General features: G+C 44.9%; 42 protein-coding genes, 1 tRNA gene and 1 pseudogene (2 of these 44 cut by a window edge). 25 read left to right on the top strand and 19 right to left on the bottom strand.

Annotated elements, in window-relative coordinates:
* A protein-coding gene (locus RT269_RS03700) for an N-acetylmuramoyl-L-alanine amidase family protein (protein ID WP_313180637.1) crosses the window boundary here: on the bottom strand, nt 1-914 show its 5' portion. Its footprint begins 40 nt before the window's first position; 914 of the gene's 954 nt are visible here — the first part of the coding sequence; it begins with the start codon at nt 912-914; its stop codon lies off the left edge, out of view.
* Nucleotides 915-1,387: 473 nt separating this feature from the next.
* Here RT269_RS03700 and RT269_RS03695 point away from each other — a divergent pair, with 473 nt between their 5' ends.
* The 4 genes from RT269_RS03695 to RT269_RS03680 all read left to right on the top strand — a co-directional run bounded on the left by RT269_RS03695 (nt 1,388) and on the right by RT269_RS03680 (nt 6,574).
* On the top strand, nt 1,388-2,251 hold the full coding sequence (locus RT269_RS03695) for a carbohydrate ABC transporter permease (RefSeq protein ID WP_313180636.1): 864 nt from the start codon (nt 1,388-1,390) through the stop codon (nt 2,249-2,251).
* Entirely contained in the window at nt 2,251-3,066 is an 816-nt protein-coding gene (locus tag RT269_RS03690; protein WP_100306645.1) for a carbohydrate ABC transporter permease, read from the top strand. Before RT269_RS03695 ends, RT269_RS03690 begins: the two co-directional genes overlap by 1 nt.
* A gap of 66 nt (nt 3,067-3,132) precedes the next feature.
* Nucleotides 3,133-4,536, top strand: coding sequence for an ABC transporter substrate-binding protein (locus RT269_RS03685; RefSeq protein WP_313180635.1), 1,404 nt, complete (start codon nt 3,133-3,135; stop codon nt 4,534-4,536).
* 223 nt (nt 4,537-4,759) lie between these two features.
* Nucleotides 4,760-6,574 (top strand): methyl-accepting chemotaxis protein, encoded by a 1,815-nt coding sequence (locus tag RT269_RS03680; RefSeq protein ID WP_313180634.1) that lies wholly within the window; start codon nt 4,760-4,762, stop codon nt 6,572-6,574.
* Between the two features lie 101 nt (nt 6,575-6,675).
* Here the strand turns inward: RT269_RS03680 and RT269_RS03675 are convergent, their stop codons facing one another.
* The 4 genes from RT269_RS03675 to RT269_RS03660 form a co-directional block, all read right to left on the bottom strand.
* Nucleotides 6,676-7,494 (bottom strand): alpha/beta fold hydrolase, encoded by an 819-nt coding sequence (locus RT269_RS03675; RefSeq protein WP_313180633.1) that lies wholly within the window; start codon nt 7,492-7,494, stop codon nt 6,676-6,678.
* 94 nt (nt 7,495-7,588) lie between these two features.
* Entirely contained in the window at nt 7,589-8,278 is a 690-nt protein-coding gene (locus RT269_RS03670; RefSeq protein ID WP_313180632.1) for a hypothetical protein, read from the bottom strand.
* Nucleotides 8,262-9,671 (bottom strand): AAA family ATPase, encoded by a 1,410-nt coding sequence (locus tag RT269_RS03665; RefSeq protein ID WP_313180631.1) that lies wholly within the window; start codon nt 9,669-9,671, stop codon nt 8,262-8,264. Before RT269_RS03665 ends, RT269_RS03670 begins: the two co-directional genes overlap by 17 nt.
* Nucleotides 9,672-9,798: 127 nt before the next feature.
* Nucleotides 9,799-10,164, bottom strand: a complete 366-nt coding sequence (locus tag RT269_RS03660; RefSeq protein ID WP_313180630.1) for a NusG domain II-containing protein — start codon at nt 10,162-10,164, stop codon at nt 9,799-9,801.
* Between the two features lie 317 nt (nt 10,165-10,481).
* On the opposite strand from RT269_RS03660, the gene RT269_RS03655 reads away from it, so the two are divergent.
* From RT269_RS03655 to RT269_RS03610, 10 genes are read left to right on the top strand one after another with little or no spacing between them, the layout of a single operon-like run.
* Nucleotides 10,482-12,509 (top strand): NAD(P)/FAD-dependent oxidoreductase, encoded by a 2,028-nt coding sequence (locus tag RT269_RS03655; protein WP_313180629.1) that lies wholly within the window; start codon nt 10,482-10,484, stop codon nt 12,507-12,509.
* Complete coding sequence (locus RT269_RS03650; protein ID WP_313180628.1) at nt 12,502-13,488, top strand: polyprenyl synthetase family protein; 987 nt, start codon at nt 12,502-12,504, stop codon at nt 13,486-13,488. Before RT269_RS03655 ends, RT269_RS03650 begins: the two co-directional genes overlap by 8 nt.
* Before the next feature lie 33 nt (nt 13,489-13,521).
* On the top strand, nt 13,522-14,637 hold the full coding sequence (locus RT269_RS03645) for a hypothetical protein (RefSeq protein ID WP_313180627.1): 1,116 nt from the start codon (nt 13,522-13,524) through the stop codon (nt 14,635-14,637).
* Nucleotides 14,627-15,700, top strand: coding sequence for an FAD:protein FMN transferase (locus tag RT269_RS03640; RefSeq protein WP_313180626.1), 1,074 nt, complete (start codon nt 14,627-14,629; stop codon nt 15,698-15,700). The genes RT269_RS03645 and RT269_RS03640 overlap by 11 nt, the downstream gene beginning before the upstream one ends.
* Nucleotides 15,701-15,708: 8 nt before the next feature.
* Nucleotides 15,709-17,439, top strand: coding sequence for a menaquinone biosynthesis decarboxylase (locus tag RT269_RS03635; RefSeq protein WP_313180625.1), 1,731 nt, complete (start codon nt 15,709-15,711; stop codon nt 17,437-17,439).
* Nucleotides 17,408-18,286, top strand: a complete 879-nt coding sequence (locus RT269_RS03630) for a UbiA-like polyprenyltransferase (RefSeq protein ID WP_313180624.1) — start codon at nt 17,408-17,410, stop codon at nt 18,284-18,286. Before RT269_RS03635 ends, RT269_RS03630 begins: the two co-directional genes overlap by 32 nt.
* Nucleotides 18,286-18,897 (top strand): UbiX family flavin prenyltransferase, encoded by a 612-nt coding sequence (locus RT269_RS03625; protein WP_313180623.1) that lies wholly within the window; start codon nt 18,286-18,288, stop codon nt 18,895-18,897. The genes RT269_RS03630 and RT269_RS03625 overlap by 1 nt, the downstream gene beginning before the upstream one ends.
* Before the next feature lie 35 nt (nt 18,898-18,932).
* The gene (locus RT269_RS03620; RefSeq protein ID WP_313180622.1) at nt 18,933-19,907 is read left to right on the top strand and encodes an ABC transporter substrate-binding protein; all 975 of its coding nucleotides are present in this window, start codon (nt 18,933-18,935) and stop codon (nt 19,905-19,907) included.
* Nucleotides 19,908-19,934: 27 nt separating this feature from the next.
* On the top strand, nt 19,935-20,672 hold the full coding sequence (locus RT269_RS03615; protein ID WP_313180621.1) for an ABC transporter ATP-binding protein: 738 nt from the start codon (nt 19,935-19,937) through the stop codon (nt 20,670-20,672).
* Entirely contained in the window at nt 20,669-21,406 is a 738-nt protein-coding gene (locus tag RT269_RS03610; protein ID WP_313180620.1) for an ABC transporter permease, read from the top strand. The genes RT269_RS03615 and RT269_RS03610 overlap by 4 nt, the downstream gene beginning before the upstream one ends.
* Nucleotides 21,407-21,432: 26 nt before the next feature.
* On the opposite strand, the gene RT269_RS03605 is transcribed toward RT269_RS03610, so the two are convergent.
* From RT269_RS03605 to RT269_RS30325, 3 genes and pseudogenes are all read right to left on the bottom strand, one after another.
* The gene (locus RT269_RS03605; protein WP_313180619.1) at nt 21,433-21,909 is read right to left on the bottom strand and encodes an SAM-dependent methyltransferase; all 477 of its coding nucleotides are present in this window, start codon (nt 21,907-21,909) and stop codon (nt 21,433-21,435) included.
* 117 nt (nt 21,910-22,026) lie between these two features.
* Nucleotides 22,027-22,842: a MerR family transcriptional regulator gene (locus RT269_RS03600; RefSeq protein ID WP_313180618.1), complete on the bottom strand. Its 816-nt coding sequence runs from the start codon at nt 22,840-22,842 to the stop codon at nt 22,027-22,029.
* A gap of 10 nt (nt 22,843-22,852) precedes the next feature.
* Nucleotides 22,853-23,092 (bottom strand): annotated as a pseudogene (locus tag RT269_RS30325) (hypothetical protein); the annotation flags it as partial.
* A gap of 164 nt (nt 23,093-23,256) precedes the next feature.
* Between RT269_RS30325 and RT269_RS03595 the strand changes: the two are divergent.
* From RT269_RS03595 to RT269_RS03575, 5 genes are all read left to right on the top strand, one after another.
* On the top strand, nt 23,257-24,345 hold the full coding sequence (locus tag RT269_RS03595) for an extracellular solute-binding protein (protein WP_313180617.1): 1,089 nt from the start codon (nt 23,257-23,259) through the stop codon (nt 24,343-24,345).
* A 96-nt stretch (nt 24,346-24,441) separates the two neighbouring features.
* A complete protein-coding gene (locus tag RT269_RS03590) occupies nt 24,442-25,542 on the top strand; it encodes an ABC transporter ATP-binding protein (protein WP_313180616.1) in 1,101 nt (366 codons plus the stop codon).
* Entirely contained in the window at nt 25,539-27,203 is a 1,665-nt protein-coding gene (locus RT269_RS03585; protein ID WP_313180615.1) for an ABC transporter permease, read from the top strand. Before RT269_RS03590 ends, RT269_RS03585 begins: the two co-directional genes overlap by 4 nt.
* Before the next feature lie 215 nt (nt 27,204-27,418).
* A complete protein-coding gene (locus RT269_RS03580) occupies nt 27,419-29,143 on the top strand; it encodes a sensor histidine kinase (RefSeq protein ID WP_313180614.1) in 1,725 nt (574 codons plus the stop codon).
* Nucleotides 29,136-29,927, top strand: a complete 792-nt coding sequence (locus RT269_RS03575) for a response regulator transcription factor (RefSeq protein ID WP_313180613.1) — start codon at nt 29,136-29,138, stop codon at nt 29,925-29,927. The genes RT269_RS03580 and RT269_RS03575 overlap by 8 nt, the downstream gene beginning before the upstream one ends.
* An 82-nt stretch (nt 29,928-30,009) precedes the next feature.
* Here RT269_RS03575 and RT269_RS03570 read toward each other — a convergent pair whose 3' ends face one another.
* Genes RT269_RS03570 through RT269_RS03545 form a run of 6 tightly spaced genes read right to left on the bottom strand, consistent with a single transcriptional unit; the run spans nt 30,010 to nt 36,471 of the window.
* Nucleotides 30,010-31,734 carry an ABC transporter ATP-binding protein gene (locus RT269_RS03570; RefSeq protein WP_313180612.1) on the bottom strand — a complete coding sequence of 575 codons (1,725 nt, stop codon included), beginning with the start codon at nt 31,732-31,734 and terminating at the stop codon, nt 30,010-30,012.
* Nucleotides 31,731-32,552: an ABC transporter ATP-binding protein gene (locus RT269_RS03565; protein ID WP_313180611.1), complete on the bottom strand. Its 822-nt coding sequence runs from the start codon at nt 32,550-32,552 to the stop codon at nt 31,731-31,733. The genes RT269_RS03570 and RT269_RS03565 overlap by 4 nt, the downstream gene beginning before the upstream one ends.
* Before the next feature lie 10 nt (nt 32,553-32,562).
* Entirely contained in the window at nt 32,563-33,552 is a 990-nt protein-coding gene (locus RT269_RS03560) for a FecCD family ABC transporter permease (RefSeq protein WP_313180610.1), read from the bottom strand.
* A complete protein-coding gene (locus RT269_RS03555; protein WP_313180609.1) occupies nt 33,549-34,577 on the bottom strand; it encodes a FecCD family ABC transporter permease in 1,029 nt (342 codons plus the stop codon). The genes RT269_RS03560 and RT269_RS03555 overlap by 4 nt, the downstream gene beginning before the upstream one ends.
* 33 nt (nt 34,578-34,610) lie before the next feature.
* Nucleotides 34,611-35,513 carry an ABC transporter substrate-binding protein gene (locus RT269_RS03550; protein ID WP_313180608.1) on the bottom strand — a complete coding sequence of 301 codons (903 nt, stop codon included), beginning with the start codon at nt 35,511-35,513 and terminating at the stop codon, nt 34,611-34,613.
* 25 nt (nt 35,514-35,538) lie between these two features.
* Nucleotides 35,539-36,471, bottom strand: a complete 933-nt coding sequence (locus RT269_RS03545) for an ABC transporter substrate-binding protein (RefSeq protein ID WP_313180607.1) — start codon at nt 36,469-36,471, stop codon at nt 35,539-35,541.
* 327 nt (nt 36,472-36,798) lie between these two features.
* Between RT269_RS03545 and RT269_RS03540 the strand changes: the two genes are divergently transcribed.
* Entirely contained in the window at nt 36,799-37,767 is a 969-nt protein-coding gene (locus RT269_RS03540; RefSeq protein WP_313180606.1) for a helix-turn-helix transcriptional regulator, read from the top strand.
* Between the two features lie 119 nt (nt 37,768-37,886).
* Here RT269_RS03540 and RT269_RS03535 read toward each other — a convergent pair whose 3' ends face one another.
* Nucleotides 37,887-47,684 carry a doubled motif LPXTG anchor domain-containing protein gene (locus tag RT269_RS03535; RefSeq protein ID WP_313180605.1) on the bottom strand — a complete coding sequence of 3,266 codons (9,798 nt, stop codon included), beginning with the start codon at nt 47,682-47,684 and terminating at the stop codon, nt 37,887-37,889.
* Nucleotides 47,685-48,175: 491 nt separating this feature from the next.
* On the opposite strand from RT269_RS03535, the gene RT269_RS03530 reads away from it, so the two are divergent.
* From RT269_RS03530 to RT269_RS03510, 5 genes are read left to right on the top strand one after another with little or no spacing between them, the layout of a single operon-like run.
* Nucleotides 48,176-49,159, top strand: a complete 984-nt coding sequence (locus tag RT269_RS03530; protein ID WP_313180604.1) for a methyltransferase — start codon at nt 48,176-48,178, stop codon at nt 49,157-49,159.
* Between the two features lie 2 nt (nt 49,160-49,161).
* A complete protein-coding gene (locus tag RT269_RS03525; RefSeq protein WP_313180603.1) occupies nt 49,162-49,614 on the top strand; it encodes a MarR family winged helix-turn-helix transcriptional regulator in 453 nt (150 codons plus the stop codon).
* Nucleotides 49,615-49,629: 15 nt separating this feature from the next.
* Nucleotides 49,630-50,775 (top strand): ABC transporter substrate-binding protein, encoded by a 1,146-nt coding sequence (locus RT269_RS03520; protein ID WP_313180602.1) that lies wholly within the window; start codon nt 49,630-49,632, stop codon nt 50,773-50,775.
* A gap of 2 nt (nt 50,776-50,777) precedes the next feature.
* The gene (locus RT269_RS03515; protein ID WP_313180601.1) at nt 50,778-51,800 is read left to right on the top strand and encodes a FecCD family ABC transporter permease; all 1,023 of its coding nucleotides are present in this window, start codon (nt 50,778-50,780) and stop codon (nt 51,798-51,800) included.
* Nucleotides 51,800-52,576 carry an ABC transporter ATP-binding protein gene (locus RT269_RS03510; protein WP_313180600.1) on the top strand — a complete coding sequence of 259 codons (777 nt, stop codon included), beginning with the start codon at nt 51,800-51,802 and terminating at the stop codon, nt 52,574-52,576. The genes RT269_RS03515 and RT269_RS03510 overlap by 1 nt, the downstream gene beginning before the upstream one ends.
* A gap of 80 nt (nt 52,577-52,656) precedes the next feature.
* On the opposite strand, the gene RT269_RS03505 is transcribed toward RT269_RS03510, so the two are convergent.
* The 4 genes from RT269_RS03505 to RT269_RS03490 all read right to left on the bottom strand — a co-directional run.
* Nucleotides 52,657-52,733 (bottom strand) — tRNA-Arg (locus RT269_RS03505).
* 140 nt (nt 52,734-52,873) lie between these two features.
* Nucleotides 52,874-53,761 carry a DUF3881 family protein gene (locus RT269_RS03500; RefSeq protein WP_313180599.1) on the bottom strand — a complete coding sequence of 296 codons (888 nt, stop codon included), beginning with the start codon at nt 53,759-53,761 and terminating at the stop codon, nt 52,874-52,876.
* Between the two features lie 257 nt (nt 53,762-54,018).
* The gene (gene gdhA / locus RT269_RS03495; protein WP_313180598.1) at nt 54,019-55,353 is read right to left on the bottom strand and encodes an NADP-specific glutamate dehydrogenase; all 1,335 of its coding nucleotides are present in this window, start codon (nt 55,351-55,353) and stop codon (nt 54,019-54,021) included.
* Nucleotides 55,354-55,526: 173 nt separating this feature from the next.
* Nucleotides 55,527-57,671: the 3' portion of a doubled motif LPXTG anchor domain-containing protein gene (locus tag RT269_RS03490; protein WP_313180597.1), read on the bottom strand. Its footprint extends 13,185 nt past the window's final position; only the last 2,145 of its 15,330 coding nucleotides appear in the window; its start codon lies beyond the right edge, outside the window; its stop codon occupies nt 55,527-55,529.

Below are 57,671 nucleotides of genomic sequence, written 5' to 3'. Positions count from 1 at the left end.
TCAGGCGTTATGGTGTTTGCCAGCATCTGCCCTCCTGTGGGATCGCAGTAATACTGTTTCCCGCTCCATGCAACCCAGCCTGTAGCCATATAGCCATTCTCATTGAAGAAATACCACTGTCCATCGATGTTCTGCCAGGTGCCGGCCGGATAGCTTCCGTCGGGATTCGCATACCACCAGCCGGTTCCGTCCTGTTTCCAGCCGCCGCTGCTTTGGGAAGTTGTACGGTTTTGCTCCGCCGCCGCCCCGTCAACATAATTGACAGGAGACTCCACCCAGTCACCTTTATTTTCGGAATTCTGCTTGTTGACAGGACGCACCTTAAACGTGTAGCTTCCGGTCTTTCCCATTAACAGTCCAAGATCCAGACTCGTCCCCACGGTGGTCTTTACCCCTCCCGTGTTCTTTCCATCACGAAACACTTTTACTTCATAACTTCCTGCCCCGGCGGCAGGACTCCACACAGCCATAGTTTTAGAACTCCATGCTGCGCTTTCTATGGGCTGGGTAAACTCTCCGACCTTGGGAAGATCTATGGTCACCGTCAGCGTCTGGCTGAAATCTTCCCTTGCCTGCTTTACGTAGGTTCCTCCATCAATTGTGAAGCCGGATTCTGCTATGGAAAAATAATATCCTTCCTGCGCATACAGCTTCACTTCCAGCCTTGGTATATCCTGCTCATACCATTGAAATCCGCTGTTAGTAAATTCGCATTCTCCCACATCGATCTTGCTGTTTTTTGTCGTTATCTCAGCCTGCTGTCCAAAAACAGAACCGCCCGGCACAATATCCGCTGTCACGGTTAAGTTTACTGTTGTGATTTTCTTTCTGGTTGCTGCCATGGAAGTCATGCAGCTAAGCCCTGTTGCCATTGACACAGCAAGCACCAGAGACAAAATTTTCTTACCATTCATAAACAATCCCCATCTTTCTATATCATTTCTGATTGCGGTGCAATAGGCTTATTATACCCTATTCCCTGGCATTTGTGAATAGCCATTCGGGTTTCGTAAGGTTTTGCGGCTATTCCTGACGGCAGAAGACCGGATCAGTATCTGGATAATCCAGCCATTTTTTAAAAAACAAGCCAGCCAGGAATCTCCATTGTGTACTAAGTATATTTTTATGCCTAAATTCCTCAATATTTTTATTAAAATTAATTCATATTTTTATATGTTCGTTAATATTATATCAAAATATCACTAATTTTATAGTTAATTAACGCAAATATATGTTGCATTATAACAATTAATATGATAAACTAACGTCAATGAAACATTTGCTAGAGAGCAAGAGAAATCAGACGTTACATTTCCGCCATTATCTCTAAGGCGAAATGTAATGCTGATTCTTTTTTTCTTTTTAGGAAAAGGAGGATAATTTTTTCATGAAAAAGAAGCAGTTTTTCCGGGCAATCGAGCCTTATCTGTATTTGCTGCCCGCCATGTTTTTCTTCTCGGCCTTCCTGTTCTGGCCATTCCTCAAAACCATATGGCTCAGTTTTGCCATGACGACTCCCCTTGGGGCAGTCTCCTCCTTTGTCGGCCTTGGGAATTATCTTACGATCTTCACCTCCCAGGCCTTTCAAAACAGCCTTTTGGTATCCTTTCAATATGCAGTGATGACTGTGGCCTGCTCCATTGTGATCGGATTTGTCCTGGCCATCATCAGCAATGAGGATATTAAGGGAAAAAACCTGTTCCGGACAGTTTATGCCCTTCCCATGGCCATTTCCGCAGCAGCGGCTTCCGTTGTTTTCATGTTCATCTTTCACAGCAGCCTTGGTATCATCAACAAGGTCCTGGGAACCCACATCGGCTGGCTGACAGATCCCAAATACGCCTTAAGTGCGGTAACTCTTGTAACCGTCTGGATGAACATCGGATTAAATTTTATATTCCTGACGGCCGCCTTACAAAGTGTCCCTGTGGATCTGTATGAGTGCGCGGCCATTGAAGGAGCCGGATTTTTTGCCAAGCACAGGCATATTACCATCCCATGCATATCCCCTACCCTGTTTTTCCTTTTGATCATAAACGTCATCAACGCCCTTCAGGCTTATGCTCAGGTCAAGCTGATGACTCAGGGAGGTCCTTCCGGAAGCACCAATGTCATTGTGTACCAGATTTATCAGGAGGCATTTATGAACAGCCGGTTCGGCATGGCCTGTGCGGAATCCATCGTCCTGTTTATAATCCTGATGGTCTTGACATTGATTCAATTTAGACTGGAAAAGAAGGTGACCTACTGATGAAAAACAAACTGGTTAAATATTTACTTTATGCCTTAAATATCCTTTTTGCAGTCATCATTATCTCACCGGTGGTTTACTGTTTTAACGTCAGCATGATGACCATGAAGGAAGTGTTTTCCGGGGGCTTTTGGCCAAAACAGCTGATCCCGGACAATTACATAAAAGCCCTGCAGCTGGCCCCGTTTTTTACCTTCATAAAGAATTCCCTGATCGTATCCTGTACTGTTACCTTTGGACAGATCGTTACCGGGGCTTTGGCGGCCTATGCATTTTCCATGATGAAATTCCGGGGTAGGAATGCCCTGTTTTTATTGATGCTGGCTACCATGATGATCCCAAGCCAGGCCATCATCATTGCAAACTATTTAATCATCTGCGATTTAGGGCTTAAGAACAGCTATACGGCCCTGATCCTTCCAAACGTGGCATCTGCATTTGCAGTATTTAACATGAGGCAGGCATTCCTGCAGCTTCCAATGGAGATAAAGGAGGCAGCGGATATTGACGGATGCGGTAACTTCCGCTTCTTCTGTTTCATTGCCCTTCCCCTTGTAAAGCCTTCCATGGGCGCTCTGGGGATCTACACATTCCTTCAAAGCTGGAACCACTATTTATGGCCGCTTCTTGTTACAGATTCGGTGAACATGCGAACCGTCCAGATCGGTCTTGGAATGCTTCAGGGCGCGGAATCCACAGACTTCCGTCCGGTCATGGCCGGTTCCATGATCATCCTCGTCCCTTCGATCCTGGCATTTATACTGGGACAGAAGCAGTTGATTTCCGGCCTCACCTCAGGTTCCGTAAAAGGGTAAATATTTCATACATGCCCAAAGGGCAGTGTATAGAGATAAAACTATATAATTTAAAGGAGGATATCTATGAAAAGAAGAAAAAGGTGGCTTGCGGCGATTATGGCTGCTGTCATGTCCATGACTCTTGCTGCATGCGGTGGAAGCGCTACTTCCGGGGGAACCACAGCGGCAGGTTCCACAGAAGCCGCAGCCACAAAAGCGGCTGCTGACGCAAACGCTCCAACTGAGGGGGGCAAAACAGTCATCACCCTCTGGCATGCAATGGGAGGTGTCAACGGAGAGGCAACAGAAGCTCTTGTTAAAGCCTTTAATGAGTCACAGAATGAAGTTGAGGTAAAAAGTGAATATCAGGGTAACTATGATGACCTGATCACCAAGCTGAAAGCAGCCATGCAGAGCGGCAGCATGCCGGACGTATGCCAGATGTATGACATCGGCACAAAGTTTATGACCGACAGCGGCCATGCCATTCCGGTACAGGATATGTTTGCCTCTACAAACTTTGATCCTTCTACGGTTATGAATATCATCACCAGCTACTATACGGTAAACGGAAAGCAGATGTCCATGCCTTTTAATGTCTCCACTCCAATGTTGTATTACAACAAGGACGTTTTTAAGGCAGCCGGTCTGGACCCCAACACCCCGCCCAAAACATTTGACGAGGTTTTGGAATTCTCTAAAAAAATCGTGGAAAGCAAAGCAGCTCCTGTGGGCTATGCCCAGGCCATCTACGGCTGGTTCTTTGAACAGCAGATCGCCGGCCAGGGAAAATTTTATGCAAACAATGAAAACGGGCGGAAAGCACCAGCTACTGAAGTGGATTTCTTAAACAACGGAGCAGGGCTTAAGATCTTTGAAACCTGGAAAAAGCTTATGGATTCCGGTTATGTGGCTAACTACGGCAGCACCACCGCTGATACCCAGACCGCATTCTTCTCAGGTCAGACTGCCATGATCATTGAATCCACAGCAATTCTTAAAAATGCTACGGCAAGCAGCGACTTTGAGATCGGTACCGGATATCTTCCAAAGATCGATGCATCTGCTGCCGATGGCGGTGTCATCATTGGAGGCGCATCCCTGTGGATGATGGACAATAAGGATGAGGCGAAAAAGAACGCTGCCTGGAAGTTCATCGAATTTACCACCACACCGGATTCACAGGCCACCTGGAGTATGTCCACCGGATACTTCGCAGTTAACCCGGACGCTTATGAAACTCCTGCCATGAAGGATTTCATAGCTCAGAACCCCAACTTTACCACAGCCATCAACCAGTTAAAGGCTACCCCTGTCAACGGATACACCTCAGGTGTATTATCCGGAGTAGCAACCGAGTCCAGAACAATTTTTAACGAATCAATGGAGAAGACCTATGACGGCACCTACACTCCGGAGCAGGCGGTAAGTTTCCTGGCTGAAAAAGTAAATGCAGCCATTGCAAACTATAATTCATCTACAAAATAATGTTCAAAAAGCCTTCGGCACAAAAGCCGGAGGCTTTTTTCTTCTATTCCTTTCCTTTAGGGATCCGCATTCTTTAACAGATCATGAAAGCAGCCTGTACCGTTAAAAAAATAATAAGTGGATTCTTATGATTAGCCTTATCGTTCCGATATATAATATGACGCAAAACGCACTTTCCAAACTATATACATTCCGGTTAAAAAACCGGGAAAGGAACGATAAGATGAAAAAACAGAATACGAATGCCGATGATTCCGGCAAAGAAGCAGGCTCTCTGATTAAAAACTTATCTGTCGGCAAAAAACTGATTCTAGGTTTTGGCATAATACTGCTGATCATTATAGCATCTACTTCAATATCCGCATGGAACACGAAAAATCTTGGATTCCAGGTGGAACGCTATTACCGCTATACCGTACCAAACTCCAACAGCACATGGACCATGAGATCCGGGCTGGCCTCGGCACAAAAATATCTTCTTCAGGCAATTCTTGACGATGATAATCAGGCCGTACAGGATAGTCTAGCCAAGGCCCAGGAACAGGAAGAAAGCGTTTCCGGCGCATTGGAGGCCTTTGCAGGCAACCAGACTTCCAGCGCAAGAGATAACGATATCGCACAGTTAAGAGATTTGTTATCAAAGACCAAGTCCGCCAGAGAAGAGATTTCAGGGCTGCTAAAAGCTTCCTCCAAAGGAAACAGCAGCAAGGCCTATGAGTCTTATAAAAACAATTATTCACCTGCCATTGATCAGGCCGAAGAAATCTTATCAGGTTTTTCAACGATCCAGCTGCAGTTTGCCGTTTCCCAAAAGCAGGAAGCGCAGAACTTCATGAAATCAGCCTGGTTCTCCTTCTCCTTGTCTCTGTTGATTTCCCTGTTGTTTACCCTTTTCATTACCATGATCATCAGAAAATCGATTTTGGATCCTGTGAAAGAAATCGAACTGGTTTACAAGGAGATATCAAAGGGAAATTTACAGGCTCAGATTACATATGTAAGCAAGGATGAGCTGGGAAGCATGGCTGAAAACATCAGAAATACAAATGCTGCCATAACCTCCTATATCCGTGACATTACGGAAAAGCTGAACCTTCTGTCACAGGGAGATATGCGTTTCTCCATGAATTTAGACTATGTGGGGGACTTTGCAGCTATTAAAAAGGCAATTATAAAAACCGTTTCCTCTTTAAATCATACCCTCATTATGATCGATGTTGCCGCACAACAGGTAAATACAGGAACAGAACAGGTATCGGCAGGAGCACAGCAGCTTGCAGCCGGTTCCACAGAACAGGCCGCATCCGTAGAGGAACTGTCCGCCTCCATTGCAAGCATCACGGAACAGGCTGCAGAAAATTCAAAAAATGTTATTAAAGCAACCGAGTATGTCGTTCAAACCAGCCATAACGTTAAAAACGGCGGTACTCATATGAAGCAGCTTACAAAAGCAATGGACAATATCTCTATCTTTTCCGATCAGATAACCAATATAACAAAGGTTATTGAGGACATTGCGTTCCAAACTAATATCCTCTCCCTCAATGCAGCCATTGAAGCCGCCCGGGCAGGAACCGCAGGAAAGGGCTTCTCCGTAGTCGCTGACGAAGTCCGTAACCTTGCCGCCAAATCCGCGGAGGCCGCAAAGCAGACAGCAGAGCTGATACAAAATTCCGTAAACGCGGTACAGGAAGGCACTGAAATCACTGAGAAAACCGCCCAGATTCTGAATGATATCGATAAAACCACCGGCTTTATCAATGATATCGTCAATAAGATCAACCAATCGGCTTCTGAGCAGGCCTCTTCCATTGATGAGATCCGCATAGGACTGGAACAGGTATCGGCCGTTATACAGGCAAATGCAGCAACAGCTGAGGAAAATTCGGCCTCCAGTGAGGAAATGAGCGCCCAGGCCAATACACTGCGGGAAGAAGTAGAAAAATTCCAATTGGATACAGAACAAAAGCCAGAGATAAAAAGCACAAAAGAGTACGAATATGAAGCCAGAACAGAATCGTCCTTTGAAAAGTATTAAGTAAAACAGAACTCCAAAATGCCATATGAAAGGGCGTTGATCTATTAAAAATCAACGCCCTTTTTTTATGTTCTTAACAAATGGTACCGTTTACCCTCTTTCTAACAATCCCCGCTGGCGAATTCGGCCAGAACCTTATTGAATTCGTCCTTTTGGTCATAAAAGGCCCCATGACCGCTGAATTCAAAGGATTCCAGCCTGGAGTTTTTAATGCATTGATGCTGGATCTCACCCAGAGCATAAGGGACAATCTGGTCATGGATCCCATGAATGATCAGAGTTGGAACATCAATTTCCTCCAGATCCGAAAATAATACCTCTTCCAGCCAGGTATTTGCAATGGCTGCCGTCGCCCAGCCGGCTGCCTGCAGACCAAGCTGGAAAAACCATTGAGAGAACGGATAAGTAATATGCTGGAAGAAAAATATATCTCCAAAATTAGTTAACATGTTGGGGCGGTCGGCGTAAGTTCCGTTAATGATTTGAGTAACTACGTCTTTATCAACTCCATAAGGAAAGTTCGGTCGTTTAATAAGGCTTGGCGCCGCGGCAGCGAATAAAGCAAGTCTTGCTACCCCAAAGCCCCTGTGCCTTGCCATGTACCTTATGGCAATCGCCCCTCCGGTGGAATGCCCTGCCAGGGTAATATTCCTAAGTTTCAGTACATCAATGACCACTCTGACATCATCGGCCAGCCGGTCATAATCATACCCACAAAACGGCTTGTCGGAATCCCCGAATCCTCTTGTATCAATGCCGATACAGCGGAACCCCATGGCGGGAAGCACATCAAACTGGTATTCAAAAAGCTTATGGCTTCCCGGCCATCCATGAAGAAATAAAATGGTATTTTCGCAATCCGGATTAAGATCCTCTACGTAAATGTTTACATTCTTTTCAACGGTTATATAGTATCCCATGATTTCGCTCTGCACAATATGTTTATTCTATGTTATTCCCTCTCCTGAACCATCATTCCGGTTTTTTCAAATAAATACCACTTTCTCCTTCCTGTTAACCTTCTTTAAGAAGCAGATGGAGATTACAGTGCCGGTGTAATGAATTGAGGCCCTGCATAATAAAGTTCCATGTCTCACGAAAATCCCCCGGCACTGCAAAATCATCCGATGCAATAAAAGCCTGAAAGCTTTTCTGATCGGAACCATACTTATCTGCAAAAGCATCTGCATAATTTATCTTTTCATCGTCAGTCAGATTCCCATTATTGTTATGAAGCACATGTTCAAGATTCCGGGAAAAATAAAAAACAGAATACGGAATTTTACCGACTGCGTCAGCCGTACTAAGCCGGTACAGCACCTGGGACTTTCTCGAATTCCGGTCAATGACCCCCTCAGGATCTGCCGATTCGATCCGGTCATCAAAATATCGGATTGTCCCCGTTGCACTTTTAATGACCTTGTCCGCCGGAATAAACGCCCCGTCAATGTCAACAAGATGAATCACCTTAAGAATGTCTTTTTTATCAAAGCCATACCGCTTTCTTTCCACCTCTATATGCTCATAAACCGTTTTAACGGCATTGTTGCCTGATACCGACCAGTTGCTTGTCATATCGCCGTGAACCACATGGAAACGGACATCTTCTCTCTGAAATGCTTTTTTAAGAACCGGACTTAATGTCTCCTCGTCAGTGGGTCCTTCTACGATAAACAGGATTACTTTTTTAGTCTTGGCCGCCATCCCTTACCGCCTTTCCGGCACGCCTGAATGCACGGCCAATTTCCACACTGTCTGTCTCTTCATAAATAGCTTCTTTTTGACCGCCCAATATGATGCTCCGCAAATACATATCCCGCAAATTATGATTGCTCTTTATGTTCTGCAGACGAATATACCGGTTGGAAGGATTTGTGGTGGAAAAAACAATGCTGCTTTTATTTATCATTTCCAATGCCCGCAAATTATGGGATGTGAAGATCAGCTGCCCCCTTGCACCCTTTTCAAAGACAGAAAGCAGTTCCCCTAAAAGATATTCATATACCCCTGCATCCAGTTCATCAATGATCAAGCACATGGAAGCGTTGTTATAAACGCACATGAGGGCATTTAGAACAGAAATGATCTTAATGATCCCTTCCGACTCATATTTCAGGGGAATCGTAATTTCTCCGCGTTTTGAAATTAATTCGACCCTGTGTCCTGTTTCTCCCCGCTCAAGAAGCTGCTCTCCAAAATCATAAATCCCAATGGAAAGGCCGGGGATCATGGCGTCAAGAACCACATTCATCTCATGAAGGATCTTCCTGGCCATTCCAAAATGTTCTTTACTGATCACCGAGGGTTCATCAAGCCTTATAAGCAAATCACCCTTTGCGATCCTCTCACCGAGATCAAGCCGGAACGCAAACGGGATCATGAAATCCATACTGATCGCTCCTGCACGGGCATTGGAAATTACGAACAGGTTCATGCCTGCATGTTGATAAAGTGATTGGATGATATAAGCGTAATCCTCAGATGCACCTTCAGAAGCGGATAAAAATACCCCCCTGCCTTCCGGGCCGAAGATAAAAGAAACCAGATCCTTCCGTGCAATTTTTTTTGCAACGCTTAAATTTACTTTGTTTTCATCATTCTCCCGTATTAAATCTTCCAGCCGGTATTTCGGTGTAAATACCGGCCCTTCTGAATGCAGTCCGTAATCGATCAAGGTTTTTTTGCTTTCAAACTTTTCTCCAGTCCAGGCAGCGGAACAGAGGGCTTCGTGTACTATCTCAAACTCGCTTTTGGAAATCCTTTTTAACTGGACAGAATATTCAGCCATGGTTTTTTTACTGTCTGTCTGGATTATAAACTTAACGGTAATTGTACAGGTTTCCATGTCTTTGGAAATATAATGAACCACTTCCCTGGACAGGGGCCGGCCCGTTAGCAAAGTCTGAACGAACTCCATCGCTTCAATAACCGCTGTTTTCCCCGAACCATTCTGACCATAAATGCCGAGAATGTCCGCTGTTTTTGAGAAATAATCCTTATTCCCTGCAGACGGCATTATAATTCTGCCGTACTGGGTATTCTTAAATCCTTTTAATTCAATCTCACTTATGCGAACCGTCGTCTGAACCACGCCCATATCAGCTCCTTCCCTGATCCCCAGGATCAATTAGCCCCAAAACCCGTAAATATTTTTACATAACGGTACATTTTATTCCGATATTGGATATGATTCTCCAGAAACAGGAGATATATTCGGCAATTCCTTAATCTTCCCCTTCGATTGTGACAACCACCCGATTAGGCAGGCAGACAATCAGTTCCCCGCTTCTGTGGATCTTCCCTGTGCGGACACATACCTTATCAGGGCAGGAAGCTTCCGTAATGCTGGCATAACCGTCTTTAATGATCAGATGATCCGTACCGCCATACCCATCAATAACCATGTCAGCATCTTTATGAAGATCCAGGGTCACCACGGTCTTGCCGTCTACAGTGACCACCACCTGTTCCGCCGGCTTTCTGTTTTTGGCATAAAATATCCCGGAGAGCAGTCCTGATATCACCAGAATGGCGGCAACCAGGATCAGCTCTCTTTTTTGTATTACTGTTAATTTTTTTACAAATTTCATCTGTTACCTCTTATTTCTTTTAAATGTATATATCCCGAGATTTTATTATAACATAACTGCCTTGTTTATAAAATAAAAATTAGTCCAAAATCATTATAGAACACCTTGCATAGCCGGCCCGATTCTTTTCGCTCATGGAGATCTGGAATCGAATGATCGGCTTCTTTGGGAAGACGATCCTCTATCTATGTAATAAGTTACAAAAAGTGGAAAAAGTGATTGATTTACGATAAAATTATGGTAAAAATCATTCCCATATGTTATAATAATATCAAAGTGGCATTTTGCGAGCCGCTATCATACAAGGAGGGGAAGACTTGAAAAGAATAGTAGTGTTAGGTGCCGGTTATGCCGGTATTTTAACTGCCAAAAAATTAGAAAAAAAATTCCGCAAGATGAAGATGGAGGACGAGGTAAGTATCTCCATTATAGACAGGCATCCGTTCCATACCATGCTCACAGAACTTCATGAAGTGGCCGCTGGAAGGGTAGAGGAAGACAGTATCCGTATCAGCCTGAAAAAAGTATTTGCCGGAAGGAATGTGGAAATCATTACTGACACCATCAGCCAGATTTCCATTGAAGAGAAGAAGCTGACAGGAAACCAGGGGGAATACGATTATGATTACCTGATCCTGGCCGCTGGCTCTAAGCCTACCTATTTCGGTGTGGAAGGCGCAGAGAAGAATTCTTATAAACTTTGGTCTTATGAAGATGCTGTATTATTAAAAGAACGGATTCACCATGTATTCCGCAAAGCTGCCTGTGAACCGGACGAGGCGGAAAGACGCCGCCTTTTAACGTTCTACGTCGTAGGAGCAGGTTTTACCGGTGTGGAAATGGCTGGAGAACTGGCAGAATATGTGCCCTTCCTATGTGATGAGTATGAAATAGAACCGTCACTCGTCTCCATGTATAACGTAGATGTTCTAAAGCGGGCAGTGCCCATTCTTCCGGAGAAGCTGTCCGGCAAGGTAGAAAAGCGCCTGACAAAGATGGGCGTAAAAGTAATGATGGAAACCGGCGTGACCGCCATTGGCGAGGATTTCATCGAACTGAATCAGGATGGCAGGAAAAACCGTTATCCATCCGGTACAACGATCTGGACCGCCGGTATTGAAAGCGCAGATATTACAGGAGAAGCGGCCAAGACGCTTGAATCCGTAGGGCGCGGAAGAATCCAGGTAGATTCTTTCTTAAGAGCCAAAGACCACGAAGAAGTTTACGTAGTCGGTGACAATATGATGTATGTACCTCAGGGAGAAGATGCACCTGTTCCCCAGATGGTAGAAAACTGCGAGCAGAGCGCTCATACAGCCGCCCATAATCTGGTATGTGCCATTGCCGGTACAGGAGCGATGGAGGAGTATAAACCTTCCTTCCATGGCGTTATGGTATCTGTAGGCGGCCGCTACGGAGTGGCACGGGTAGGACTTCCCAATCTTATGTTTAACCTGTGTTCCTTCTTTGCCATGCTTTCCAAGCATTTTATCAATGTTATATATTTTATTCAGGTATTGGGTTGGAATAAGGTCTGGAGCTATGTGTGCCACGAATTCTTTACCGTGCGCAACCGCAGAAGCTTCCTGGGAGGCCATTTTTCCAACAGGACCCCAAGCTTCCTGCTGATGCCTCTGCGCGTTTGGCTGGGTGCTGTATGGGTATTTGAAGGCATTATGAAGATTGTTGAAGGCTGGATGGATCAGCCCATGCTGAGCGGATTTTTTGGAGGAGCCAATCAATTCTTCAATAACATTCTGGCTCCCTACGGGATCAGTGGAATCGGAGGAGCTGCTCCTTCAGCGGATGCTGTCTCCAGTGCTACTTCGGCTGCTGCAGATGCGGTAGCAAGTGCCACTGGTGCTGCTGCTGGTGCTGCAGATGCAGTTTCCAGCGGTGTTGCGGTTTTCTCCTATCATATTTTAGGATTGATCGACGCTACCCTCGTCAGTTCCAAAGGCATATCCCATTCGACACTGTCAGATTATGCCTTTAAACTGGATTTTGCTCCTATGAACTGGTTTGTAAACACTGTGATCCTGCCTAACGGCGGACTTCAGCTGTTCATGCAGCGCGGTATCGTGATTGCAGAGATCCTGATCGGTCTTGCCTTAATGGCGGGATTATTCAACTTCCTTTCCTCAGCAGCCTCCCTGGTGCTTCAGTTCATGTTCGTGTGTACGACTGGTCTTTACTTAAGCACGTTCTGGATGATTTTCGCCGGTATCGCAGTATTAGTCGGCGGCGGCAAAACCCTTGGCCTTGATTATTATTTCATGCCCTGGCTTAAGAAAAAATGGAGAAAACTTCCTTTTATAAGGAAGTGGTATTTATACAATGACTAATAGAGAAATGTTGGAGGATGCGGACAGCCTGCGGTATGGTTTTGAAGAGGCTTTCCAATTAATGGCATCAGCTGTGGAAAAGCATTTATCTTCAGCGCCTCCTGTCATCAGGACTTATACAGCCCATCTGGCAAAATCCACAGGTAAGTTCATCCGTGCTTATGGGCTGATGGCCTGTTCCATGGATGAAGAGGATAAAGTTCCTGCAGAAGCCATTACCCTGGCTTCTGCAGTAGAACTGCTGCATTTGGCCACCCTGGTCCATGATGATGTGATCGATGACGCTGATACAAGGCGGGGAATCGACACGCTTCAAAAGAGATTTGGCAAAAAGGCGGCGGTCATTTGCGGAGATTACCTCTTATCCCTGGCACTTAAACTTGCGGTTTCCATTCCTAAAAGAGACGAATACGAAGCCCTGGATATGTCCAATTATCTATGCAGGATCTGCTTGGGAGAATTACGCCAGGAAATCAACAATGGGAACCTGGATCTATCCGTTTACCGCTATCTAAGCATCATCAAAGGAAAAACGGCGGCGCTTTTTGAAGCATCCTTTCACGGCGGCGCCATGCTGTCCACAAAGGATGAGAGAAAGCTCCGCATGTACCGGAAGGTCGGCAACGATGTAGGCATGATTTTTCAGCTTATGGATGACTGCATTGATTATGAGATGGACGAAAGTGATGCTAAGAAAAACGTCCGGTCCGATTATGAAGAAGGAGTTGTCACCCTGCCTCTCATCCATGCCATGAAACAGGATGAGAACTTTTTAAAACAAGTTAAAAACGGCCTGGTTTCCGCAAAGGAACTCTATGACAGAGTTTTGGAAGCCGGCGGAACTGCTTATACAAAAGCAATGGCTGGCAGATACTATACAAAAGCAGTAAGCACCATCGGAACTCTTAATTTATCTGAGGCCAAAATGGCCAGGATCATGACCGTGGTGGATAAATCTTATTATGGTATTAAAAAATAATAATATAAAGCAACATAAGGAGGAGTTTTATCTATGAAAAAACGTGTATTAGCTTTAGGCTGCGGTCTTATGGCGGCAGCAACAATCCTGGCAGGGTGTTCATCCAATTTAAAACAGGCACCAACTACTGCAGCACCGACAGAGGCAGCAACAACGGAAGCACCTACCACACAGGCTGAGGCCACCACAGAAGCTGCAAAGACTGAAGCAGCAGGCGGCGCTCTCTCTACCGGTTATGCAGCAATTTCTTCCATCGGCAAATCCACAGAGGCAGGCGAAAAAGATGGTCTTGCAGAAGTAGATACCATGTTCGCAGCCGTATTAGTAGATGAAAGCGGTAAGATTGTAGACTGTAAAATTGATTCCGTTCAGACCAAAGTGAATTTTTCCAAAGAAGGAAAACTTCTTACAGATCTTGGTACCGTTGTGGAATCCAAGAATGAGCTGGGAGAAAAATATGGCATGAAAAAAGCTTCCGGTATCAGCAAAGAGTGGAACGAGCAGGCTGATGGCTTTGCTAAGTATGTAATCGGAAAAACTGCCGATGAAGTAAAAGGCATTGCCGTTTCTGCAGATGGTGTTGCAGACGATGCAGACTTAAAGGCTACCATCACTGTTCATATCGGAGACTTTATCGAAGTTGTTGAGCAGGCTGTTGCAAATGCTAAGAGCACAGGCGCTTTAGCTGGCGACAAGCTGGGCTATGGTATCGTTACAGGCATCAGCAAATCCAAAGATGCAGCCGCAGATGCTGATGGTGTAGCACAGGCTTATTCAACCTACACCATTGCCAGCTTTGGCGCAGATGGTAAGATTACAAGCTGTGTTCTTGACGCTTCTCAGGTCAATGTAAACTTCGACGCTGCCGGTAAGATCACCAGCGATTTAAAAGCTGCTGATTTCAAGACCAAGAATCAGTTAGGTGAAGCCTATGGCATGAAAAAAGCTTCCGCAATCGGAAAAGAGTGGAATGAGCAGGCTGCTAGTTTCGCAGCTTATGCAGTTGGCAAGACAGCCAGTGAAATCACCGGTCTTGCAATTGATGAAAAAGAAGGTGCACCTACTGATGCCGACTTAAAAGCCAGCGTAACCGTTGGTATTGGTGACTTCCAGGAAGGAATCTCCAAGGCAGAAGCAAATGCAAAATAAAAAAGTAATAACATTTATAATAATTGCCGGAACTCTGGCAGCGCTTACTATGGCGGCGGTTAATACCGCCGCCATAGGAGCTAAAAAGGATCAAAGATTTCATGCCGAGTTCTTAAAACTCTTCGATACCGTCACCCAGATCGTCGGATATGCAAAGAATAAAGAGGAATTTACCCAGATTGCAACGGACGTTCATGATGAGCTGGAGACGTACCATGAGCTATATGATATTTACAATGATTATGACGGTATAAACAATATTAAGACCATCAATGATAATGCCGGGATAAGTCCCGTAAAAGTCGACCAGAAGATCATCGATATGTTAAAGGTGGCGGAAGAAGCCTATGAAAAAACAGACGGCAAAGTAAATGTAGCCATGGGAAGTGTTCTGTCCATCTGGCACGACTATCGCACAAAGGGCATCGATAACCCGGAAACCGCCCAGGTTCCCCCTATGGATAAACTGAAAGAGGCAGCCCTACATACGGATTTCTCAAAGGTCATTATCGATGAAGATGCCTCCACCGTATACCTGGAGGATCCTGATATGAGCCTGGATGTGGGAGCCATTGCAAAAGGCTACGCCACGGAACTGGCAGCAAGATCTCTGGAAGCCAAGGGGATTGACCATGTTCTTCTCAGTGTAGGAGGCAATATCCGTGCCATCGGTATCCGGGGAGACGGAAAGTCCTGGAAGCTGGATATCCAAAATCCGGATCTTGACAGTGATAAAAAGGCCATTGATACTTTGGATTTAGACGGCTTTTCTCTCGTCAGCAGCGGTGATTATGAAAGGTATTACATTGTGGATGGGGTGAAATATCACCATATTATCGATCCTGAGACACTGATGCCTGCAGCATACTTCCGGGCAGTTTCCGTTGTTTGCAGGGATTCTGGCTGGGCAGATGCGCTGTCTACCGCCATATTTAATGTGCCCTATGAGAAGGGACTGGCTATGATTGAAGATATGGAGGGCGTAGAAGCGATGTGGGTTCTGCCGGATAGTACCATCAAAACCAGCAGCGGCTACGAAGCGTACCGCAGCCATGACCGTTAGGAGGCCATATGTCATACCGAGGACTACAGGGTTTTATTCATAAATTGGAAGAGAGAGGGGAACTGATCCGGGTGACGGAGAAAGTATCCCCTCTCCTGGAAATAACAGAGATCACAGACAGGGTCTGCAAGTCAGAAGGTAATAGTGGCAAAGCGCTTTTGTTTGAACATGTGGAGGGCTCTCCTTATCCGGTGCTGATGAACGCCTTTGGCACCGATAAGCGAATGGCCCTTTCTCTTGGAGCGGATAACTTAGACGATATCGCAGCGGAAATAGGTGCCTATCTGGATTTTGGGAATTATACATCGTTTTTAAAGCTGATCTCTTTTTCGCCAAAGCTCCTGCGCCTGTTATGCTGCTTTCCTCTCAGGAGCCGGTTTCATGTCAAAAGACCCAGCTGCCAGGAGGTTATAGAGAGAGAACCAGACTTAGAACAGCTGCCGGTTCTGCATTGCTGGCCTCTTGACGGAGGACGTTTCTTTACACTTCCACTTGTCTTTACTAAATATCCTGATACAAAGCTTCAAAACATAGGCATGTACCGGATGCAGGTGCTGGATTCCAAGACAACGGCCATGCACTGGCAGAAACACAAGGATGGGGCCGGTATTTACGAAGCATACCGGAAAAAAGGCTGTCCCATGCCCGTATCCGTTGCACTTGGATGCGACCCGGCTGTGACTTATGCTTCCACAGCTCCTCTTCCGCCGAAACTGGATGAGATGATGCTGGCCGGATTCTTAAGAAAAAGGCCGGTAAAAATGGTGAAATGCATCACCAACGATCTCTACGTGCCGGAGGATGCGGAATTTGTACTGGAAGGCTATGTAGATCCTCAGGAAGAACTGGTCTGGGAAGGACCTTTCGGAGATCATACCGGATATTATTCCCTGGCAGACTGGTATCCCAAATTTCATGTCACAACGATTACCCGTAAAAAACACCCTGTCTATCCTGCCACAGTAGTGGGCAAACCTCCTATGGAAGACTGCTATATGGCTAAGGCTACGGAACGCATCTTCCTTCCCGTATTAAAAACAGCGATTCCCGAGCTGCAGGATATCCATTTGCCATTTGAAGGAGTCTTTCATAACTGCGCAGTGATAGCGGTAAAGCCGTCCTATCCGGGAGCTGCCAGAACTGTCATGAACGCCATATGGGGCATGGGGCAGATGAGAACGGCAAAGATGATCGTGGCGGTCGATGAAACCATAGATCCAAGTGATGCGAAAGCTGTCTGGCAGGAGGTCCTGCGCTTCGCCCATCCGGAAGAAGATTTTGTTGTCAGCAAAGGGCCGCTAGATGCTCTGGACCACTCTTCCGATTATCCTTTGTATGGCGGACGGCTTGGCATAGATGCCACCAGCAGAGGCAAAGAAGCATATACCAAAGGAGCACTTGAAATCGTTTCTATCCGCAAGGAACAGCCCTGGGGCGGAAGGCAAAAAGCCCTTGCCATGCTGGAAGAAAAAAAGGCTTCCCTCATTTTAGTTGTGGACGAGGATATAGACCCGTCGGATCATTCCACAGTCATGTGGCGGGTATTCAATAATATTGACGTCACCAGAGATATGTTTACGGATGGCAGGCGGGCGGCTTTCGATGCTACAAGAAAGCGTCTGGAGGAGGGACTTTCCCGTCCCTGGCCGGAAGATATCGTGATGACGGACGAAATCAAAAAAAAGGTGTCAGCGAAATGGAGTGCTTATGGGATCGATCATAGGAAAAATAGTAAATAAATTGAATGAATACGGGAAGCTGGTCATGTTCAGCCATACCATCTTTTCCCTGGCCTTTGCCGCAGTAGCCCTGCTTGCTGTTTCAGGCGGACGGCCGGATCCAAAAGTCGTATTCTGGGCTGCCCTTGCCTTTTTAAGCGCCAGAACAGGTGCCAATGCCTTAAACCGGGTGGTGGATGCCAGGATCGACGCAAAAAACCCCAGAACAGCAAGCCGCCAGATACCCAAAGGACAGATCGGAAAAAGGGAAACCCTGGTCCTGGTGGCAGCCTGCTTTCTGGTCATGGTGTTCAGCGCCTCCCGTTTAAACCTGCTATGTCTCTTCCTTTCCCCTCTGGCTTTGTTCCTGATGACAATCTACTCCTACACGAAACGATTCACCTGGACATGCCATCTGGTTCTGGGTATCACATGCGCCTGCGCTCCCGTAGGGGCCTGGCTGGCGGTAACGGGGAAGTTTTCTCTGATACCGCTTTTCTTTGGGGCTGCCAACTGTCTCTGGACTGCGGGATTCGATATTATCTATGGTTCTCAGGATTATGAATTTGATAGGGCAAACGGACTCCACTCTATTCCGGTGCAGTTTGGCGTGAGAGGCGGATTATGGATCAGTACCCTGTTCCATGTGACTGCACTGCTTTGCCTGTGTATTGCCGGAGTACTGCTCTATCCCCAGTTTGGTGTGCTCTATGGAACCGGCCTGGGGATTATCGCGGTCCTTATGGTGATTCAGCACCGGCTGGTATCACCGGATCATCTGGAAAATGTCAATATCGCGTCCTACAGCATCAGCCAGATCACCAGTATCGTGCTTCTGGTCTTCGGAGCTTTGGATGTGTACTTATAATGAATGGAAAGGGAAAAAAGCAGACGATGAAACAATATGTAGTTGGAATTACAGGCGCCAGCGGCAGCATTTACGGCCTTCGGACAGTAGAAGCCCTGCTGGAAAGCGGAGCCAGAGTACGGCTCATCCTAACGGGAACAGGGGAAGAGGTCGTGGCCTATGAAACCGGACGAGAAGCTGGAGATTGGATCGATGATTTTAAGAAACGATTTAGAAGTCAGCTAATCCTGGAAGATAACAACGATCTGTTTTCCACGGCTGCCAGCGGCTCCCATCTGACGGATGGAATGATTATCGCACCATGCTCCATGTCAAAGCTGGCCCACATTGCGGCAGGAATTACACCGGATTTAATGACCCGGGCTGCCGATGTGGCATTAAAGCAGCGGCGTCCTCTGGTGTTGATGCCCAGGGAAACGCCCCTGTCCCAGATTCATTTGAAAAATATGCTGACTCTGGCAGAGTGCGGAGCATTTATCGTTCCCGCTATGCCGGCCTTTTACCAGAAGCCAGAATGCCTTGACGACATGGCGGATTTTATGGCCGGCCGGGTACTTGATTGCCTGGGGGTGGAAAATCGCCGGTACCCCAGATGGAAAGAAGAAGAATAAGAAATAAAGGGAACGAATAAGCAAAAGGAGAATCTATGAAAAAATCAGGAAAAAGTTCTAAGAAACATTATATATTAGGCCGAACAGGAATTCTTACGGCATTGCTTGGCTGTACAGCGGCGGTTATCCTGGGCGGATGCGCCGGCAAGGCAAAGACACCCGTCGATACCACGGTTCATCTGGGAGTCATGTATTCTTCCGATATTGTCCCCCTTACCATCATCACGGAACAGGGGCTTGACAAAAAGTACGGAGTCCAGTTGGATATGCAGGTATTCTCTTCTGCAAAGGACCGGGATGCAGCTCTTCAGGCAGGAGAATTAGACGGGGTCTTTACGGACTTCATCGGCCTGTGCATGTATCAGAATGCAGGACTGGACGTAAAGGCAACCGGATGCACTGACGGGGACTATGTACTGCTGGCTGGTAAGGATACCGGAATCACTTCCCTGGAGAACGCCGCGGGAAAAAGCATTGCAATCTCGGAAAACACGCTGATCGAGTACTCCCTGGATTATATCTTAACGAATGCCGGGTTAGATGATACCTATTTGGACAAGCAGGTGGTACCGCGGATCCCGGACAGGCTTGAAATGCTGCGAAACGGCAAGATCGATCTGGTTCTTCTGCCGGAACCATTTTCCACCCTGGCGATCAAGGATGGCGCAGTAGTTCTTGGAAGCGCCAATACCGACGGTCTGTATCCGGCCGTATCTGCATTTACAAAGAAAGCCATTGATGAAAAATCCGATACCATAAAAAAGATGTATGAGGCATACGATGAGGCGGTTAATTATCTGAATACCACGCCGTTAAAAGAGTATGAAGCCACGATCATCAAGGCGGCAGGCTATCCGGAAGAACTCACCGGAACGATTAAGCTGCCGGACTACCGGAAAAATGAACTGCCAAAGGCGGCGGACTTACAGGCAGCTGTGGAATGGGCGGCTAAGAAGGAATTATGCAACCCGGATTTAAAGCCTGACCAACTGATCGGAGAATTGAAATAGAAACCAAAGAAGAACGGGGGGAGCCAGATGCTGAAAGTAAAAGATATCTCTGTCACATATGGGAAAGGCGGGACGCATAAGGTCATTGACCAGGTATCCTGGCAGCTGGAGACCGGAACGGTCCTGGCTGTTGCTGGTCCCTCCGGCTGCGGAAAATCCACCATGGTTCACGCCCTGGCAGGTATACTGCCCTTTACGGGCTCCATCACCCTGGACGGTAACGGGCTTGACCCCAAAACGTGTTCTATCGGACTGATCCCTCAAAACTACGGGCTGCTGCCCTGGAAGACAGTAAAGGAAAACTGCCTGTTTACGGCCAAAATCCGCGGAAATACCCATAACCTGGAAATGCAGCTTTTCGGCCTGTGCAAAGAGCTGGGGATTGACGGATTATTAGAACGTTATCCAGGTACATTAAGCGGCGGACAGGCGCAGCGTGTTGCTCTTGCAAGAGCCTTTCTTATGAATCCGGAACTTCTCCTGATGGACGAGCCTTTCGCTGCTCTGGATATTGCGGCGGCTCTGGCGGCAAGGGAACTGTTTCTGCGGGTCTGGAAGGAAAAAAGGCCCACTGCCGTCATAGTTACTCATCGGGTGGAAGACGCCCTTTACCTTGCCCATAACATCGCGGTTATGAAACGGGGCGGCGGCTTCAATCTTTTCAGTAAAAATCCATGGCAGGGTGTAAAACGTCCCTCAGAAGCAGCCTATGCGGAACTTGAACAGCAGATCACGGAGAAAATCATAAAGGCGGATGAGATATGAGAAAAAAAATGTGGGTCTTTTTCAAAGGGTTTTTACTCGTAAATCTGCTCTGGTTCCTTCTCGCCGCCTTTCTGTCCACCTCTGTGCTTCCTGGCCCACTAACGGTCTATGGCAAGTTCAGCCAGGTGGTAAACGGTGGGCTTTGGCTTCATATAGGAGCCAGCTTAGGCCGTGTGGCGGCAGGCCTTTCCCTTGCCCTCCTCATCGGCGTACCTGTTGGGATTTTCATGGCCTCCTCTGCCATTGCCAACCGCCTCCTACACCCTCTGGTGTACTTTTCCTACCCGGTTCCCAAAACTGCGCTGCTTCCGGTCTGTATGCTGCTTTTAGGGCTTGGCAATGGCTCCAAAATTCTCATCATCGTCTTAACCACGGTATTCCAGATCATTGTGGCGGTCCGGGATGCGGCGGAGCATATTGATCAGGGAATTTATTATGTGGCAAAAAGCGCAGGCGCCCGCAAAGGAAGTATCTTAAAGGATATCACCCTGCCTGCGGTACTGCCGGAGCTGTTCACCAGCATCCGGATTGGAACTGGAACCTCCTTAGCCATCCTTTTAATTGTAGAAGCTTATGGAACCCGCTGGGGGATGGGCTACTACATTTTGGACGCATGGTCCAGGATTAACTACATTCAGATGTACGGCGGCATTGTCATCATGTCAGTGGTAGGAGCCGCATTATTCTGGATTTTGGATGGGATCCAGTGGGCATTGTGCAAGGGAACGAAATAACGCTTAAACCGACTATCCTCGGTAAGTTAAAAATTAAATTCCTCTTCCCAATGAAAGGTTCCTGATTTCTCCAGACTCATGGGCCAGTGGCTGCACCATTCCGGCACACGGGGAGTTTCCACTCTATCCAGGCTGGGCGTATATGGCTTTATATCAAGTACAGGTGTGCCGTCATTCCCGTCAATATACGCGATTTGAATGATGCCCTTTTCATAGTCTATATGAATCACTTGTGCTGTTGACAGTGCAATCGGATTAGGGCGGACTGGCGATCTAGTAGCGAATATGCCCATTACTGCAGGTGATCTTTTATAAGGCTGCTGGGTTTCAATGGTATTCCTCATTTGCTCGTTATCAAAGTCGCTGAACCACCAAATAACACTAAGATGGCTAAACCCATCTAACGCCTGCAAGGCAGGAATATATTTCTGTTCAAGCTCAATGAACATTCCATCTTCGTTGACGTTGATTTTACCAATAGGGTTTACATGAAATTTTTGCATTGTACGTTCCTCCACGTTATTTTTATTTTATCTGTAAATCCAATGTAAACCCTCACATCATGTGAGAGTCAATATGAAAAAAAGCGTCCTGCAAATATTTTTGCAAGACGCTTTTTGTTATATTCTTTCCAGCGGGATCTGTATTTCAGTCAAGTATGCATCGGGGCATTCCTCATTCCACGGCCCGCGGTGAACAATTTGCCTGCTTAGCCCGATCATTTTATACTGGTTATGTTCCTGCAGCCAGCTTGCAAAAGCAAGAAATGCTCCCGCAATATTTTCAAAAGGCCCATATACCATCGTACAAGCCATATTGGGAACAGGTTCCGTATTACGAAACACAAAACCGTTTTTATTTTCCCCCATCCGAGCCACAGGCGCACATATTTCCATATCTACATCTTTTTCTCTGTAATCCATATCATGATATATGGTAAAAGTATCACTCGAAACAAGAATATTATTTTTATCTGCAAAGGCCGACATTTCTTTCCACAGCTGCCCCTCTGCATAATAATCGGGAACAATGCGTCTTAAAGAAAATACCTGATAACTGGGAATGGATTTAATCGAGACATTGTAGTTTATTTCCATCTTTTCTCTTTGAATATCATTCTTTGCCAGCTCAATTTTTGATAGTTTCTCCTGTTCTGCTTTAATTACATTCTCAATTTCCAGGCGCTTATTCTCAAGCTGCTTTGCAATAAATTCATCATCCCAATGATTAAGGGCAATCGCAATTTCGGAAACATTAAAACCTAAATCGCGCAAGAAAATTATTTTATTCAAAGTGAAAATCTGCTCCGCAGCATATAACCTGTAATTGGTGAACCTGTCGGTTGCCGCAGGCATTAGCAGACCTGTTTCATCGTAATACCTTAACATACGGATTGATACTTGCGTTAATTTAGAAAACTCGCCTATTTTGAACATTGGACCACCTCTATATTGAAATTATATCCTGTATATCCTTAAACTGCAAATAAAATGCATGACCGAAGTAAACCCAATAAAAAACGGCGTTCTGCCGGTTGATCAGCAGGACACCATTTTTTATAATTATCAACCACATTCTCTTTAAAGTAAACTGATTTGCCAGACCGTTAAGTACCTTTGCCTGGGCAGACAGCTCTTCGCCTGCAGGGGCGCTTTCCTGAGCGGTTGCTGAATTGGATTGAACCACTACATCAGGCCAGTGCTTAATATGCTTAGAACAGCGGGACAGGGCATTATGTTGTGTATTTTACACCTTTGTGTGAAATTGTCGGATTTACATTTCTGACCCCCACAGCTAAAATGTAATTATCAGATAAACCAGTGAAACACCAACAGGGAGGAGAGAATCACATGAAGAAAACAGTAAAAGTTTCAGCAGTCTTATTAGCCATGGCACTGGCAGCCACCGGCTGCAGCTCCGGGAAACCGGCAGATAATAGCACGGCGGCAGATGCCGGAAAAACCGAAGCCGCCGCTCAGCCAAAAGGGGAGGAAGATCCTGTTCTGGTCGTTTATACCGCCCGGGGCGAATCCTTAAACAATGCCGTGATTCCTGAATTTGAAAAAGACACCGGCATTAAAGTCGAGGTGGTCGTCGCCGGAACCGGAGAGCTGTTAAAGAGAGCTCAGTCAGAAAAAGCCAATCCTCTTGGCGATATCTTCTGGGTCGCTGACCAGACCATGCTATCCGCATCCAAAGACCTGTTCATGGAATATGTATCTTCCGAAGACGGCAGCATGATCGATGCTTTCAAAAATACCACCGGTTACTTTACCCCTGCATTTGCAGATCCTACTGTAATGATCGTAAACAAGGACTTAAAAGGGGATATGAAGATCGATGGATTCGAGGATTTATTAAATCCTGAATTAAAAGGAAAAATCGCATTTGGCGATCCTGTAAACTCCAGTTCCGCATTCCAGTCATTACTGGCTATGCTTTACGGTATGGGCAAAGACGGCGATCCCCTTTCAGACGAAGCGTGGGCCTATGTAGACAAGTTTATCGCCAACTTAGACGGCAAGATGTGCAACAGCTCCAGCCAGGTATATAAAGGCGTGGCTGAAGGGGAATATGTGGTTGGCTTAACCTGGGAAGATCCTGCTGCCAACTATGTTAAGGAAGGTGCCGCAGTAGAAGTTGTATTCCCGGTAGAAGGAGCCATCTTCCCCGGTGAATCCGTACAGATTCTAAAAGACTGCAAACATCCGGAAAATGCTAAGAAATTTGTAGATTACATGCTGTCTGAAAAGATTCAGAATGCAGTCGGTTCCACACTGACCGTAAGGCCGCTGAGAAAAGACGCCACTCTGGCTGATTATATGAAACCTCAAAGCGAAATTAAATTATTTGATAATTATGATGAAGGATGGGTAGCAGAACACAAATTAGAGATCACCAATCTGTTCAGTGAGCACATGGAAACATCCATGGATTAATAAACTGCATCGATCCAAACAAAAGACTGCCTGAGACTCAGTCAGGGGCAGTCTTTTTGTACCAAAAAATACGGAATACGTAAGGAGACAGGAACTATGGGAGTAGCAATCAGTATAGAAAACGCAGTAAAACGATTTGGTAAAGATACCATCATCAATGGATTATCCGTGGATATTAAACCAGGGGAGTTCTTCACCCTGCTAGGACCATCCGGCTGCGGCAAGACAACCCTGCTTCGAATGATCATCGGCTTTAACAGCATCGAGGGCGGTGAGATCAAAGTAGACCAGAAGGTGATCAACGACATCCCCACCAACAAACGAAACATGGGTATGGTCTTCCAGAACTATGCCATTTTCCCCCACATGTCAGTCAGGGATAATGTGGCCTTTGGACTAAAAAACAGAAAAATACCTGCATCACAAATCGATGCCCAGGTGGATGAAATCTTGAAAATTGTTAAAATCGACCATTTAAAAAATCGTATGCCCGCCAAACTGTCAGGCGGCCAGCAGCAGCGAGTCGCCTTAGCGAGGGCCATCGTTATCCATCCCGAAGTTCTTCTGATGGATGAGCCGCTGTCAAACCTGGATGCGAAGCTTCGTGTGGAGATGAGAAATGCCATTAAACGGATTCAGCAGCAGATCGGCATCACCACCGTTTATGTAACTCATGACCAGGAGGAGGCTCTGGCTGTATCAGACCGGATCGCAGTCATGAACGGCGGTGTGATACAGCAGATCGATACGCCTAAGAACATCTACCAGCGTCCTGCAAACCTGTTTGTATCTACCTTTATCGGCTTATCCAATATCCTGTCCGGTATAACATTGGTTAAAAACGGTAAAACTTCCATTCAGATTCAGGATTATACCGTATCTATGGATCAGTTAAGCCAGGAAGTAAAAAACGGTCAGAATATCAAGGTATCCATTCGTCCCGAAGAATTCATCATCAACCAGGCAGACGGCGACGGCATCCCTGCAACTGTAAAAAGCAGTGTATTTCTTGGCATTACCACTCATTATTTTGTTGCTCTGGCAAACGGTCAGGAAATTGAAGTCATTCAAAATTCCGATATCTGGGATATCATCCCGGATGGCTCTAACATCCGTCTTGCTTTACAGCCTCAAAAGATCAACGTTTATACCGAAGACGGAAATAAAAATCTTGTGGTTAGGAGGGATCAGGTATGAGGTATGCCGGAGAAAAGAAGTTCAATATCTGGGTAGCTATGGCACTGGGGATTCTCGGCCTTTTTCTCATCTTCGTAGTCTACCCCTTAATTCTGATATTATATAAGAGCGTGCTGTCCGAGGATGGTTCCTTCAGTCTTGCATATTTCGGTAAATTCTTCGCCAGAAAATATTACTGGAGCACCCTGGTAAACAGTTTTAAAGTCACCATTGTTTCCACCCTGCTGGCGGCGGTTCTGGGTCTGGTTATGGCATATGTTCTGCGAAGTGTACGAATCAGAGGAAGTAAGTATTTAAATATCCTGATCGTCATGTCCTATCTTTCTCCTCCATTTATCGGAGCTTATGCCTGGATCCAGTTACTGGGGCGCAATGGATTTATCACCAAAATCTTAAACGATCTGTTTCATGTAAAGTTAAACGGCATTTATGGATTTGCAGGAATTGTTCTTGTCTTCTCTCTGCAATCCTTTCCACTGGTTTATATGTATATCTCAGGCGCTCTTAAAAATCTGGATAACTCCTTAAATGAAGCCGCTGAGAGCCTGGGCTGCAGCGCCATGCAGAGAGTGGTTCAAGTGATCGTGCCGCTGGTCATGCCCACCATGCTTGCCAGCTCCTTACTGGTATTTATGAGAGTCTTCTCCGACTTTGGTACCCCTATGCTGATCGGTGAAGGTTATAAGACATTCCCGGTCTTGATGTACAGCCAGTTTATGGGCGAGGTCAGTACCGATGACCACTTTGCTGCTGCACTCTGTGTCATTATCATCGGCATTACCCTGCTGTTATTCTTCTTCCAGCGCTATTTGGGAAACCGATATACCTATTCCATGACTGCTTTAAAACCCATGGAAGCAGAAAACTGCACTGGCCTTAAAAATGTATTATCCCATTTGTTTGTATACCTGGTTGTCCTCATCGCCATTCTTCCGCAGCTAACCGTTATCTTCACTTCTTTCCTGGCTACTGGAGGAGGAAGCGTATACACCGGAGGTTTCTCACTTGATAACTACCGAAACACACTGTTTTCCAAGAATAACAACGGCGCCATATTCAACACCTATTTATTCGGGCTCTGTGCCATCACGATCGTCGTGGTGCTTGGAATTTTGATCTCGTACCTGACTGTACGAAAAAAATCAATTTTGACTAATATCCTTGATACGGTCACTATGTTCCCATACATCATACCAGGCTCTGTACTGGGTATCTCATTTTTATATGCTTTTAACACAAAACCGTTTCTCCTCAGCGGCACCGCCCTCATTATCGTCATCTCACTGTCCATCCGGCGCATGCCCTACACCATCCGTTCCAGTACCGCCATCATCGGACAGATCAGTCCCAGTGTGGAGGAAGCCGCCATCAGTCTGGGCTGTTCCGAGACAAAGTCATTTGCAAAAATCACAGTACCCATGATGATGTCCGGTGTATTATCCGGCGCCATTATGAGCTGGATCACCCTAATCAGTGAACTGAGCTCTTCCATCATCCTCTATACCAGCAAGACCCAGACACTGACCGTAGCTATTTATGCGGAGGTCATTAGAAGCAACTTTGGTAATGCTGCTGCTTATTCAACCATCTTAACCCTAACCAGTATTCTATCGCTGCTTCTGTTCTTCAAACTAACGGGCAGCAATGATATAAGCATTTAGCGAAAGCAATGAGCAGTGGGAAATAAGTCATGAAAAGATTTTCGTTGTGCTTGCACATAAGAAAATCTTTTCATGACTTATTTCATAGGGCGAATGCCCGTTAGCTCATAAAACCGCAGGTTTTATGAGCTACACTGCGGACTTATGTTATAATAACTATATCCACACCCCCCCCCCTCAGCTATCACCCATATACCCATCCGGAGGTCCCCCCTATGAAAAGTAATCAGTACAAGGACTACATCAAAAAATCCTTTATGAAATACGCACTTTCCATCATATCACTATTATTTGTGCTGGTGCTTTTATTCCTACTAATCAATGTACAATGGATTATCTCCGGTCCAAATAAAAGAAATCATATTCAGTTATCCGGCATCCTGGATCAACAATTTCTGCTCTATCAACAGGGCCTGACCGAACTTACCCAAAATCCAGTTCTTCTGACCGCACTAAGCAGCACAGCCCCTGCCGCCGTCACAGCAAATAACCGGCTTCTTTATGACTTTACCAACGCCCAGACAATCCGTTCATCTTTTATACTCTTAGACCAGAATGGACGAATCGTCAGCAGCAATCTATTTGCCGGCAACCAGGAGATTTTCCATGAAAGTGATGTTTTTCGCCGCATGACCAGTCAGATGCAGGAACAGCCTGAAAAGATCTTCACGCTGCCAAGCCGGTTAAACTATGCCCATGAACAGGCGGGAGATTTAATTCTTGGCAAAGCGGTGGTAACGGACGGCGCACTTACCGGCTATCTGTTTTTTGACCTGCTGGACACCTATCTTTATGAGATCATCCGGGAATATCCTCTGGATGATGTTATCATCACGGACCGATATGATAATCTTATCTTTTCCATCAGCCGCCAGCAGACTGACCCAATAGACAAATACCCTTCCGGAAAATATCGGATGGACTGGCAGGAAGGAAGTGTGGTAAAGGTCAATGGAAAACATTATCACATTCAAAAAAGCTCACTTCCCGGAAGCTCTTTGATCTTATATACACTGGCTTCCACTGAATATCAGAAAGATCTCCTGCTATACGGCTTTGTATTCATGCTTATCGTAGGAATCCTGCTGGTCATTATTTCATTGCCTGTAACCGAACACATTACCCAGAAAAATCTTCTGGCCATCAATGAACTCCAGAAATCCATTGAGCAGATGGGAAAGGGCAACATGGACTATCAGCTCCGTTCTAAAGTATTTGATGAATTCCAGAAGCTGGATGATGCATACCGCCACATGGTAATACAACGGGAAGAACTGCTGAAATATAACAGTGAACTGTCCGAACGAAAGCGGACCATGGAAATCAAGCAATTAGAAGAACAATTTAACCCTCATTTTATTTTTAATGTTATGGAGACCCTCCGGTATGAAATTATGATTGATGCGGCAAAAGCCTCTGATATGGTTCAGTCCTTCGCCAGACTCATGCGCTACAGCATCTATTATGGCAGCACCATAGTCTCCCTCAGAACGGATATAGAATATATCAATGATTATCTCCTGCTGCAAAAAATGCGTTATAACCGGCGTTTGAAATATCATATCGATATTCCGGAGGAACTGCTGGAATACCGGATTCCCAAGCTGCTGCTTCAGCCGGTTGTGGAGAATTCCCTGGTTCACGGCATGAAAAATACCCATTCCATCTCCATTACGATCACCGCACGAGTGCAGGAAGACCTTCTGGAGCTGTGTGTGGAAGATGACGGAAGCGGGATTGATGGAGAGCGCCTTGCCAGTCTGCGGGCCGGGCTGGAATTGGAGGATGGATATAAGGAGCATATTGGTCTCTATAATTCCCATCGTGTTGTCCGTCTGTTATATGGTCCTGGATACGGCGTGACCATCGAAAGCCAGCCCGGGTCCGGCACACGGGTCACAGTAACCATGCCGGCAGATATGGAGGATTATTATGTATAAGGTTCTACTTGTAGAAGACGAAGATATCATTAGAAAAGGTCTGATGTTCATGGTAAATTGGCAGGAAATCAACTGCGTAGTCGTAGGCGAAGCCATAGACGGCGTCGATGGAATTCAAAAGATCAAAGACAATGAGCCCGACATCGTAATTGTAGATATCAACATGCCCATCATGAACGGACTGCAGATGTTGGAAGAAAGCATTAAAGAATACGGTTATGAAGCCATTATCGTATCCGGATACAGTGAATTTGAATTTGCAAAAAAGGCGATCCGCCTTGGCGTCACAGAATATCTGTTAAAACCCGTGGATTTTACAGAACTTTATGATGCGATTCTTAAGATCACCGAGAAGCTGGAAGCAAATACACGGATGAAGGGATACATCCGGCAAATCGATCTGGAGAAGAAAAAGCTGGGCATATTAGAAACAGATATTTCAGAAACCGTCACCTTCAAAAATAAATATGTGAGCTCCATGGTAAAGTATATCGAAGAGCATTATTCCTCCCGCCTTTCCTTAACCGATTTAAGCGAAGAATATAATCTTTCCTGTACCTATCTAAACACGAAATTCAAAAGCGAGACCGGCTACACCTTCAATGATTTTCTGAACCGTTACCGGATGCAGAAAGCTGTGGAACTTCTGAAATCAGATCAGTATAAGGTATATGAAATTGCGGAGATGGTGGGATTTTCTGAATATAAGTATTTTATTAAGGTATTTAAGAAGTATATCGGCTGCTCTCCGGCTAAATTTATGGAGGTGGGGGATGGGAAGTAATAGGTCCTCTCTCCTACCGCCGTTTCCACAGGAAAACGGACCACAGAAACTTCTTCCGTGATCCGTTTTTTAATAACCTTCCCTACGATGCCTGAGCTCCATGCAGGCGGGCAAAAATTCCTCCCTTTGCAATCAGTTCGTCATGAGTGCCCATCTCTGCAATACCGGTCCCTTCAAGCACTACAATCAGATCAGCTTCACGGGTAGTAGAAAGCCTGTGTGCGATCATTATGGTCGTGCGCTCCTTTGAAATCTCATTCAAAGCCGCCTGTATTTCCTTTTCTGTTTTCGTATCCAGAGCAGAAGTTGCCTCATCCAGGATCAGGATTGGAGAATCTCTTAAAATTGCGCGGGCAATGGCAATTCTCTGCCTTTGTCCCCCGGACAGCAAAACACCTCGTTCCCCGATAAACGTATCATATCCGTTTTCCATCTTTTCAATGAAATCGTGGGCATTTGCTGCTTTTGCCGCCGAAATGACATCTTCTCTTTTAGCATCTTTCCATCCATATTCAATATTCTCATATACCGTTCCATTAAAAAGGAATGTATCCTGTAACACCATGGAGATATTATCCCTTAAACTGGAAAGCGTCACATCCCGGATATCAACTCCGTCGATGTAAACAGCTCCTTCCTGAGGGTCATAAAACCGATTGATCAGGTTTGCTATGGTGCTTTTGCCTACACCTGTTGTCCCAACCAAAGCCACTGTCTGCCCTTTCTTAATGGTCAGGTTCATATTCTCCATTACCGGAATATCTTCCTGATAAGAAAAAGAGAGATCTTTCAGTACTATTTCTCCTTGTACCCGGTTAAGGATTTTTGCATTTTTCTTTTCCTTTACTTCCGGGATCTCATCAAAAACATCAAATACCCGTTTGCATCCGGCTCCGGCTTCTCCTGCCCTTTCCGCAAGAGAGGAAAAACTTTTTACAGGACCATAAAACATGGACAGATACATAACAAATCCAACAATGTCTGCAATCTCCACTTCCCCGGTTCCCACCAGGTACCCGCCATAAACGACGACGATCACCGTTCCCAATGCAGTGACAAAGGCAAGCAGGGGATACGTTGTTTCAAAAAAGAAACTTGCACGAAGATACGCTAAGCTGTGGCGAAGAGAAAGATTTGCAACCTTACTTTCCTCATGGCTTTGCTGATTAAAAATCTGAATTTCTTTTATGCCGGAAAGATTATCCTGCACCTTTCCTGCAAGCTCCCCTCTTACCTTGGAATTTTCTTTCCACGTAGGGGATACATGACGGCTCTGCCACATGGTGATTCCCAGAAGAAAAGGTATGGTAACCAGACTCATTATGGCAAGCTTTCCATTGATCGTAAACAGCAAAACTCCTACTCCTATAAATGTAAGAACATTGACTGCAAAATCCGGAATCACATGTGCCAAAAGTACCTCTGCATCCAGCGCATCATTTACTACACGGCTGGTGAGATCGCCTGTTCTGCTTTTATGAAAATAGCTTAAGCTCATATGCTGCAGTTTTCCGTAAAGCCGTTTGCGTAAGTCTGCCACATAATGAAGGGCCGCATAATGATTTAAATATCCTGCCGCAGAAGTGCCTGCCGCCTGGATGGTAGCTGCTGCCATAAGTAAGAGTCCGATACGCAGGGCCTGTACCTGAAAATCACTGATTCCTTCTGTCGCAAGTGCCGTTAATTCCCTTAGTGCCCACGGCGTATAAAATCCAGCTGCCGTAGATACCACGAGGGCAAAAAGTGCAGCGATCAGATGAATCCTGTACCTTTTTGCCTCCCGGAATATCCGCAGTGCAGTTCTCATACGGGAATCGCCTCCTTTGGGGACAGACGTTCCTGATGTAATAGAGCATACGTCAGGCACACAGGCCGTCCTGTTCTTGGTTCCTTGACAATTTCAGCATCTATGGAAAATGTCTCCTTTAATACATGAGGTACCATTACTTCATCCGGACTGCCGTGCTGAATGATTTTTCCTCCGCGGACCGCAATCATATAGTCAGAAAAACGAGCCGCCAGATTTAAATCATGAAGTACCATGGCAATGGTGCACCCCTGGCTGCGGTTCAGCCCGTATAAGAGCTCCAATATCTCAAGCTGATGAGCCAGATCCAGGTAAGTGGTTGGCTCGTCAAGTAAAATCAGATCTGTCTGCTGGGCAAGTGCCATTGCAATCCAGACTCTTTGCCGCTGCCCCCCGGATAATGTATTTACTTCCCGATGTTCCAAATCCATAAGCTTGGTTGCCGAGATTGCCCACCGTACAATTTCTTTATCCTCAGGAGTCAATTTTCCAAACCCGCTTTGGTGAGGAAACCGCCCATATGCAACCAGTTCACTTACTGTCAGCCCGCCGGGAGCGGAAGGTGATTGAGGCAAGATCGCCATTTTTTTTGCAATTTCCTTTGTGGGAAGTATTGAGATATCACCTCCATTTAAATAAACCATTCCGTTTTTGGGTTTCAAAATGCGTCCGATGGCTTTTAGCACAGTGGATTTCCCGCATCCATTGGGTCCGATGATCGAAGTGATTTTTTTTTGAGGAATCACCAGATCCAGATTCTTCACAATCAAAGCGTTGTCATAGGCAATATCTAATTTTTTTGTCGTGATACTATTCATACCTTCCTCCTTAATCTGCTTTCGCCAATAGATATAAAAAGTACGGTGTACTAAGCGCCGTAATTACGATACCTGTAGGCACATCTGCCCCCAGGCTGATGGTTCTTGTTATGGTGTCTGCAAGCAGTACAATGATCGCACCGCAAAGCCCGGAGGCAGGAAGGAACAATTTATGGTTTGGCCCCATTAATTTTCTTGCCATATGGGGGGAAATCATTCCTACAAAAAAGAAGTTTCCACCCAGGGATACACTGCCTGAAGAAAGCGCTACTGCTGCTATGGTCAATCCGATGAATTCGGGTTTTACTGCAGCACCCAGACTTAAAGCCGTTTCATTCCCTAGGTTAAGAATGTTTAGAATATGGGCCTTATAAAATACATATCCGCATAAGATCAATGTCCATGGAATCAGTATGACAAGATAGCGCCATTCATCCCCCCATAGACTGCCGGCGCTCCAGCGCTGTATAAAATCCATCTGATTCTGATCCAGCTTAAGAGTCAGCAGTGTCGTTAACGCTCCATATCCGCTTCCCAGTGCAACGCCTGTTAAAATCAACCCTGTAGGAGAGATGTCTTTCCCTCTTCTATAAGAAAGCAGAAAAATCAATCCTGCGGCAGTCATTCCTCCGAGAAAAGAAAGCAGTGGCATCAAAATCGCAGATGACACCGTCTTTGCAGAAAATAATACCACGAAAATCAGTACAAACAATCCTGAACCAGAGCTGATTCCTAAGGTACCGGGGCTTGCCATATCGTTTCGCAATAGACTCTGCATGATACAGCCGGAAACCCCCATTCCCACTCCCACAAGGATTGACAGAACAATGCGGGGAAGACGGAATTCTAAAATAATTAAGTTTTGCCGGGGGGTGCCTCTTCCCATGATCACACTTAAAACTTCTCCGGGAGTGAGATTCATTTTTCCGGAGTTAATGCTGATCACGGCAATGACTGCCATCAAGATCACCATAATGAGAAAAAGGAACTGTTTTTTCATTCAAATTCCCTCCTTTGCTTTCTTGCAAGATAAAGGAAATAAGGAACACCGATCACAGCGAATATAATACCGATTGGCGTCTCATAAGGTTTATTGATTAATCGTCCTATTAAATCGGCAAACACCGTAAGTATGGCCCCATAGAGTCCTGAAGCAGGAATGATATACCGGTAATCCACCCCTACCATATATCGGACAATATGAGGCGTAATGAGTCCAACAAAACCAACCGGCCCTACGATAATGACAGAAAGTCCGGTTAGGAGCAGTACAATCAGCGTGGAAATTCCTTTGACCAATCTGGTTTTTAACCCCAAACCGGTTGCAACATCCTCACCTAAACTCAGCACAGTGACCGAAGGGGAAAGCCAAAACGATGCCAGCACTCCTGCTGTAAAAAGAGGAAGGATTATCATAAGCTCGTTCCATTTGGCTCCTGCGGTTCCCCCTGCTGTCCAATAAGCAAGGGCATGGCCGAGACGGTATTTAATGGAGAGGAACTGGCTGAATGCTCCAAACAGCATGGAAATAGAAATTCCTGCCAAGACAAGACGCTGGGGCGTCATTCCTCCTTTTCCAATAGAAGCAATAAAATAGGTCATTGCTGTTGCAGCTGCAGCTCCCGTACATGCAAACAAAATAGTCTGGCCATAGGTGCGCCCCGGCAGGAATGCCATACAAAATGCCATAGCAAAGGTGGCTCCGGAACTGATTCCCATAAGTCCGGAGTCAGCAAGGGGATTCCGTGTTGTTCCCTGCATGATTGCTCCGCAAATTGCCAGACTGCATCCCACCATTAAATCTGCCACGGTACGCGGAAGCCGAAGTGTCTGTATGATCTGATGCTCTGTCAGATTTGGATTAAATCGAAAAATTGCTTCCCATGCAGTGGCAAGACGCATGTCAGCAGCGCCAAAAGAAATGGATGCAGCCGACAGGAAAAACAAAAGTCCAAATCCCAGAATCATATAACTAGTAAAGCTGGCAGAACCCTTCCACCGGGGCTTTATTAATGTAATTTTCATTGAAGCCTGTTCCTTTCCGCAAAGACTATCAAGTTACTCAGGCATTTTTAACATCGCATCCAAAAGATAATCCAACTGTACGCTGGAGGAATAGATGTCGATATCGTAAAACAGAATAAAATCAATGGGAATCGTTCTTCCACTTTTTACTGCAGGGAGGGATTCCCAAATGGTGTTTCCGTTCAGCTCATCAATATCTCCGGACAGAATTAAAAAGTCTCCTGCATAATCCTGGATTACTTCCATTGATACGGCCCGGTACTGGTCTTTTGCAATGATCTCGTTTTGAACAATTTCCGGTGCCTTAAACCCCAGCTGGCTGTAAATCAAGTCACCGCCGCGGCCCCATTTATCACCAAATACCCAGATACTGCCGTTTGCATCTTTCCCGAAAATGCTGACTGTTTTGTCCATAACTTGTTTTTCTGCAAGTGCTTCCTTTGCTTCTTTTATTTTTTGTTCAAAATTTTCCAAGGCTTTTTCCGCCTCTTCCTGGCGGTTCAGTACGTCCCCTAAGAAACGGACCCGTTCCTCTAAGGAGATTTCTGTAAAAGGAAGCAATACTGTAGGTGCAATTTTAGAAGCAGCATCATACTGTTCCTGATTCACGACTATAATCAAATCCGGATCATAAGATAAAATTTCTTCTGCTTCAAATTTGTCCCAGACCGGTAAACCAGCCACCTCTTTTTCGTATGCCGTTCCTGTAACATCATAAGTTGCCACAGGCTTCACTCCAAGAGCCAAGACATCTCCAATGCAATACGTTGCAATGACTCTCTGGGGATCCGCCGGCACCTCTGTTTCTCCATGAACGGTTTTTATAACTCTTGTTTCGCCGCCGGTCATCTCTGCTTTTAAGCTGCAGGCAGAAAGCAGCGTTCCAACGGAAATCGCCATGAAAAGCGCCGCCGTATATTTTTTTAGCCTCCACATGAGAACTGCTCCTTCACTCTGATCCTTATTCTGACATTCCCTGAATTGCAGAAATCGTATAATCCAACTGTGCAGATAAACTGGCTACATCCGAATAGTAAAACAATCCTTGATACTTTCCGGGAATTTCTGCAATCCGGCCTTCTGCAACAGCAGGTATGCTTTTCCAGATATCTGTCTTTGCATATTCTGATTCCTTTCCTTCCTGCTGGAACCATAATATATAATCTCCAAAGTATTCATGAGCAACCTCATAGCTTAAGGTCCCTCTGCTGTTATTGGATTCTTTGACCAATTTCTCCAGCTTCTCTGTTTTCTTTAGACCAAGATAGTCGTAAACCAAAGTCCCCCCTCTGGAACCAGTTTCATAAGCCACGCCGTTCCAATCGCCGGATGGACCCCAGTCTTCCAGAATACTGAATGTTTTCCCCTGGTATTTTTCACTTTGCAACTCTTCCTTTGCTGCGGCAAGCTTTTCCTCAAAGGCCGCAATCAGGGCTTCTGCTTCTTTTGCCTTTCCTGTCGCCTCTCCAATGATGCGCAGACGCTCAACAGAGCTTACGCTTTCTTCCGGAATGACCAGTACCGGAGCTATTTTTCCAAACTTATCAAAATCCTCTGTCTGATAGGTAATAATCAAATCCGGCTCTGCAGCCATAATATCTTCCGCTGCCCAGTTTTCCAGCTTGGCATCAGAAGAGAACTTGTCATAAAATGGCATGGTTTCCTGCTCCCATGCATTGTATCCAACCACATTCAAATCCAAAGAAAGCACATCTCCTATGTACCAATTCACGACTACACGCCGTGGTTCTAATGGCACTTCTATTTCGCCCATTGCTGTATGAATTGTGTGCGTGTCCGACGCTTTAGAGTTTTCCCGGTTTACACTGCTGCATCCTGTCAGCGTAATTAAAAGCGCAAACATGAAACAAAATATTGACCCTATTTTCTTCATATCAAGTCTCCTTAAAATTGTGATAATTTTCATTTTTACAGCGTGAGAGCTTACCTTTTTCACCTTTCGTTAGTCTTAACTAACTAAGCAGAATACTAACACATTAAAAAATATACGTCAATATGGCCTGAAGCCATTATGAGGAAGCTTCTATTTTATTTAACTGATCAAACACACTGTTTTCCTCTGATTTCTAATGTTTTTTTGATTTTACACCAAGCAATATGGAGTATAAATAAACCAAATTGGAGCATCATTCCATTGTCTTATTTTCTTCTTTCATGTATAATTTGGTAATATAAAAGTTAGAAAGTGAGCCTTCATACAATGAATGAATACCACGCCGCTTCATGGGAAGCCATGGCGAAAAAATATAACTTAGATCAGCGGACCTACGGACCTGGCACCGGATATTACTTTCCGCCCCACTGGTCCAATGGATGGATTGTTGAAGCATGTCCTGCAAAAGGCCTGTTTGTTTCCAGCGCATGGTTTACTCCGGATAAAAAAATCGTCCACGCCATCGACGTGAAAAGACCATTTTTGTGGATCTTTTGTATTGACTGCGGCAATATGATATATTCCCAGCAAGGCAGGATATCAACTGAGTTTACACCCATGACTCACGTTCTGGTTAATCCTCAGCAGCCATTTCATTTGACCTTTCCAAAAGGAATCCATACCTGCTTTACCAGTGTTCTTATTTTCGATGATTTTTTGCAGCCTTTTTTGAAAACAAGAGACAATCCCCCAAAGATCAGCATTGAAGATGCAAAAGCATGGGAAACAGAACATTACAACACATCAAATACCATGATGATATTAGAGCAGATCCGCTGGGCAGTACGCAATGCGGATATGCCCCTCCTTGCCTTTGAAGGAATGGTGCTTCATCTGCTATGTTCCATCGCCAGAAACTATCCGGTAACTCCAGATCGGAGGAGCAATCGGAGAAACTATGTAACATGGGAAAATGAGAAAAAAGTTTACTCTGTAAAACTGAAAATTGACGAAAACATACTTCAGGTTCCGCCAATGGAAGAATTGACAAAAATAGCAGACATGAGCGAGAGCAAATTACGCTTAAGCTTTAAAAACATTTATCAGATCCCCCTTTATGATTATATCCGCAGAGAAAAAATGAAGCGTGCCATGCAGCTTTTATCTGCAGATCACTTAAGCATCCGGGATATATCAGAGTTATGCGGCTATAAAAATGCGTCCAAATTTGCTGCCGCCTTTCAGGATGTCCATGGGGTTACACCAAGCGAATTTAGAAAGACTTTTAATTTATAAGAACTTCAAAAAGTCACTTTAGACCCAACTGGATACCACGTCAAAATAAGAGATAAAAACCCCGCGTAAACATTTGTTTACGCGGGGCCGCCCCCTCCATGCACCTGGCGCCATTTCTTTTACCGGTTCCCCCTCTTGTTCCTGCCGCTTAATGCCGCATAAGCTGCCAGCAGGAATCCTGATAATAATGCTACAAGTCCCTGTACATGCATTTTGTCGCCTGTCTTTGGCAGACCTGCTAATGGAATATTGCCGTCATCGATCATTAAAAGGCTGGTTTCTATGTCATTCTCAACTGGTAAATTTGATAATGGTACCACATCAGGAGTGATTGTCACAAGGTTATCACCCGGGCCGCCCGGTACAAAGGGACGATTCATATTCGGAGAGGATCCTCCGCTGTTACCGCCTCCTCCGCTGTTACCGCCGCCACTGCTTACGTAGGTCACTGTCAGTCTGCCTGCAACATAGGTGATCTCATAGTTCGCAGTTACATCAAGGTCTCCGGATGTGATCACCGCATCACTGGCGGTATTGTCACTGCTGCCAACCGACTTTTGAGCTCCCTTCAAGAGAACGCTCTTCAAACTCTGGCCTTCCGCCAGCTGTCCATGGGTGATTTTAGCAGTATTGGCACTTAGATCCGTTCCATCATACCTCTTTTCTGCACTGTCCGCAGTAATGGTGACCGGCCTCCTGTTAATTGTCACGGTGCCTTTCACTACATCAGTTTCTGCATAGTTTGGATTCTGGGCTTTTACATATACAAAGTAAGTTCCTGCATCTGTAAAGGCCGGCTTTTTCTCGCTGAATGTTACCTGATCCAGAGAGTATAATAAGGTGGACCCAGCTTTTAGCGCTGCTGCATCTTTTAAGCCGTATGCGTGGCCGTCATAGATCACTGTCTGCCCGGCAACACTTACTCCGTTGTTATTCGCAGCATAGATCTTCAATTCCCCGTTAATAACAGTGACCTTGTAGTTGTCATTTGTGTTATAAGATGCCGTTAATGTTATCTGATCAGAGGCATCTTCCTTCTTTTGGTCTGCCTCAAGCCTGAGATAATGAATCGTTCCTAAGTCCCCTTCCGTAACCAGACCGTCAGCCTGGCCGGTAAACTCCGGATCTGCCGTACCGTACTCCTTGCTCTTATTGTCTACCCGGATGGTTATATCCTTTGCTGCCACCCTGATGATTACGGCTTTCGCTTCCAGATCCACGTATCCAGGCCTTGTTGCCTTTATCTGGACAGTTACAAATCCTTCTGATACATTGGTTACGCTTGGAGGGTTTTCCGCCCACTCACCGTCTCCTGTCTTGTAGAACGTCGTGTAACCAGGTGCATTCTCCAGCGTTGCCCCTGCTGCATGAGGAGCTCCGTCATATTCCCAGGTACCGCCTGTTCCTGTTAAGGAAGCATTTTCAAGCGATGCTGTCTTGATCTCAAAGTCTCCATTCTTCGCAGTAACAATATAATTGCCATTCTCTGTATACGCCGGCACAATGACATTGGGATAGCTTCCTACCGCTTCAGCATCATTGCTTCTTATGTAAGCGATATTCCCCAGATCCTTCTGACTGATCAGGCCCTCCACCGTTCCGGAGAATTCAGGATCTGCATCATCATAGTACTTAAATGCATGATTTGCTGTGATAAATGCCTCTTGTGCATTTATTTTCAGCGTCACATCATCTGCGGTCAAATCCTCGTAACCGACTCTGGCTGCTTTTACAGATACAGTCACTGTTCCATCTGATACATTGGTCACGCTTGGCGGCGCGGTACTCCATTCACTGTCACCGGTCTTGTAATAAATGGTATAGCCATCTGCATGATCCAATAAGCCCTTTGCTTCATGGGCAGCTCCGTCATAAGTCCATTCGCCGCCCTCCGCTGTCAGGCCTGCTCCTTCCATAGCTGCCGTCTTGATCTCAAAGTTGCCCTTCACAACGGATACGGTATAGTTCTTATTTTCTGTAAACACAGCATCCAGAACTCCCGTGTATACAGCCACATCGTTATCCTTGTTCGTTCTGATATAGCTGATTGACCCCAGATCTCCTTCATTTATAAGGGGCTCTACGGTTCCAGTAAAGACAGGATCCGGTTGATCATAAAATCTGGAGCTGCTATTCACATGAATGGCAATTGCCTTGGGAATGATCTGCAGTGTTACATCATCTGCGTTCAGATCCTCATAACCATTTCTCATTGCTTTTACAGATACTGTCATCAGCCCTTCCGATACATTGGTCACACTTGGTGGTGTGATGCTCCAGTCACCCTCACCAGCTTTGTAATAAATGGTATAGCCTTCTGCATGATCCAATAATCCTTTTGCCTCATGGGCCGTTCCGTCATAAATCCACTTGCCGCCTTCTGCTGTCAGCTTAGCACCTTCCATGGTTGCCTTCCTGATTTCAAAATTTCCCTTGGAAACAGTAACCGAATAATTAGGATTCGCCTCGTACCTGGCATCTAAAACCTCCTCATAATTCCCTACATCTTCCGCTTGATTTGTTCTCACATAGCTGATCGTCCCCAGATCTCCTGCATTTACCAGTTCCGGCCCGGGTCCGCCAAAGGACGGGTCATCGCTGCCATAATATTTCCAGGCATCTGTAATGGGAATGGTCACGGCCTTGGGAATGATCTTTATTTCTACCGGCCCTGCGGTAAGGGTCTCATATCCGGTCTTTACAGCCTTCACAGATACGGTTACAGTGCCTTCCTTAACGTTGGTTATGCCTGGAGGTGTTGTCGTCCATCCTTTATTTCCTGCCTGGTAGTAGATTACGTAGCCGTCCGCATTCTCTATGCCGGCAGTGATTGCATGTGAATTTCCGTCATAGGTCCATTCACCGCCTGCGATACTTACTTTCGCACCTTCCATGGAAGCTGTTTTAATTTCAAAGGTTCCCGGGATTATGGTTACGTCATAGTTGGAGTTCTCTGTGTATTTTGCATTCAGAACTCCCGGATATACATCGACTTCTTCTGCGTCATTGGTTCTCACATAGCTGATCGTTCCCAGGTCACCCTCTGCCACAAGACCACTTAAATTTCCTGTGAACGCCGGATCCGGCTGGTCAAACGGTTTGGTAGCATCTTCTACGGTAATGGTGACTGCTTTTGGAGTGATGCTTAAGGTTACTTCATTTGATACCAAGTCCTCATAGCCAGTCCTTGTTCCTCTGGCAGTCACTGTCAGGGTTCCTTCATCTACATTTTTTACACTTGGAACATCCTCGGACCAGTTCTCACCTTTGTCTATACTGTATTCGATCTTGTATTTCTGCAGTTTCGTCAGGATTCCATCGAATACATCCAGTGATGCCTTGTGAGCCTTTCCGTCATAAGGCCAGCTTCCGCCTTTGATTTTTAAAGTCACATCCGGATCCTTAGCTAACCGGATCTCGAAATCGCCTTTTGTAATGGTTACGTTGTAGTTATTATTTGAAGTGTATTGAGCACTTAAAACCTCTTGATACTTACCTACTCCCTCGTCATCATTGGTTCTGATATAACTGACTGTACCTAAATCTGTTTTGTTTACAAGACCGCTTACCCTGCCGTCAAAGACCGGATCCGCCAAGTCAAAGTATTTCCAGTTATGATCTACCTTTATGGATGCTTCCTTCGGCGTTATCCTGATAATGACTGGTTCTGCTTCCAGAGTCACATATCCCGTTCTGACTGCCTTTACATAAACGGTTAATGGACCATCGGATACATTGGCTACGCGTGGTGCTGTTTCTGTCCACTTACCATCTCCCAGCTTATAGAAAACTGTATAATCAGGCGCATTCTTAAGCTCTGCTCCCGCTTCATGGGAGGATCCGTCATACACCCACTCTCCTCCGATTCCTTCTACGGAAGCATTGGGAATTGATGCTGTCTTGATTTCAAAGTTCCCATACTTCTCAGCTACAATGTAATTGTCATTTGCAGTATAAGCCGGTACAATTACATTTCCATAAAATGCTACGCTTTCTTCCTCCGGATTACTTCTTATGTAAATGACCTTTCCAAGATCATTCTGGTTTATCAGGCCATCCACCATTCCGGTGAATACCGGATCAATTTCACCAAAGTTCTTGAAGGAATTATCTGCCGTGATGGTCACTGGCTTTGCATTGATCTTAAGAGTTATATCCTTTGACGTCAGGGGCTCATAACCGGTTCTTTCCGCTTTCACGGATACGGTTGCCAGTCCATCGGATACATTGGTCACGCTTGGTGGCGTGGTACTCCAGACACCATTTCCAACCTTATAATATACGGTATAACCATCCGCATTGTTAAGCTTTGCTTCAGCCGCATGAGCGGCTCCGTCATACACCCAATCACCGCCGACTCCTTCTACGGAAGCGTTGGGAATCGATGCTGTCTTAATTTCAAAATCGCCCTTTGTAACGGTTACGGTATAGTTGGAATTCTCTGTAAATAATGCCTCCAGTACTCCCGGATATTTCTTTACATCTTCTCCATTATCGGTTCTCACGTACTTGATTTCTCCAAGATCTCCGGCATTTATAAGACCGTCTGGTGTTCCGGTGAACACTGGATCTGACTCTCCATAGAATTTCCAGATACTATTTACCTTAATGGAAGCTTCCTTGGGGTTGATCTTAAGAGTCACGTCGTCTGCAGTCAGATCTACATAGCCTCTCTTTACTGCCTTAACAGATACGGTTACCGTTTCTTCGGACACGTTGGTCACGCTTGAAGGTGTCATGCTCCAGTCGCTGTCTGCGGTTTTGTAGTAAATGGTATAACCGTCCGCATTCTTTAATAATCCCTTTGCTTCATGGGCCGTTCCATCATAGATCCACTGGCCGCCTTCCGCCGTCAGTTTAGCACCTTCCATGGTTGCCGTCCGGATCTCAAAGTTTCCCTTGGAAACAGTAACCGAATAATTGGGATTCTCCTGGTATCTGGCATCTAAAACTTCCTCATACTCCCCTACATCTTCCGCTTGATTTATTCTCACATAGCTGATCGTCCCCAAATCTCCTGCATTTACCAGGTCCGGTCCGGTTCCGCCAAAGTCCGGGTCATTGCTGCCATAATACTTCCAGGCACCTTCTACGGTAATGGTCACAGCCTTGGGAATAATCTTTATTTCTACCGGCTCTGCGGTAAGCGTCTCATATCCGGGCTTTACAGCCTTCACAGATACGATTACTGTACCTTCCTGAACGTTGGTTATGCTCGGTGGTGCTGTCGTCCACTCTTCATTTCCCGTCTGGTAGTAGATTACGTAGCCGTCCCCATTCTCTATGTCAGCGGCTATTGTATGTAAATTTCCGTCATAAGGCCATTCACCGCCTGCAATCCTTACTTTCGCACCTTCTATGGAAGCTGTTTTAATTTCAAAGGTTCCCGGGATAACGGTTACTTCATAGTTGGAATTCACTGTGTATTTTGCATCCAAAACTCCCGGATATACATCGACTCCTTCTGCATCATTGGTTCTCACATAGCTGATTGTTCCCAGGTCGCCCTCTGTCACAAGACCATTTAAATCTCCTGTGAACACCGGATCCGGCTGATCAAACGGTTTGGAAGCATCTTCTACGGTAATGGTGACTGCTTTTGGAGTGATGCTCAAGGTTACTTCATTTGATACTAAGTCCTCATATCCAGTCCTTGTTCCTCTGGCAGTCACTGTCAGGGTTCCATCATCTACATTTTTTACACTTGGAATATCTTCGGACCAGTTCTCACCTTTGTCTATACTGTATTCGATCTTGTATTTCTGCAGCTTCGCAAAGATCCCATCGAATACATCCAGCGATACCTTGTAAGCCTTTCCATCGTAGGGCCAGCTTCCGCCCTTAATCTTTAAGTCCACATCCGGATCCTTGGCTAACTTGATCTCAAAATCTCCTTTCATGACAGTTACAGTGTAATTGTCATTAGGGGTATAGTTCGCATTTAAAACCTCTTGGTACTTACCCACTCCCTCCTCAAAATTGGTTCTGGTATAAGTGACTGTACCTAAGTCTGCGTCATTCATAAGGCCGCTTACCTTACCTTTAAATTCAGGATCCGGCTGGTCAAATTGCTTATAGCTGTTTTTTACCTTTATGGTTGCAGCCTTCGGAGTTATCTTGATCGTGATATCACCTGCATACAGATCCACATATCCTGTCCTCGACGCCATTACCTGAACGGTTTTTGCTCCCTCCGATACATTGGTGACACTTGGAGCAGTCGTAGTCCAAGGTCCATCTCCTTCCTGATAGAAAATAGTATAACCAGGTGCATTCTCAAGTGTTGCTCCTGCCGCATGAGGAGCTCCGTCATATTCCCAGGTGCCGCCGTTTCCTGTTAAGGAAGCATTTTCAAACGATGCTGTCTTGATCTCAAAGTTTCCATTTTTCACTGTAACGGTATAATTGCGATTCTCTATATACGCCGGCACAATGACATTCGGATATCTTCCTACCGCCTCAGTCCCTTGATTACTTCTCGTATATAAGACGCTGCCAAGATCATTCTGATCGATCAGACCGTATACCGTTCCGTTAAATTTGGGATCTGGGGTTCCATAGGGCTTGGAGGCATCGTTTACTTTAATGGTCGCTGCCTTCGGTTCAATCGTCAGTTTGCCTGAAGCCGTAGTAAACTTAAACTGATTTGTTACATTATTTCCGCTATCATTAAGGATCTGGGGACTACCGGAAAGGATGATGGGATAACCTCCGTCCTTTACATCCGTTCCCGAACCCACTGCCGTAATACCAGTCAATGTATAACCTGCCGGAAGACCGCTTGTTGTGAAAGAAGACCCATCAACTGACTGCTGCTGGCCGTTGTAAGTTTTAATCACCTGATCCGCAGTAATAACCACTGTGGTTTTAGCCTTCCACTGTGCATAAACAGTCTTATTCTCAGATACGGTAGTATTTTCTGTAAAAGCGGTTCCTTTTCCATCAGGAGAGGTATTCCAACCCATGAAAATATAGTCATCATCCCTAGCCGCCTTTGCAATTTTATCTCCAAGTGCTGTATCCTTCGGAATTGTAACAGTGCTGACAGAAGGAGTTCCTCCATTTCCGTCAAATGTTACCGTGACATCTGAAATGAGCTGATAGCCAAAATATAGATTAACGGCCTTATTCTGGGCGTTTAAGCTGACATCGGACGGATTTGGTGATCCATTCTTACCGGTACCTGCACTGGCGGCAACGTACTGATATTTGCTGTCTTCATATTGGATCACTGCCGGAGCGGAAACAGCGTAGGTTCCAAATGGCAGCGAATCGCTTTCATATAAATCGGTTCCTAATACAACGCGTTTGTTGAATTCAACGATCTGACCTGTTGCTTCGGTGGAACTGATAGGGTATCCATCTTTATTTACCAGATAGTAGTTCCTTGTGATATTTCCTACATCTCCCACAGGTAAACGGGGATTCGGTATGTCTTTCGTTTTTATCACATAATTGGGATCCTTATAAGTTACATCTGCATTCTTATTCGTATACGGCGATGTGCCGCCCTGTACGCTTTTTTTCACTCGGATGTAAATCGTCAAGGTTTCCTTATTTTCTGAAATATTTCCGAAGTTCCATGTAACGGTACGGCCGTCCGCCGATTTGGTTGCAGTACCTGTAGACGCATCATACCATGAACCGCCATTGTAATCTGTGACAATATCAAATGCATCTGTATTGATTACGTCTGTAATCACAGCATTTGTACCTGCAATTTTAATGGAGCTTGCAATATTGTTATAGACCTCTGGCAGCTGGTTGATATCCTTAATATTTTTAGCATAAGTGTTCTTCGGTTCGCTGGCTAATGGCATGATAAAGCCGTTAAATGCTGAAATTCCAATGTCAAGTCCCAGGGAATAGATCGTAACACCATCGTTTCTCAGCCTTTTCGCTCCTGCTTCTCCCGTACGGTAAGGGCTCCACACATTATCCCTTGGTTCCCCATCACTCATAAATACAATATACGCAGGCCTTGAGGAATCCCAGCGCCCATTAATTGCATCTTCTGCTTTATCAAAGGCTACATCATAATTAGTACCGCCTAGTGCAGACATTTTCGAAGCCAATACATAATCCGTAAAATATTTAGCTGCTGTATACGTCGATTGATTGACCCTGATGGTATCGTCTGCCTTTATAAAAGATTCCCCGGACCCAAATGGATACCTTGCCGCACTGGAATCAAAATCAACAATAGCCAGGCGGTTATCTGAATCCACACCATCCTGCGGCTTATACAAATTCGTGATAAAGGCTTTGGCTGCGTTTACGGCTAGGGTCCACTTTTTACCCGCCATGCTTCCGGAACTGTCTATTACCAATACAACATCGCTGCCCTGGCGAATCGGATTTCCAAATATGGAAAATTCAATTTTAGCGATTCCATTGTTTTCATCTATCCACTCAGCAGTTTTTGTCGGAAATACCATTCCAGGTGTTGTACTGTCTTCGCTAAGAAGGGTGAAAGCGGATCTGGCTTTTAAAGCCGCATAGGATTTGGGCTGAACCACCACATCTTCCTCTTCCTTATCCGGAGTAATCTCTTCATAATAAAGATCAAATTTGTTCTCTTCCTGCTCCCCGATTATGATATGATCCTGAGGACCTCCCAAATACTCTAATGTATCCTTATTCCAGCTATAATCACTGGCAAAGACCTCTTCTCCCGCATCGAAGCCTGTTAAGGTCTCAGTTTCCACCTTCTCCTCATCATTATAATAAGCGTGATGATTAACGATAAGTGTAAGGCCGTCTTTCTGAACAGCCGTTAAGTCCTTTAAGGTTACAACATAAGCCTTAGCATAATAAGACTCATCCACGATAACATGTCTGTATTCTTCTCCCTTAGTGGACTTTTTTGTGTTATTTTGAGAATCGGATCCGTTTTTCTCCTCTTCCTCCATGGTTTCGCTGGCATTACCCGGTGTGGCAACATCATCAGAAACAGTATCTTCAACAGAAGCTGTCAATACATGAACCAAATGACGGGACATGGAGATCTGTTCTGTTTTTGCATCCGTTTTTTCCACAGCAGGTTCCTTAGGCTCGCTAATCTCTGAGCCATGGTCAGAATTATGCTCTTTGCTCTCCGACGTTTCTTCTGGTGCAGCGGGTTTCTCCGCGTTCTCTTTACTTTCATCCGAAGCTGACATTTCATCCCGTGTATTATCCGATGTTTTATCCGGTGTTTCTTCTGGAGCCTCCGATGTTTCTTCTGGAGCCTCAGCTGCTTCCTCTGGTACAACTGCAGACTCTGTGTTCTCTTCGGTTTCACTCGGCCCAATTGTTGTATCCGGTATTACATCCGGTGTTTCTTCTGGAACAGTCGTTTCTTCTTCCGCAGCACCTTTCCCGGGGGGCTGATTATCTCCCTTTCCATTCCCGCCTGGTACCGTTATTTCCTTTTCCAGTAAAAAAGTATTTCCTTTGACGGAAACTTTTTCTGTTAAATATCCGTCAATATCAGTACGGAATTTTATAGTTCCTTCTGAATCATTCATATACAGAAAGATTATCTTTTCATTTCCGGTAAGCTGATATCCTTCCTTTTGATCCTTCACTTGGATAAACATCCTTAAAAGCGCTCCGTCAGCGGCTTCTTCCTCATCCGTATCATAAGAAGGCATGAATTCATATACGGAACCACCTTCAAATAATTTCTTATATTCCTTTGATGTACCTTCTTCTGAAGTAATGCCCAGATCATCAAAATCCAGTGTATTTCCTTCATCAACTGCTGCCTGGGCAGAATCCTTTAGATCCTCTCCGGACATGATAAATGTAACATTTTGAGTCTCTAACGCATTTCCTACATCCGCCCATGACACCGTATTAAATGATGTGGCCGTTACGCAGAAAGCAAGGAAACCTGCCAGGCTCCGCCTGAATTTACTTCTCACTTTTTTCATAATAAAGTCCCCCTCCTTAGCTAATATTTATTCAACTATCTTCTCCTGGCCTATCAAACCAGGATTGTCATATTAAGAACTCCATATGAAATTTATTTTCACCGCTGCTGCCTTGAAACCGACAGTAAATCATACCCTGTAAGTTGGAGTTTGCCTATACAGGATCTATTCAGCGAATAAAGGTTACAAAACATAGTTACAATTATCACTTTGACTGTAATTGGTATGTTTTTTCCATTATAAATCTCGCCGGTTACAGAGTGGTTACTTATCCTATATTACTTCTCATCTCATTCAAATATTTTACATTTTATATAAGGGTATTTATTCCCGGTTCATTTCCTTTCCGTAAAGCAGCGGCGGCAAACCCGCCGGAAACGAACCGACAGCTTTTGTAAGTAAAAATGTATGCTTGACATACAATTGTTTTTATTGTATGCTTAGCATACAATTAGGTTAGTTTATGCTAACTATAAAAGGAGGCTGAACATATGCAGTCAGAAATCACGCCTGATAATTACTATCAGGTACTTAGACAATATCAGTCGGCACAGTTGCTGTTTGAAGCAATTAAATCAGATGTCTTTTCTTATTTAGATAACCCGGCTTCAGCAAAAGAAATTGCTGAAAAGACTGGATATTGTGAAAGAAATGTTGGTTTACTTTTACTTGCACTTTCTACATGTGGTTATATAGAAAAGCAAGGTAATTATTACTGCAATACGAAAGAAGGCACCGCGTATTTATCTAAGTCAAGTCCCTATTATCTTGGGAAAACGATTTTGTTTCGTGAAGAAATGACAACGCTTTACAATCTTGCAGACAAAGTAAAGTGTGGCTTAAACGATAGCTCCGGCTCTTGCTATGATTTTTCCTCATTAGCAGAGGTGACTGTACCTGAAATGTATGCCACTGGACGGGTAAAAGGTTTTATTGATGAAATAAAAAATGTCTTTACAAATTCATCAGCCCAATTAAAAATGCTGGATTTAGGCGGTGGTTCCGGAGTATTTGCCATGGAGTTTGCAAAGAACTACCCAAACAGTAACGCTTATGTATTTGAACATCCAAGCGTAGCAAATACAACAAGTAGAATAATTTCCAATCATAAAATGGAAAATCGTGTTTCAGTTATAGCTGGCGATTTTAATACAGATGATATAGGCGGATCCTATCATTTAATTGTTGCTTCCGGAATATTGGATTTTACAACAGAAGACTTAAATAATTTTATGAAAAAGATTGCAGCTGCAATTTTAGATGACAGCTATTTTCTATTGGTTGGGCGCTATTCAGAAACTGAAAATTATCCGAAAGAAAATATATTAAGCTGGCTTTCTGGATATATGAATGGAATAAAACCTCCGCCCACTAAAAAACAAGTGGATTTGGCGTTGAATAATTCCAATCTGAAAGCAGTTCACGCAATACAAACCGGACGGTTTCTAGGCTGTCTATATAAAAAGGTGGTGTAGTTATGGAGAAGTTAGAAACAGAGGTTATCAATTCATTTATTACTCTTACTGAAAACATTTCTAACAGCAGGACAAATGTTTTAGATTTTGGGAGTGAGGATATGACTTTTTACCGCGGCGAAATACACATTATCAAAATGATCGGTGATTATCCAGGTATATTTAGTTCCGAGATCGCCCGCCGCTTTGGTATCACTCGTGCTGTTGTGCATAAGACATTGCTCAAATTGGAAGATAGAGGACTTGTTAACAGAGAACCGTACAATGATGATAAAAAGAGGCAAAAACTATTTCTGTCTGAAAAGGGCCAGTTAGCTTATCGTTATCACGAAGAGTATCATAACAAATATGACAAGGTATTGTTTGATTATGTAGCCGAATTATCAAACAGCCAATTAGAAACGATTAAAGGTTTTCTGGAACACGCCAGTAACCTTATTAAAAACCATGCATAAAAACAGGAGGACAAAATGAAAAAAACACTTATTTCTTTTTTGTTAGCAGCAATAACGTTATTCTCTTTCGCCGGTTGTACTGATAAGGCACAACCAATCAATGCACCGGAAACAGTCAATAAAGAAAGAGCTGCAAGCAGCAGCCCAACCGAAAGCGTACAATCACAAGCAAGAACCATTACAGACTTGGGCGGTAATGTGGTTGAAATTCCACCGTCATCAGAAATCAAACATGTCGTAGTTATTACTCCGCCAGTCACATCCGTTTTACTTGAGGTCATTCCTGACAATGCTATGATCGTTGGCCTTAATCCAAAAGCCTTTACCTTTTCAAATGCAGCTGCAATGTCAAAGTTATTTCCAGACTATAAAAATGTTGAAACAACATTCGTTGGTGACGACTTTTCAATCAATACCGAAACTCTCTTACAACTCAATCCCGACATTATTCTTTATTATGGCGAAGGTCAGAAAAAAGGGCTTGAAAATATTGATCTTCCCATCGTTAACTTCTTTTCACCCAAACTAACCGATCCCAAAGATGTGACGATTGCTTGGGATATTTTACTCCGTGAAATATTTGAGGTAGATGGCAGCAAGGGCTTACAGGCAGAATGGGAGCATTCCGATGCAAAAGTTACAGAAGTTTTAGCAAACCAGACGGACGATTCTAAGCATGCATTGTGGGTATTTAGCAATGTGAGCGGTAAATTAGTGGTAGCTGGAAGCAGCTCTTTTGACGCTTACGCTCAAAGTTTCTTTGATAAGGCAGGGCTTATCAATGTTGCAGCGGCCATACAGGGAACTGCCGAGGTTGATATGGAGCAGGTTTATCAATGGGACCCTGACATTATATTTGTCTTTCATAATGCACCAGCAAAAGCGATTTTGAATAATAGCATTGAGGGCCAGGATTGGTCGCTGTTGGAAGCTTGGAAGAATAAAGAAGTTTATGATATTCCACAAACAGCATATTCTTGGGGTGCACCTTGTGCAGATTCTCCTCTTATGCCGTTATGGCTAATCTCTAAATCATATCCTGAACTCTTTAGTGAGGAAGATTTCCGCACCGAATTGGCTGGATATTATGAACGTATACATAACGTTACATTGACTGATGATGATATGACCTCCATTTTAAGCCTTAGGGAAATGAAGTAGCTATGGAGAAAATCTCGAAGAAACAATATTGGCTTACAATTACAGTTCTAAGTATATTGCTCATTTTAATAATAATTGGTTCACTCATTATTGGACGATATGAAATGAGCCTTGCAGAAATCTGGAACGTACTTATCAATCGCTTAAATGGCACTCAAGACGATACACTAAAAATTGTCGATCACGTTTTGATAAAGGTGCGGCTTCCACGGATTTTGTTAGCCGGATTCGTAGGGGCCGGATTATCTATATCCGGAGCTGCTTTACAGGGGACATTCCAAAACCCTCTTGTGAGCCCGGATCTTTTAGGGGTCTGTGCCGGAGCCGGCTTTGGTGCAGCTTTAGGTATCCTGCTTTTTTCTGACAATCGTATGCTTATGTCCCTATTCCCATTTGCTTTTGGTTTATCCAGCGTACTGTTGGTGTTTTTCCTTGCCGGAACAAAAGGACATGCAGAAACATTGTCACTTGTGCTTTCAGGTATAGTTATTTCATCCATTTTTAATGCACTTACTTCTCTTGTAAAATATGCGGCAGATACAGGGGATAAACTTCCAGCTATTACATTTTGGCTGATGGGTAGTTTTTCCAACACTACATATACTCATTTAAAAATTTCCAGTATTCCCATCCTGGCAGGTATAATTGGATTACTTGCCCTGCGTTGGAAAATCAATATCTTATCCCTTGGGGATGAGGACGCCTATACAATGGGAATTAACCCACTGTACACCCGGTGGCTTATCATTGTCTTATCCACATTGGTAACGGCAGCTTGTGTTACAGTATCTGGCATTATTGGTTGGATCGGCCTTGTTATACCACACATATGCAGAAGGCTTGTAGGGGTCAATCATGGGACCCTGCTTCCGGTTTCCTGCTTAATGGGTGCTATATTTATGATTCTGGTAGACAGCATAGCAAGAAATCTGACAACAGCCGAGATACCGATTGGTATTCTAACCGCCTTGATTGGTGCCCCTTTCTTTGCAATCATCTACCGGCGCACAAAAGGAGGAAGATAATGCTTTTAGAAGTCAAAAATGGAACCTTCTATTATCACAGGGAAGTACCTATCTTGCATAATGTTAATTTTACCATGGAAACAGGCGAAACAATGGCTGTTATGGGACGAAATGGCATTGGTAAAACAACACTTATTAAATGTATTGCAGGGATATTACAATGGAAAAACGGTTATTCCATTGTAGCAGGACAACAAAGTAATGACAAAAAGCCCATAAGCAAAATAGGATATGTGCCGCAAGCGCATAAATCCTCGTTTCCATATACAGTGAGGGATATGGTGGTCTTTGGAAAGGTGGGCCACAATTCATATCTTGCAACACCTCGAAAAGAAGATTATAGCCTCGCAGATAAGATTTTGGAACGTATTGGCATTGAGGATTTACACAATAAATGCTGTAATGAGCTAAGTGGCGGGCAACTTCAACTTGTCTTTATTGCCAGAGCATTAATAAACTCCCCACAGCTTTTAGTACTAGATGAACCAGAAGCACATTTAGACTTCCGCAATCAAATAAGGCTGTTGAAACTGCTTCAGAGCTTTACTTCAGAACAAAATATATCTTGCATTATAAATACACACTATCCGAATCATGCAGTCAGAATCGCTGATAAGTGCTTTTTATTAGGTGATAATGATTACAAAGTAGGTCCAATGCAAGAAATAATGACAGAGAAGAATATTGAAAAATATTTTTCTGTACACTCTCAAATGCTTTACGCAACCTATAGAGGAAAACAAATACCTAACTTTGTATTCTTAGATGAAGTTTAAATACTGCCTGGAATACGTCTGTTTAGAAATAAAAAGAAAGCCGAAAACCTGGTAAGATCAAGGTTTTCGGCGTTTTTGACTGGCGTTCCTGAGCGGATTCGAACCGCTGGCCTTCCGCTTAGGAGGCGGACGCTCTATCCTGCTGAGCTACAGAAACACTTATGAAATTTTATGTGGGGCGAATCCCCAAAAGTGAACGCTCTAAACTCCCTTGAACGTCATTCACCCGATCCCGCAGAGTGCGGTCCGAATACTATTATATTCACAATCACACTTTTCGTCAAGACATATTTAAACTTATTCTACAGGCTCTGTAAAATTCACGATGCCCTGCATCCATATTTGTCCCTTAAACCTGCGCCCGATCTCCGGAGTTCCCACCAAATCTTTTTTCGCAATTCCCACATGGAAGATAAGGTCACTGCACTCCAAAGTGAAATCATAAACCTCTTCCTTGGTGATCTGATTTTTCTTCTCATCTATCTTTATGATCTCTCCAATAATGGAGTACTGGTCACATTCCACACCGCAGGGCATAAAGCAGGAATCAATGATGGAATACAGATCCTCTTTCATCACCCTTCTGGAAGCCTGGGAATATAGATCAATATCTTCAATGGTAAGAGTCTCCATCGCGTCTTCATCGCCGTTCTTAGCCGCTTCTAAAAGCGTATTACGGTCCATTGCCGCCACTCTGGCCTTTTCCTTCTGAATTTCTGTTTTTTGAATGGGAAGAAGGACCTTCCCACTTACTGCGAGGCCGGAAAGGCAGACATCTTTGGTATCCATAGAATGATGATCAATGATCCGTTCCCTGCACTCAAAGGAATTGTCTATATAGAATATGAGGGAAATCCCCACCTTAAATTCATCCAAAAGGCCGGCATAAGTTTCCCGCTCCGTGTGACGCTGGATGGAACAGGTTACTTCTGATGTCATATCATTGCTTTTCAAATATGGATAATAATAGCTTCTTTGAAATTTTCCTTCCCGGTCCATTTCTCCAAAGACAGCAATCCCCATACCCGGAGCCACTTCCCTGCGAAGCTCACAGAGATTGGATTCCTCATCAATTTGAATCCGTTTCAGGCCGGACAAATCTTCACAGAGCTTATCCAACAATTTTTCTATTTCCTTGTCTTTTTGATATTGGCTGAAACCAATGGTTCTCAAGAATTTATGCATAGGATCATCACCTGCTTTCTAATAATCTTAAGGAAGTTCAATTCGCCGCAGTTCATCGAACGGCTGATTTACTAAACCTGGGCTGCGCTATGCCTGCCTTTATTTTAATTATTCCCGGAAAACAATAAGGCGAAGTATACTCCGCCTCAAGCCTTAACGATTATTATATACTAAAAATGATGATAATGCCAGCATAATTTTCTTATTTTAAAAATTGGGACCAGTTCCCTTTTTAGGGGAAGTGGTCCCTTCTTTTCTTATACGATTCCCTGTGCCGTCATGGCTTCAACGACTTTTTCAAAGCCGGCAATGTTTGCACCTGCCACATAATTTCCTTTTACGCCGTAACGCTCTGCTGCAGAAGCTGCCTTAGCGTAAATATTGATCATAATGTTATGAAGCTTTTCATCCACCTCATCAAAGGTCCAGGAAAGCCTCTGGCTGTTCTGGCTCATCTCAAGGGCGGAAGTTGCTACTCCGCCTGCATTTGCTGCCTTGCCCGGCATAAAGAGCATTCCGCTTTCTAAGTAGTACTCCGTTGCTTCTCTGGTGGAAGGCATGTTAGCACCCTCAGCAACCGCAAAGCAGCCGTTCGCTTTCAGCACTTTTGCATCATCCAGATCTAATTCATTCTGTGTTGCACATGGAAGGGCGATGTCACATGGGATGCTCCAGATGCCTTTTCCTTCCGTATAGACAGCCGTTTGACGCACATCCACATATTCTTTGATCCGTCCGCGGCGTACTTCCTTGATTTCCTGGATCAGGTTAAGGTCAATTCCATCCTTGTCATAAATATAACCGTTGGAATCGCTTAATGCGATGACCCTGCCGCCCAGCTGCTGAACTTTTTCCGTAGCATAGATCGCTACATTACCGGAACCGGAAATAACCACATTCTTACCGGCCAGCTTCTTGCCGTTATGCTTTAACATCTCATCGAGGATATATACAAGGCCATATCCCGTAGCCTGAGTACGTGCAAGAGAACCGCCATAGGTCAGGCCCTTACCCGTAAGAACTCCTTCATATAAGCCAGTCAACCGCTTATACTGGCCATATAAAAATCCGATTTCTCTTGCTCCCACTCCGATGTCGCCGGCAGGAACATCCTGATCTGCTCCGATATATTTGGACAGCTCGGTCATAAAGCTCTGACAAAATGCCATAACCTCTCTATCTGATTTTCCTTTTGGATCAAAATTGGAACCTCCCTTACCGCCGCCGATTGGAAGGCCCGTCAGAGAATTTTTGAATACCTGCTCAAAGCCCAGGAATTTTAAGATTCCCTGGTTGACGGAAGGATGAAGGCGCAGGCCTCCTTTGTATGGCCCAATAGCGCTGTTAAACTGGACACGGTATCCTTTATTCACCTGTACCTGACCATTGTCATCCACCCACGGCACACGGAAGGATATGATTCTCTCCGGTTCCACAAGGCGCTCTAAAAGACCCATCTTACGGTATTTTTCTTCATTGGCATTGATGACAAGCTTTAAGGAATCAAGCACCTCTTTGACTGCCTGATGGAACTCAGTTTCTCCTGGGTTCTGGCTCACTACCCTGTCATAGACTTCATCCACATATGACATATTATTTTCCTCCTTTGATTGGTTATGCATACTTCTCATATATGAAGTATTACATAAAATGGCAAAAAGAGGCCAGAACTTTTTAAGTTCCGGCCCCTTTGCCTTGTTATAACTTCTAAAAAATTATAACAAGTTAATTTAATAAAGTCAATAAACAGATTTCCTTTATTTTATTAATTTTCTTTTTTCTTTTTGCTAAGTGCCGCATAAAGAGCCATCATGAATCCGGACAGAGTCACCATCACCTTACCGGCGGCATTTAGCCGGTCACCTGTCTTAGGCAGCTTGGCAAGGGGTACGTTTCCGTCGTCAACAATTAACAGATCCACGGATCCTCCGTTTGGCAGGTCTGCAAGCGGCACTGGGTCTGGCACAATCGTTACCGTTTCACCCGGACCACCTGGGTTATCCTTACCGGAAGGTCCTCCTGATGAACCTCCTCCGCCTTTGACTTTTTCATCCTGAATGGTAATGGTAAAGCTATTGATTCCATCGAATGTCACAGGCGCTATATTGTTGTTGATATAATATCCGGCCGGAGCTTTTGTCTCAAGAAAGGTGTAGGTGTCCTTTGGCAGCCTCTTTATCACAAACTGCCCGTCGCTGTCGGTTACAAACCTTCCTGCTGCCGCCTTATCGTCCGTATATCCGGCAAAGGATCCCTGATCCAGCTTTACATACCTTCCGTCAGAAGCCTTTAAGATAAACTCGGCGCCTTTTAGTTTCACATCCGCATAGACCGCATTGGTTTTTACTACCGTGATCTTTGACGGCATATTCTCAATCGCTCCATTTGTTTTTTCAAACAGTCCTGGCTTGGTATACCGGATCTCCTTATTGGAGTCATTGATTGTAAACTCTGCTGACCATGGAGTCGTTCCCAGAAGATATCCATCCGGCGCTTTTTTCTCGACCAGGCGGTAAGTGCCGTATGGCAGGTTTGTGATAACCCCTTTTCCGTTCAGCACAAAGGTTATGGTATTTCCCACCACCTGATCAGCCGTCCAGGAAACGCCCTCTGATGCCACCTGATGACGGTAGCTGTCCCAGGCTCCCGGAACCAGGGTAGAGAGATTCGACAGCACAAATTCTGCTCCCTCAAGCCTCCTTCCGGTATTTTCACCGTCTACCTTTTCCATTTCCAGATTTCCTGTGCTGATCTTATTCGTCACAGCAATGGTCACAAGGGCTTCATTTGAAACCGTCACTGCACTGATGTTGTCCTTTAAGATACTTACTTTGCCTTCCTCGTCGATCCTGATATAGAACGGTTCAATGAAATCGTACCGGTCGGTAGGGATTTCCCGGATCTGGTAATCCCCGTGCTTCAGTCCCAGGTAAATGATACCGTCCTCGCCGGTCGTAAACAATCCGGTGTCAGCGTCCGCGTCAGTCTTAAACCGGTTGGCTCCAAAAATTGATAAAACTCCATTTTCTTCATACCGTACTGGACCTAAGATCTCAAACTGGATTCCTCTTATTCTGTTTCCAAGATTATCCGATTTCTTAAGCTGAAGCTCAAACTGGGCCCGCTCATTGACTACTGCATTGCCGTTTCCTAGGTCAGCTTCCTTTTGGTCCTCTGTAATGGTAAAATCAAATTCTGCCTTGCCATTAAGGCTCAAATAGCCGTTTGGCACCTTTTCTTCCTTAAGAGTATACGTTCCATATGGGATTCCCTTCATGTCAACATGGCCGTTTGCCGCCGTAAAGTGGATTTTACCGTCTTCTGTCTCAATGTCACTGATTCCCATAGCTTCCAGCTCATCCTGGCTCTTATTTTTCAGGTTTTCTGCAAAATGGTCAAATGCTCCGTCTACCTTCCCTTCCCTCCTTGTCAGGGAGAACCGGGCGAAAGCAAGCGCTTCACCTGTTAAGTTGTCAACCTTATCAAATGCCAGAGATCCGGTTCCATAATCATCGGTAACGAAATCATTTCCGTCTGCCTGGACCGTGTAAGCCTCTTTTTCAGTGCTAAGTGTCACTTCATATACTCTGCCGCTTAATTCATAACCGGCAGGGGCTTTCTGCTCCTTCACATAATAAGTTCCCAAAGGAAGCATCTCTGATTCCCCAATGCCGCCATTTCCAGTTGTCATGGTGCCAGCAAGTGCTGTTAAGTCTTTGTCGGAGTAGATCTCAAATACCGCTCCGTCAAGCCTCATCTCATGGTTGTGGGATGCAGCCTTGTTGATACGTATTTTGGCCTTATTCCTCACATCATATACCATTACGGTTTCTGTATTGCCGGACCGGAGCACGGTAATCTCCTTATCAGCAGATACGCCGTAGCCCGCAGGCGCTTCGATTTCCTTTAA

Origin of the sequence: Lacrimispora sp. (assembly GCF_032078915.1) — a bacterium.
Classification (GTDB): Bacteria; Bacillota; Clostridia; order Lachnospirales; family Lachnospiraceae; genus Lacrimispora.
This window is presented reverse-complemented; position numbering and strand designations above follow the sequence as displayed.

Bases quoted from the DNA above. Each gene is read 5' to 3' on its own strand.
- RT269_RS03695 (WP_313180636.1), top strand. From the start codon at position 1,388: ATGAAAAAGAAGCAGTTTTTCCGGGCAATCGAGCCTTATCTGTATTTG.
- RT269_RS03690 (WP_100306645.1), top strand. From the start codon at position 2,251: ATGAAAAACAAACTGGTTAAATATTTACTTTATGCCTTAAATATCCTT.
- RT269_RS03685 (WP_313180635.1), top strand. From the start codon at position 3,133: ATGAAAAGAAGAAAAAGGTGGCTTGCGGCGATTATGGCTGCTGTCATG.
- RT269_RS03680 (WP_313180634.1), top strand. From the start codon at position 4,760: ATGAAAAAACAGAATACGAATGCCGATGATTCCGGCAAAGAAGCAGGC.
- RT269_RS03675 (WP_313180633.1), bottom strand. From the start codon at position 7,494: ATGGGATACTATATAACCGTTGAAAAGAATGTAAACATTTACGTAGAG.
- RT269_RS03670 (WP_313180632.1), bottom strand. From the start codon at position 8,278: ATGGCGGCCAAGACTAAAAAAGTAATCCTGTTTATCGTAGAAGGACCC.
- RT269_RS03665 (WP_313180631.1), bottom strand. From the start codon at position 9,671: ATGGGCGTGGTTCAGACGACGGTTCGCATAAGTGAGATTGAATTAAAA.
- RT269_RS03660 (WP_313180630.1), bottom strand. From the start codon at position 10,164: ATGAAATTTGTAAAAAAATTAACAGTAATACAAAAAAGAGAGCTGATC.
- RT269_RS03650 (WP_313180628.1), top strand. From the start codon at position 12,502: ATGACTAATAGAGAAATGTTGGAGGATGCGGACAGCCTGCGGTATGGT.
- RT269_RS03645 (WP_313180627.1), top strand. From the start codon at position 13,522: ATGAAAAAACGTGTATTAGCTTTAGGCTGCGGTCTTATGGCGGCAGCA.
- RT269_RS03640 (WP_313180626.1), top strand. From the start codon at position 14,627: ATGCAAAATAAAAAAGTAATAACATTTATAATAATTGCCGGAACTCTG.
- RT269_RS03635 (WP_313180625.1), top strand. From the start codon at position 15,709: ATGTCATACCGAGGACTACAGGGTTTTATTCATAAATTGGAAGAGAGA.
- RT269_RS03630 (WP_313180624.1), top strand. From the start codon at position 17,408: ATGGGATCGATCATAGGAAAAATAGTAAATAAATTGAATGAATACGGG.
- RT269_RS03625 (WP_313180623.1), top strand. From the start codon at position 18,286: ATGAATGGAAAGGGAAAAAAGCAGACGATGAAACAATATGTAGTTGGA.
- RT269_RS03620 (WP_313180622.1), top strand. From the start codon at position 18,933: ATGAAAAAATCAGGAAAAAGTTCTAAGAAACATTATATATTAGGCCGA.
- RT269_RS03615 (WP_313180621.1), top strand. From the start codon at position 19,935: ATGCTGAAAGTAAAAGATATCTCTGTCACATATGGGAAAGGCGGGACG.
- RT269_RS03610 (WP_313180620.1), top strand. From the start codon at position 20,669: ATGAGAAAAAAAATGTGGGTCTTTTTCAAAGGGTTTTTACTCGTAAAT.
- RT269_RS03605 (WP_313180619.1), bottom strand. From the start codon at position 21,909: ATGCAAAAATTTCATGTAAACCCTATTGGTAAAATCAACGTCAACGAA.
- RT269_RS03600 (WP_313180618.1), bottom strand. From the start codon at position 22,842: ATGTTCAAAATAGGCGAGTTTTCTAAATTAACGCAAGTATCAATCCGT.
- RT269_RS03595 (WP_313180617.1), top strand. From the start codon at position 23,257: ATGAAGAAAACAGTAAAAGTTTCAGCAGTCTTATTAGCCATGGCACTG.
- RT269_RS03590 (WP_313180616.1), top strand. From the start codon at position 24,442: ATGGGAGTAGCAATCAGTATAGAAAACGCAGTAAAACGATTTGGTAAA.
- RT269_RS03585 (WP_313180615.1), top strand. From the start codon at position 25,539: ATGAGGTATGCCGGAGAAAAGAAGTTCAATATCTGGGTAGCTATGGCA.
- RT269_RS03580 (WP_313180614.1), top strand. From the start codon at position 27,419: ATGAAAAGTAATCAGTACAAGGACTACATCAAAAAATCCTTTATGAAA.
- RT269_RS03575 (WP_313180613.1), top strand. From the start codon at position 29,136: ATGTATAAGGTTCTACTTGTAGAAGACGAAGATATCATTAGAAAAGGT.
- RT269_RS03570 (WP_313180612.1), bottom strand. From the start codon at position 31,734: ATGAGAACTGCACTGCGGATATTCCGGGAGGCAAAAAGGTACAGGATT.
- RT269_RS03565 (WP_313180611.1), bottom strand. From the start codon at position 32,552: ATGAATAGTATCACGACAAAAAAATTAGATATTGCCTATGACAACGCT.
- RT269_RS03560 (WP_313180610.1), bottom strand. From the start codon at position 33,552: ATGAAAAAACAGTTCCTTTTTCTCATTATGGTGATCTTGATGGCAGTC.
- RT269_RS03555 (WP_313180609.1), bottom strand. From the start codon at position 34,577: ATGAAAATTACATTAATAAAGCCCCGGTGGAAGGGTTCTGCCAGCTTT.
- RT269_RS03550 (WP_313180608.1), bottom strand. From the start codon at position 35,513: ATGTGGAGGCTAAAAAAATATACGGCGGCGCTTTTCATGGCGATTTCC.
- RT269_RS03545 (WP_313180607.1), bottom strand. From the start codon at position 36,471: ATGAAGAAAATAGGGTCAATATTTTGTTTCATGTTTGCGCTTTTAATT.
- RT269_RS03540 (WP_313180606.1), top strand. From the start codon at position 36,799: ATGAATGAATACCACGCCGCTTCATGGGAAGCCATGGCGAAAAAATAT.
- RT269_RS03535 (WP_313180605.1), bottom strand. From the start codon at position 47,684: ATGAAAAAAGTGAGAAGTAAATTCAGGCGGAGCCTGGCAGGTTTCCTT.
- RT269_RS03530 (WP_313180604.1), top strand. From the start codon at position 48,176: ATGCAGTCAGAAATCACGCCTGATAATTACTATCAGGTACTTAGACAA.
- RT269_RS03525 (WP_313180603.1), top strand. From the start codon at position 49,162: ATGGAGAAGTTAGAAACAGAGGTTATCAATTCATTTATTACTCTTACT.
- RT269_RS03520 (WP_313180602.1), top strand. From the start codon at position 49,630: ATGAAAAAAACACTTATTTCTTTTTTGTTAGCAGCAATAACGTTATTC.
- RT269_RS03515 (WP_313180601.1), top strand. From the start codon at position 50,778: ATGGAGAAAATCTCGAAGAAACAATATTGGCTTACAATTACAGTTCTA.
- RT269_RS03510 (WP_313180600.1), top strand. From the start codon at position 51,800: ATGCTTTTAGAAGTCAAAAATGGAACCTTCTATTATCACAGGGAAGTA.
- RT269_RS03500 (WP_313180599.1), bottom strand. From the start codon at position 53,761: ATGCATAAATTCTTGAGAACCATTGGTTTCAGCCAATATCAAAAAGAC.
- gdhA (WP_313180598.1), bottom strand. From the start codon at position 55,353: ATGTCATATGTGGATGAAGTCTATGACAGGGTAGTGAGCCAGAACCCA.